57 protein-coding genes and 4 tRNA genes (2 of these 61 only partly in view) are annotated in these 56,115 nt (G+C 66.0%); 21 read left to right on the top strand and 40 right to left on the bottom strand.

What is annotated here, in order from left to right:
• Positions 1 to 173: the 3' end of a CaiB/BaiF CoA transferase family protein gene (locus ACQP1T_RS03140; protein WP_433758444.1), read on the top strand. It extends 925 nt beyond the left edge of the window; the window shows 173 of its 1,098 coding nt (coding positions 926–1,098); its start codon lies beyond the left edge, outside the window; its stop codon occupies positions 171 to 173.
• A gap of 108 nt (positions 174 to 281) precedes the next feature.
• Here the strand turns inward: ACQP1T_RS03140 and ACQP1T_RS03135 are convergent, their stop codons facing one another.
• The gene (locus tag ACQP1T_RS03135) at positions 282 to 983 is read right to left on the bottom strand and encodes an NUDIX hydrolase (RefSeq protein WP_433758443.1); all 702 of its coding nucleotides are present in this window, start codon (positions 981 to 983) and stop codon (positions 282 to 284) included.
• A gap of 104 nt (positions 984 to 1,087) precedes the next feature.
• Positions 1,088 to 2,590, bottom strand: a complete 1,503-nt coding sequence (locus tag ACQP1T_RS03130; RefSeq protein ID WP_433758442.1) for a PLP-dependent aminotransferase family protein — start codon at positions 2,588 to 2,590, stop codon at positions 1,088 to 1,090.
• A 62-nt stretch (positions 2,591 to 2,652) separates the two neighbouring features.
• Between ACQP1T_RS03130 and ACQP1T_RS03125 the strand changes: the two genes are divergently transcribed.
• The 4 genes from ACQP1T_RS03125 to ACQP1T_RS03110 are packed head-to-tail and all read left to right on the top strand — an operon-like array spanning position 2,653 to position 4,237.
• Complete coding sequence (locus ACQP1T_RS03125; RefSeq protein WP_433758441.1) at positions 2,653 to 2,967, top strand: hypothetical protein; 315 nt, start codon at positions 2,653 to 2,655, stop codon at positions 2,965 to 2,967.
• Between the two features lie 52 nt (positions 2,968 to 3,019).
• Entirely contained in the window at positions 3,020 to 3,592 is a 573-nt protein-coding gene (locus ACQP1T_RS03120) for a methylated-DNA--[protein]-cysteine S-methyltransferase (protein ID WP_433758440.1), read from the top strand.
• 18 nt (positions 3,593 to 3,610) lie between these two features.
• Positions 3,611 to 3,766: a hypothetical protein gene (locus tag ACQP1T_RS03115; protein ID WP_433758439.1), complete on the top strand. Its 156-nt coding sequence runs from the start codon at positions 3,611 to 3,613 to the stop codon at positions 3,764 to 3,766.
• Between the two features lie 60 nt (positions 3,767 to 3,826).
• Positions 3,827 to 4,237, top strand: coding sequence for a cupin domain-containing protein (locus tag ACQP1T_RS03110; protein ID WP_433758438.1), 411 nt, complete (start codon positions 3,827 to 3,829; stop codon positions 4,235 to 4,237).
• Here ACQP1T_RS03110 and ACQP1T_RS03105 read toward each other — a convergent pair whose 3' ends face one another.
• The gene (locus ACQP1T_RS03105) at positions 4,238 to 4,567 is read right to left on the bottom strand and encodes a hypothetical protein (RefSeq protein WP_433758437.1); all 330 of its coding nucleotides are present in this window, start codon (positions 4,565 to 4,567) and stop codon (positions 4,238 to 4,240) included.
• Positions 4,567 to 5,763: a Rieske 2Fe-2S domain-containing protein gene (locus ACQP1T_RS03100; protein ID WP_433758436.1), complete on the bottom strand. Its 1,197-nt coding sequence runs from the start codon at positions 5,761 to 5,763 to the stop codon at positions 4,567 to 4,569. Before ACQP1T_RS03100 ends, ACQP1T_RS03105 begins: the two co-directional genes overlap by 1 nt.
• 198 nt (positions 5,764 to 5,961) lie before the next feature.
• Here ACQP1T_RS03100 and hsaA point away from each other — a divergent pair, with 198 nt between their 5' ends.
• The 4 genes from hsaA to hsaB are packed head-to-tail and all read left to right on the top strand — an operon-like array spanning position 5,962 to position 9,516.
• Positions 5,962 to 7,125, top strand: a complete 1,164-nt coding sequence (hsaA, locus tag ACQP1T_RS03095; protein ID WP_433758435.1) for a 3-hydroxy-9,10-secoandrosta-1,3,5(10)-triene-9,17-dione monooxygenase oxygenase subunit — start codon at positions 5,962 to 5,964, stop codon at positions 7,123 to 7,125.
• A 2-nt stretch (positions 7,126 to 7,127) separates the two neighbouring features.
• Positions 7,128 to 8,006 (top strand): 4,5:9,10-diseco-3-hydroxy-5,9,17-trioxoandrosta-1(10),2-diene-4-oate hydrolase, encoded by an 879-nt coding sequence (gene hsaD / locus ACQP1T_RS03090; RefSeq protein WP_433758434.1) that lies wholly within the window; start codon positions 7,128 to 7,130, stop codon positions 8,004 to 8,006.
• Positions 8,006 to 8,911, top strand: coding sequence for an iron-dependent extradiol dioxygenase HsaC (gene hsaC, locus ACQP1T_RS03085; RefSeq protein ID WP_433758433.1), 906 nt, complete (start codon positions 8,006 to 8,008; stop codon positions 8,909 to 8,911). Before hsaD ends, hsaC begins: the two co-directional genes overlap by 1 nt.
• 29 nt (positions 8,912 to 8,940) lie before the next feature.
• A complete protein-coding gene (gene hsaB, locus ACQP1T_RS03080) occupies positions 8,941 to 9,516 on the top strand; it encodes a 3-hydroxy-9,10-secoandrosta-1,3,5(10)-triene-9,17-dione monooxygenase reductase subunit (RefSeq protein ID WP_433600877.1) in 576 nt (191 codons plus the stop codon).
• A gap of 41 nt (positions 9,517 to 9,557) precedes the next feature.
• On the opposite strand, the gene ACQP1T_RS03075 is transcribed toward hsaB, so the two are convergent.
• Positions 9,558 to 10,988, bottom strand: coding sequence for an MFS transporter (locus tag ACQP1T_RS03075; protein WP_433758432.1), 1,431 nt, complete (start codon positions 10,986 to 10,988; stop codon positions 9,558 to 9,560).
• A gap of 126 nt (positions 10,989 to 11,114) precedes the next feature.
• On the opposite strand from ACQP1T_RS03075, the gene ACQP1T_RS03070 reads away from it, so the two are divergent.
• Positions 11,115 to 11,684, top strand: a complete 570-nt coding sequence (locus ACQP1T_RS03070; protein WP_433758431.1) for a TetR family transcriptional regulator — start codon at positions 11,115 to 11,117, stop codon at positions 11,682 to 11,684.
• A 95-nt stretch (positions 11,685 to 11,779) separates the two neighbouring features.
• Here ACQP1T_RS03070 and ACQP1T_RS03065 read toward each other — a convergent pair.
• The 13 genes from ACQP1T_RS03065 to ACQP1T_RS03005 form a co-directional block, all read right to left on the bottom strand.
• Positions 11,780 to 11,852: transfer RNA gene (locus ACQP1T_RS03065), tRNA-Lys, on the bottom strand.
• Between the two features lie 4 nt (positions 11,853 to 11,856).
• Positions 11,857 to 11,929 (bottom strand) — tRNA-Asp (locus ACQP1T_RS03060).
• A 3-nt stretch (positions 11,930 to 11,932) separates the two neighbouring features.
• A tRNA-Ile gene (locus ACQP1T_RS03055) sits at positions 11,933 to 12,005 on the bottom strand.
• A gap of 1 nt (position 12,006) precedes the next feature.
• Positions 12,007 to 12,082 (bottom strand) — tRNA-Glu (locus tag ACQP1T_RS03050).
• 444 nt (positions 12,083 to 12,526) lie between these two features.
• Positions 12,527 to 13,258, bottom strand: coding sequence for a hypothetical protein (locus tag ACQP1T_RS03045; RefSeq protein ID WP_433758430.1), 732 nt, complete (start codon positions 13,256 to 13,258; stop codon positions 12,527 to 12,529).
• Positions 13,259 to 13,269: 11 nt separating this feature from the next.
• Entirely contained in the window at positions 13,270 to 14,991 is a 1,722-nt protein-coding gene (locus ACQP1T_RS03040; protein ID WP_433758429.1) for an asparagine synthetase B family protein, read from the bottom strand.
• A gap of 8 nt (positions 14,992 to 14,999) precedes the next feature.
• Complete coding sequence (locus tag ACQP1T_RS03035) at positions 15,000 to 15,485, bottom strand: hypothetical protein (protein WP_433758427.1); 486 nt, start codon at positions 15,483 to 15,485, stop codon at positions 15,000 to 15,002.
• A 509-nt stretch (positions 15,486 to 15,994) separates the two neighbouring features.
• On the bottom strand, positions 15,995 to 17,320 hold the full coding sequence (locus ACQP1T_RS03030; RefSeq protein WP_433758426.1) for a hypothetical protein: 1,326 nt from the start codon (positions 17,318 to 17,320) through the stop codon (positions 15,995 to 15,997).
• Entirely contained in the window at positions 17,305 to 18,195 is an 891-nt protein-coding gene (locus tag ACQP1T_RS03025) for a hypothetical protein (protein WP_433758425.1), read from the bottom strand. The genes ACQP1T_RS03030 and ACQP1T_RS03025 overlap by 16 nt, the downstream gene beginning before the upstream one ends.
• Positions 18,196 to 19,124: 929 nt before the next feature.
• Positions 19,125 to 20,159 (bottom strand): 4-hydroxy-2-oxovalerate aldolase, encoded by a 1,035-nt coding sequence (gene dmpG, locus ACQP1T_RS03020; protein ID WP_433758424.1) that lies wholly within the window; start codon positions 20,157 to 20,159, stop codon positions 19,125 to 19,127.
• Positions 20,160 to 20,171: 12 nt separating this feature from the next.
• Entirely contained in the window at positions 20,172 to 21,086 is a 915-nt protein-coding gene (locus tag ACQP1T_RS03015) for an acetaldehyde dehydrogenase (acetylating) (protein WP_433758423.1), read from the bottom strand.
• A gap of 10 nt (positions 21,087 to 21,096) precedes the next feature.
• Positions 21,097 to 21,882: a 2-keto-4-pentenoate hydratase gene (locus ACQP1T_RS03010; protein ID WP_433758422.1), complete on the bottom strand. Its 786-nt coding sequence runs from the start codon at positions 21,880 to 21,882 to the stop codon at positions 21,097 to 21,099.
• A 1-nt stretch (position 21,883) separates the two neighbouring features.
• Complete coding sequence (locus tag ACQP1T_RS03005) at positions 21,884 to 23,560, bottom strand: FAD-binding protein (RefSeq protein ID WP_433758421.1); 1,677 nt, start codon at positions 23,558 to 23,560, stop codon at positions 21,884 to 21,886.
• A gap of 105 nt (positions 23,561 to 23,665) precedes the next feature.
• Between ACQP1T_RS03005 and kstD the strand changes: the two genes are divergently transcribed.
• Complete coding sequence (kstD, locus tag ACQP1T_RS03000; RefSeq protein WP_433758420.1) at positions 23,666 to 25,375, top strand: 3-oxosteroid 1-dehydrogenase; 1,710 nt, start codon at positions 23,666 to 23,668, stop codon at positions 25,373 to 25,375.
• Between the two features lie 173 nt (positions 25,376 to 25,548).
• Positions 25,549 to 26,409, top strand: coding sequence for a MaoC/PaaZ C-terminal domain-containing protein (locus ACQP1T_RS02995; RefSeq protein ID WP_433758419.1), 861 nt, complete (start codon positions 25,549 to 25,551; stop codon positions 26,407 to 26,409).
• On the opposite strand, the gene ACQP1T_RS02990 is transcribed toward ACQP1T_RS02995, so the two are convergent.
• From ACQP1T_RS02990 to zapE, 6 genes are all read right to left on the bottom strand, one after another.
• Entirely contained in the window at positions 26,402 to 26,851 is a 450-nt protein-coding gene (locus ACQP1T_RS02990) for a hypothetical protein (protein ID WP_433758418.1), read from the bottom strand. The two genes, ACQP1T_RS02995 and ACQP1T_RS02990, sit on opposite strands and share 8 nt — an antisense overlap.
• Entirely contained in the window at positions 26,848 to 28,107 is a 1,260-nt protein-coding gene (locus ACQP1T_RS02985) for a DUF58 domain-containing protein (RefSeq protein WP_433761954.1), read from the bottom strand. Before ACQP1T_RS02985 ends, ACQP1T_RS02990 begins: the two co-directional genes overlap by 4 nt.
• A 139-nt stretch (positions 28,108 to 28,246) precedes the next feature.
• The gene (locus ACQP1T_RS02980; RefSeq protein ID WP_433758417.1) at positions 28,247 to 29,209 is read right to left on the bottom strand and encodes an AAA family ATPase; all 963 of its coding nucleotides are present in this window, start codon (positions 29,207 to 29,209) and stop codon (positions 28,247 to 28,249) included.
• 120 nt (positions 29,210 to 29,329) lie between these two features.
• A complete protein-coding gene (locus ACQP1T_RS02975) occupies positions 29,330 to 29,824 on the bottom strand; it encodes a hypothetical protein (RefSeq protein ID WP_433758416.1) in 495 nt (164 codons plus the stop codon).
• Entirely contained in the window at positions 29,821 to 30,768 is a 948-nt protein-coding gene (locus ACQP1T_RS02970) for a DUF4129 domain-containing protein (RefSeq protein WP_433758415.1), read from the bottom strand. Before ACQP1T_RS02970 ends, ACQP1T_RS02975 begins: the two co-directional genes overlap by 4 nt.
• A gap of 137 nt (positions 30,769 to 30,905) precedes the next feature.
• Positions 30,906 to 31,859 carry a cell division protein ZapE gene (zapE, locus tag ACQP1T_RS02965; protein ID WP_433758414.1) on the bottom strand — a complete coding sequence of 318 codons (954 nt, stop codon included), beginning with the start codon at positions 31,857 to 31,859 and terminating at the stop codon, positions 30,906 to 30,908.
• A gap of 40 nt (positions 31,860 to 31,899) precedes the next feature.
• On the opposite strand from zapE, the gene ACQP1T_RS02960 reads away from it, so the two are divergent.
• The gene (locus ACQP1T_RS02960; protein ID WP_433758413.1) at positions 31,900 to 32,502 is read left to right on the top strand and encodes a TetR/AcrR family transcriptional regulator; all 603 of its coding nucleotides are present in this window, start codon (positions 31,900 to 31,902) and stop codon (positions 32,500 to 32,502) included.
• Positions 32,503 to 32,668: 166 nt separating this feature from the next.
• Here the strand turns inward: ACQP1T_RS02960 and ACQP1T_RS02955 are convergent, their stop codons facing one another.
• The 9 genes from ACQP1T_RS02955 to ACQP1T_RS02915 are packed head-to-tail and all read right to left on the bottom strand — an operon-like array spanning position 32,669 to position 40,801.
• Entirely contained in the window at positions 32,669 to 33,109 is a 441-nt protein-coding gene (locus ACQP1T_RS02955) for an NUDIX domain-containing protein (RefSeq protein ID WP_433758412.1), read from the bottom strand.
• 36 nt (positions 33,110 to 33,145) lie between these two features.
• Positions 33,146 to 33,373 (bottom strand): type II toxin-antitoxin system HicA family toxin, encoded by a 228-nt coding sequence (locus ACQP1T_RS02950; RefSeq protein ID WP_433758411.1) that lies wholly within the window; start codon positions 33,371 to 33,373, stop codon positions 33,146 to 33,148.
• Positions 33,373 to 33,579: a type II toxin-antitoxin system HicB family antitoxin gene (locus ACQP1T_RS02945; RefSeq protein ID WP_433758410.1), complete on the bottom strand. Its 207-nt coding sequence runs from the start codon at positions 33,577 to 33,579 to the stop codon at positions 33,373 to 33,375. Before ACQP1T_RS02945 ends, ACQP1T_RS02950 begins: the two co-directional genes overlap by 1 nt.
• Positions 33,580 to 33,626: 47 nt before the next feature.
• Entirely contained in the window at positions 33,627 to 34,814 is a 1,188-nt protein-coding gene (locus ACQP1T_RS02940; RefSeq protein WP_433758409.1) for a lipid-transfer protein, read from the bottom strand.
• On the bottom strand, positions 34,811 to 35,221 hold the full coding sequence (locus tag ACQP1T_RS02935; RefSeq protein ID WP_433758408.1) for a MaoC family dehydratase: 411 nt from the start codon (positions 35,219 to 35,221) through the stop codon (positions 34,811 to 34,813). Before ACQP1T_RS02935 ends, ACQP1T_RS02940 begins: the two co-directional genes overlap by 4 nt.
• Positions 35,218 to 36,180: a bifunctional MaoC family dehydratase N-terminal/OB-fold nucleic acid binding domain-containing protein gene (locus tag ACQP1T_RS02930; RefSeq protein WP_433761952.1), complete on the bottom strand. Its 963-nt coding sequence runs from the start codon at positions 36,178 to 36,180 to the stop codon at positions 35,218 to 35,220. Before ACQP1T_RS02930 ends, ACQP1T_RS02935 begins: the two co-directional genes overlap by 4 nt.
• A gap of 55 nt (positions 36,181 to 36,235) precedes the next feature.
• Positions 36,236 to 37,474, bottom strand: coding sequence for an acyl-CoA dehydrogenase family protein (locus tag ACQP1T_RS02925; protein WP_433758407.1), 1,239 nt, complete (start codon positions 37,472 to 37,474; stop codon positions 36,236 to 36,238).
• Positions 37,459 to 38,523: an acyl-CoA dehydrogenase family protein gene (locus tag ACQP1T_RS02920; protein ID WP_433758406.1), complete on the bottom strand. Its 1,065-nt coding sequence runs from the start codon at positions 38,521 to 38,523 to the stop codon at positions 37,459 to 37,461. Before ACQP1T_RS02920 ends, ACQP1T_RS02925 begins: the two co-directional genes overlap by 16 nt.
• A gap of 25 nt (positions 38,524 to 38,548) precedes the next feature.
• Entirely contained in the window at positions 38,549 to 40,801 is a 2,253-nt protein-coding gene (locus ACQP1T_RS02915; RefSeq protein ID WP_433758405.1) for an acyl-CoA dehydrogenase, read from the bottom strand.
• A 120-nt stretch (positions 40,802 to 40,921) separates the two neighbouring features.
• Between ACQP1T_RS02915 and kstR the strand changes: the two genes are divergently transcribed.
• From kstR to ACQP1T_RS02890, 5 genes are all read left to right on the top strand, one after another.
• Positions 40,922 to 41,590, top strand: coding sequence for a cholesterol catabolism transcriptional regulator KstR (gene kstR, locus ACQP1T_RS02910; RefSeq protein WP_433758403.1), 669 nt, complete (start codon positions 40,922 to 40,924; stop codon positions 41,588 to 41,590).
• A gap of 246 nt (positions 41,591 to 41,836) precedes the next feature.
• Entirely contained in the window at positions 41,837 to 44,407 is a 2,571-nt protein-coding gene (gene otsB, locus ACQP1T_RS02905) for a trehalose-phosphatase (protein ID WP_433758402.1), read from the top strand.
• A 191-nt stretch (positions 44,408 to 44,598) separates the two neighbouring features.
• Positions 44,599 to 45,480 carry a metal ABC transporter solute-binding protein, Zn/Mn family gene (locus ACQP1T_RS02900; RefSeq protein ID WP_433758401.1) on the top strand — a complete coding sequence of 294 codons (882 nt, stop codon included), beginning with the start codon at positions 44,599 to 44,601 and terminating at the stop codon, positions 45,478 to 45,480.
• Positions 45,481 to 45,546: 66 nt separating this feature from the next.
• Entirely contained in the window at positions 45,547 to 46,461 is a 915-nt protein-coding gene (locus tag ACQP1T_RS02895) for a metal ABC transporter ATP-binding protein (RefSeq protein ID WP_433758400.1), read from the top strand.
• Positions 46,462 to 46,490: 29 nt separating this feature from the next.
• The gene (locus tag ACQP1T_RS02890) at positions 46,491 to 47,327 is read left to right on the top strand and encodes a metal ABC transporter permease (protein WP_433761951.1); all 837 of its coding nucleotides are present in this window, start codon (positions 46,491 to 46,493) and stop codon (positions 47,325 to 47,327) included.
• 33 nt (positions 47,328 to 47,360) lie between these two features.
• Here the strand turns inward: ACQP1T_RS02890 and ACQP1T_RS02885 are convergent, their stop codons facing one another.
• Positions 47,361 to 47,870 (bottom strand): hypothetical protein, encoded by a 510-nt coding sequence (locus ACQP1T_RS02885; protein WP_433758399.1) that lies wholly within the window; start codon positions 47,868 to 47,870, stop codon positions 47,361 to 47,363.
• A 231-nt stretch (positions 47,871 to 48,101) separates the two neighbouring features.
• Here ACQP1T_RS02885 and ACQP1T_RS02880 point away from each other — a divergent pair, with 231 nt between their 5' ends.
• Positions 48,102 to 49,274: an acyl-CoA dehydrogenase family protein gene (locus ACQP1T_RS02880; RefSeq protein ID WP_433758398.1), complete on the top strand. Its 1,173-nt coding sequence runs from the start codon at positions 48,102 to 48,104 to the stop codon at positions 49,272 to 49,274.
• 384 nt (positions 49,275 to 49,658) lie between these two features.
• Complete coding sequence (locus tag ACQP1T_RS02875) at positions 49,659 to 50,468, top strand: enoyl-CoA hydratase/isomerase family protein (protein ID WP_433758397.1); 810 nt, start codon at positions 49,659 to 49,661, stop codon at positions 50,466 to 50,468.
• Between the two features lie 9 nt (positions 50,469 to 50,477).
• On the opposite strand, the gene ACQP1T_RS02870 is transcribed toward ACQP1T_RS02875, so the two are convergent.
• The 6 genes from ACQP1T_RS02870 to carD form a co-directional block, all read right to left on the bottom strand.
• Positions 50,478 to 50,756 carry a DUF4190 domain-containing protein gene (locus tag ACQP1T_RS02870; RefSeq protein ID WP_062990029.1) on the bottom strand — a complete coding sequence of 93 codons (279 nt, stop codon included), beginning with the start codon at positions 50,754 to 50,756 and terminating at the stop codon, positions 50,478 to 50,480.
• 126 nt (positions 50,757 to 50,882) lie between these two features.
• Entirely contained in the window at positions 50,883 to 51,860 is a 978-nt protein-coding gene (gene rlmB / locus ACQP1T_RS02865; protein WP_433758396.1) for a 23S rRNA (guanosine(2251)-2'-O)-methyltransferase RlmB, read from the bottom strand.
• Positions 51,860 to 53,287, bottom strand: a complete 1,428-nt coding sequence (gene cysS / locus ACQP1T_RS02860; protein ID WP_433712305.1) for a cysteine--tRNA ligase — start codon at positions 53,285 to 53,287, stop codon at positions 51,860 to 51,862. The genes rlmB and cysS overlap by 1 nt, the downstream gene beginning before the upstream one ends.
• Positions 53,288 to 53,351: 64 nt before the next feature.
• The gene (gene ispF, locus ACQP1T_RS02855) at positions 53,352 to 53,819 is read right to left on the bottom strand and encodes a 2-C-methyl-D-erythritol 2,4-cyclodiphosphate synthase (protein ID WP_433761949.1); all 468 of its coding nucleotides are present in this window, start codon (positions 53,817 to 53,819) and stop codon (positions 53,352 to 53,354) included.
• A 2-nt stretch (positions 53,820 to 53,821) separates the two neighbouring features.
• Entirely contained in the window at positions 53,822 to 54,526 is a 705-nt protein-coding gene (gene ispD, locus ACQP1T_RS02850) for a 2-C-methyl-D-erythritol 4-phosphate cytidylyltransferase (RefSeq protein ID WP_433758395.1), read from the bottom strand.
• Positions 54,527 to 54,528: 2 nt separating this feature from the next.
• Complete coding sequence (gene carD, locus ACQP1T_RS02845) at positions 54,529 to 55,017, bottom strand: RNA polymerase-binding transcription factor CarD (RefSeq protein WP_040686206.1); 489 nt, start codon at positions 55,015 to 55,017, stop codon at positions 54,529 to 54,531.
• Between the two features lie 406 nt (positions 55,018 to 55,423).
• Between carD and ACQP1T_RS02840 the strand changes: the two genes are divergently transcribed.
• Positions 55,424 to 56,115, top strand: partial view of a hypothetical protein gene (locus ACQP1T_RS02840; RefSeq protein WP_433758394.1) — the 5' portion only. Its footprint extends 10 nt past the window's final position; 692 of the gene's 702 nt are visible here — the first part of the coding sequence; it begins with the start codon at positions 55,424 to 55,426; its stop codon lies beyond the right edge, outside the window.

The raw sequence follows: 56,115 nt of genomic DNA, 5'->3' as shown, positions 1-56,115 counted from the left end.
TGACTTTCACCGAGGCAGAACAGAATCCGCACATTGTCGCGCGCACCGGGTTGATCGAGATCGACGGTGTCGTCCAGCATGCCCCGGCGCCGCGCTTCTCCCGCACCCCCGCAGGTACGCCCACCCCGCCACCCAACGAGGCCACGCCGATCGAATCCATCTGGGCGGACTGATAACTCGTCACCGTCACCTTCCGCGGCGCACTCCAACGGCTCCCGCGCATCGATTCCCGCGCCCGCGCATGTTTTCGTCCGCGAATTCATGCGGGACGCGAGAATGCGCTAGTTCCGCGTCCATTCCGGCTGGGCGAAATGCGCGATACGGGCGGCGGCGGGGTCTCGGCCGAGCAGTACGACTTCACGGAACTGCCACAGCATGGCACCGGTCGGTGCGTGGATGGTCATGTTCTCGGCGAGACGCATCTGCAGTAGACCGGGGCCGTCGTGGGCGACCGGAGGGGCGTCGGACCGCAGCTCCTCTTGTCTCACAGCATCTTTCGGATGCACCCAGTGCGGGACATCGTCGGCGGCCAGCCGGGCGAGATCCACTTGATGAACCGAGTCGACCTCGTCCGGACTCGGCCGCAGCTCGGACGCATCGGCGAGAGCCGCCACGATCGGGGTGATGACGAAGCCCGATGCCGCGGGGAAGTCGTCGAGCCTGCCGAGTAGATCGGCCGGGCTGGCGGTCAGTCCGAGTTCCTCGTGCAGCTCACGGATCGCCGCCTGCTCAACGGTTTCCCCGTCGTCGACCCGTCCACCCGGCAACGCCCATTGCCCGGCATTCCGCCCGCGATACGCGCGCCTGATGACCATCACCGACGGCGGCCCCGCTAGTGCCACCACACACAGCAACACCGCGGCGCGACGGATTCCGGGCGCATCGGCGACCTCGGTATGCGGGAACTCGCCCAACCGCGCCCCCGCGAGCACACGGAAGTCCTCGACACTCTCAGGGACACTCGGTCCCGCACTAGGCCCCATACCGTCGATCCTGCCCTACATCAGCGATCGGCTACCGCATACCGAGTCACTACCTCGCATACCGTATACCTTGTGCGAGATAGCCATTCGCTATGCGACAGGTATCAGTAGCAAGTGAGGGGCTGGAGGGGGTCGGCGGCGCGGGGGGTAAGGGCTTCGTAGGCGGCGGCGATGGACTTGACCGCTAGGCGGAGTTCGGGTTCGGGGTGAGTGAAGGGCAGGCGGATGAAGCGTTCGAAGGCGCCCTGTACGCCGAATCTCGGTCCGGCGGCGAGCAATACGCCGTGATTGGGGGCGGTGGCGGCCAGTGCCGTCGAGACCGGAGCAGGTAGTTGTGCCCAAACGGACATGCCGCCGTCGCCGACGATCGTGCGCCAGTCCGGAAGCTCTTCGCCGAGCGCGGTGAGCAGGGCCGCACGCTGTGCGTGGAGTTGGTCGCGACGGCGGGTGAGGATGGTGTCGGCATTCTCCAGCAGGTGGATGGTGGCCAACTGGTCCATCACGGGGGTGCCGAGGTCGACCGTGGAGCGGATGCCGAGCAGTTTGGTGATCAACGACTGGTTGGTGCGGATCCAGCCGACGCGCAGACCACCCCAAAAGGACTTGGAGGCCGAGCCGATGCTGATGATCTCGCTGCTCTTGGCGAAGGCCGCGACCGGCGGGGGCGCGGTCCGGTCGGTCAGGTTCAGGTCCACCATTGATTCGTCGATCACCACGGTCATCCGGGTTTCGCGGGCGATGGCGGCCAGTTCGGCACGGCCGTCGGCGTCGAGCAGCAGGCCGGTCGGATTGTTGAAGTCCGGCACAAGGTAGGCCAGGGTGGCCGCGGTTTGCCTTGCGGCACTGCGGATTCCGTCGAGATCCCAGCCGGATTCCGGCGTTTCGGGGCGCAGCGGCACCGGCACCGGGCGAGCGCCGACATCGCGGATCGCCTCGATGGCATTGGGATAGGTCGGGTGGTCGATGAGGACGCGGGCCGCGGGCGCGGTGAGCACATTGAGCAGCAGGCGCAGGCCGTGCTGGGCACCCAGGGTGACCAGGATCTGGTCCGGTTCGGTTGGCAGGCCGCGCTCGGTGTAGCGGCGGGCCAGCGCCTCGCGCAGCGCGAGCACACCGACCGGATCCATACCGTGCGTGCCGAGATAGGCCGGAAGACCTTGCAGCGCAACGGAGTAGGCCTCCTGCATCTCCAGGGGCGCGGCCATGGCGGCGTAGGTCATATCGATGGTCGGCAGTTCCGGTTGCGCCATCATCGCCAGGATGCTGCGGGCCGGTTTGGTGCCGTCGTGCTGCACGTCGCGCGGGAGGGCGACGGTGCTGCGTGAGCCCTGACGGCTGATCAGATAGCCGTGTTCGCGCAGCAGGCTGTAGGTGGAGGTAATGGTCGTGCGGCTGACGCCGAGGGTGCCGGCGAGGTCGCGCTCACTGGGCAGCGCGACGCCGAGCGGTGCGCGGCCGTCATGGATGAGCAGGCGAATGCCTTCGGCGAGAGCCAGATAGGCCGGACGCGTCGACCGGCGCTCCCCGGATTCGCCGTTCTCGTCCGCACTGCGCCAACTCCCCAGATCACGGGCAAGGCTGGCGGCACCGATAACTCTCGTCGACATAAAGTCCAGTATTAGCCAAGTGGATATTTAATGGCAAGGCCAGTGCGCGCACGCTGATTTCTATGACCGCCCTCGCCACCCTGCTCGTCATCGCCGCCTTCGCCTACCTCGTGCACCGGTTCGCGCCGCGCCGCCCGAGCGAGGCCTTCCGCCTCGAACGGTTCCGGGCGCCGGGGCCACTGACCGACTGGTCGCCGTCCTACTACGAAAACCAGCGCCGATACGCGGATCTCGCCGCGATCTACGGCCGCGACGATGTGCCGGATCCGGATGCTCCCGCCCTCGCGCAGCCGAAACGGGCCGCGCAGCGCCGTATCTCGAACCCGAGTTGTGGAGCCGTCAAGCCGACCATCGGCGGAATCCAGGCCAGTTTCTGAAGACTGGACTGGTCTCCTCGAAGATGTCGGACCCGGAGTGCACACTGACCGTATGAGTGCTTCCGCTCGCCCGGTCACCGGGTCGGCGCTGTTCGAAACCGCGATCGGCACCTGCGCGATCGCCTGGACCAACGAGTTCGTCTTCCGATTCGGCCTGCCGGAGGCCAGCCCCGCCGCGACGCGGACCCGGATCATGCGTCGCAGCAGCCGAATTCCGGACTCCGAAGAGATCCCAGAGGACGAACCCACCGGCCCGATCGCCGATGCCATCACACGCATCCAAGCCCATCTCGCGGGCGAACTCGACGATCTGCGCTGGATTCCCGTGAGCACCAAGGGAATTCCCGAATTCCACCGCGCCGTCTACGAGGTGACCCGCGCCATCGATCCGGGCCACACCCTCAGCTACGGCCAGGTCGCCGACCGCATCGGCGCACCGGGCGCGGCCCAAGCCGTCGGCCAGGCCCTCGGCCGCAACCCGATCCCCCTGATCATCCCCTGCCACCGAGTCCTCGCCGCCGACCACGCCCTCACCGGCTTCTCCGCCCCCGGCGGCATCACCACAAAACAACGCCTCCTGGAAATCGAACGCACTCCCGGCTTCGGCGAACCCACCCTCTTCTGAGCCGTCGCCGATGTGTATATGAGCTGTGGCAACGCGGCAGCGGCCGGGCTGATCGCGGTGCCCGCTTATCGCAGCGCAGGTCCGGTCGATCTCGTCCTCGCGGCTACCGCTGAGTTGCGCGGGCTGACCTTGCCCCATCGGGATCACGACTTCGAGACCGCATCGCCGCCGTGACCAGTCAGCCGCATCAGTGGCTGGGCTCCCAGAAGACCATCGATCGGGCATAGTCGGAGCATGACCGACAATCGACCGCCGCTTGCTGTCGCACTCGATCTGGAACCGCATCCGGAGGGTGGCTGGTATCGGCAAACCTGGCGTAGTGCGGTGGAATTCACGCCGGAGGGCTACCCGGGGCCGCGGGCCAGCGCGACCGGGATCTACTTCTTATTGATGCCGGGCGAGAAGTCGGCACCGCATACCGTGCGCTCGGATGAGGTGTGGTTGTGGCATCGGGGTGGGGCGCTGGTGCTCGACATCGGGGGCGAGGAGATTGTCCTCGGGCCCGATGTCGAGCACGGGCAGGTGTTGCAGGCGGTGGTGCCGGGCGGGACCAGTCAGGCCGCGCGGCCAGCTGGCGATGAATACGTGCTGGTCAGCTGCATCGTCGCGCCGGGATTCGACTTCGCCGACTTCACCCTAGACTGATCAGTCGATTTCCAGCACACCCTCGTCGACGGCCCATTTGATCGTCTTCTCCAGTTGCGCACAGGTTTCCGGACGTCCCGGCCCGTAACCCTGCGCGCTGAGTCTGGCGAAGACCGGGCAGCGCGCGGCCGGATTCTCGGTCCACTGCACCGAGGTCTGGTGCGACGAGCTTTTCCGGACCAACACTTCGGTTTGGCATGACTGACACCGCAGCGGCGTCAGTCCCGCCTCCAGATAGCGCTGTTTGTCGACTGCGGTCTGGGCCTGCACCTCGGCCCGCCGCGCCGGTTGGTCGGCGAAGTCGGGTGCTTTCGCCCAGGTCGGTGCCATCAGACTCCTGCTTCCGCTTCCGTTTCCCGCTTGCGCCGCAGATTCTCGGCGACCTCGGCCTCCCACGCCTCGTTCGCCTTGGTGGTATCCACCTCGAATTCGAAGCGCTGGGTCATCTTGTCGGTCACATCGGCCAGATCCACGTAGAACTGGTCGTACCAGCGACGCAGCTGGTAGACCGGGCCGTCCTCCTCGCACAGCAGCGGATTCTCGACCTTGGACTTGTGCTTCCAGATCTCGACATCCTGCAGGAACCCGACGCTGATGCCTTCGGTCATCTTGGCGGCCAGCTTGTCGGCCATCTCACCGTCGACGCCCTTCGGCTTCTCCAGCGAGACACCCCACTGCAGCACGAACGAATCCTGCGTCACTGGGTAGTGGCAGTTGATCAGGACGCTCTTGACCTCGTATCCGCTGTAGATATTGACCAGCGGGTTGATCATGTAAGAGGGCCCGAAGTACGACGCCTCCGACTTCAACAGGGTGTCGCCGCCGTACTTGGAGGCCATGCCGATATCGGGACGACCCTTGGTCTCCAGGAACTGAGTGGCGATATGCCCCTCGAAGACGTTCTTGAAGTACGTCGGGAAGGCGAAGTGGATATAGAAGAAGTGGGCCATATCCACCACGTTGTCGATGATCTCGCGGCAGTTCGCGCCCTCGATCAGCAGGGAGTTCCAGGTCCATTCGGTCCACCCGCTGTCCAGCTGTTCGCTGGGGTTGCCATCCGCGTCGGTGTAGGGGCCGACGATGTGCGGAATGGTCACCTCGGGCGGCGGCTGGCTGCCCTCGACATCGTGCCAGACGAACAGCTGTCCATTGCGCTCGAGCGTGGTCCACTTGCGGGTCCGTGCCAGCGGCGGCACGCGCCGCGCATAGGGAATCGCGCTGCATTTGCCGCTGGTACCGGACCAGCGCCAATCGTGGAACGGGCAGGCGATATCGCCGTCCTTGACCTCGCCCATGCTCAGGTCGCCACCCATATGCCTGCAGTAGGCGTCGAGCACCCGGAGTTCGTCATTGCTGTCGACCCAGACCACGAGCTTGGTTCCGAACACCTCGACTGCGTGCGGCTTGCCGTCGCGGAACGACTTCGCCAACCCGAGGCAATGCCATCCGCGCGCATATCGGGTGGGCGCGGAGCCCACATCGAGCTCGCGAACCTTCGCACCGCTCCCCTGTGGGGTAACTGCCATCGCGATTCCTCCTCCTTCTGTACTAGAACACGTTACAAAAATGTCGCGTTCCACGCCAGCGATTCCGTCGACCACCTGCGAATCGGTGACGAATGCCCCTTATGGTCACCCGTTCTCGACAGAAATAAGAACCTGTTCTAGTCTCAGAGGCAAATGAGTACCGGTTACCAATCCGACCAGGCAGGAGCGGGTCCCGCGATGACGCAAGAAGTGACCGAACAGGTCGAAGCACTGTTGCCGACGCTGCGCGAGCGCGCGCAGGAGGCCGAGGACCTGCGGCGCATCCCCGACGAATCGATGAAGGCACTGCAGGAGACCGGCTTCTTCCGCCTGCTGCAGCCCAAGCAGTGGGGTGGCCATGCGGCCGATCCGGTCGTGTTCTACGACACGGTTCGCAAGCTCGCCAGCGCATGCGGCTCCACCGGCTGGGTGGCGGGCATCGTCGGCGTGCACAACTGGCACCTCGCGCTGTTCGACCAGCAGGCGCAGGAGGATGTGTGGGGCGAGGACAACGAGGTACGGATCTCCTCGTCGTACGCTCCGATGGGCGCGGGCACGGTCGTCGACGGCGGCTATATCGTCAAGGGCGCGTGGGCCTGGTCCTCGGGCTCGGATCACGCCAGCTGGGCGGTGCTCGGCGGCCCGGTGATCAAGGACGGCAAGCCGGTCGACTTCGGCAGCTTCCTGATTCCGCGCGACGACTACCGCATCGATGACGTGTGGAATGTGGTCGGCCTGCGCGGCACCGGCTCCAATACCGTTGTGGTGGAAGACGTTTTCGTGCCGAAGCATCGGTTCCTCAGCTTCCGCGCGATGAGCGAACTGAAGTCCCCCGGCCTGGCGCAGAACACCGATCCGGTGTACAAGATGCCCTGGGGCACAATCCATCCCACGACCATCTCCGCGCCGATCGTCGGCATGGCCTATGGCGCGTACGCCGCCCACGTCGAGCATCAGGGCAAGCGGGTGCGCGCGGCCTACGCCGGTGAGAAGGCCAAGGACGATCCGTTCACCAAGGTGCGTGTCGCCGAGGCATCCAGCGATATCGATGCGGCCTGGCGTCAGCTGTCGGGCAATGTCGCCGACGAATACGCACTGCTGGTGGCGGGCAAGGAGATTCCGTTCGACCTGCGGGTGCGGGCGCGCCGCGACCAGGTGCGCGCGACCGGCCGGGCAATCGCATCGATCGATAAGCTCTTCGAGGCCTCCGGTGCCACCGCGCTCGCGAACGGTACTCCACTGCAACGCTTCTGGCGTGACGCGCACGCCGGTCGGGTGCATGCGGCCAATGATCCCGAGCGCGCCTATGTCATGTACGGCACGCACGAATTCGGGCTTCCGGTTACCGACGGCATGGTCTAGTCGTGACGGCGACTACCGAACTCACCTACCAATCGACCTCGCGATACGCGCAGGTGCGGCCCGATCTGCGGCTGCACTATCACGAGGCCGGAGTGGGCAACGGCCCGACGATCGTGCTGCTGCACGGCGGCGGGCCCGGCGCCTCCTCGTGGTCCAACTTCGCCCGCAATATCCCGGTGCTGGCGCGCGAGTTCCACGTGCTCGCCGTGGATCAGCCGGGCTTCGGGCTCTCGGATAAGCCGACCGAGCATCCGCAGTACTTCGCGCACAGCGCCTCGGCGCTGAAGGATCTGCTCGACGCGTTGGAGATCACCGGACGCGTACACCTGCTGGGCAATTCGCTCGGCGGCGGCACCGCGGTGCGATTCGCACTGGACTACCCGGATCGGGCGGGCAAGCTGGTGCTGATGGGTCCGGGCGGGTTGAGCGTCAACCTGTTCGCACCGGATCCGACCGAGGGGGTGAAGAACCTCGCGAAGTTCAATTACGAGCCGACCAGGGAGAACCTGGAGGCATTCCTGCGGATCATGGTCTTCGATCAGTCTCTGATCACCGACGAGCTGATCGATGAGCGCTTCGCCTCGGCGAGTACGCCCGAGGCGCTGGCCGCGACCAGGGCGATGGGAAAGTCCTTCGCCGGAGCCGACTTCGAGCAGGGCATGATCTGGCGCGATGCCTATAAGCTGCGCCAGCCGGTGCTGCTCATCTGGGGCCGGGAAGATCGGGTGAATCCACTCGACGGCGCGCTGGTCGCGACGAAGATGATTCCACGGGTGCAGCTGCACGTTTTCGGCGGTTGCGGGCACTGGGCCCAGCTGGAGAAGTTCGACGAATTCAACCGGCTGGCAACGGATTTCCTTGCCGGTGTGAAGGAGAAGTGATGGGCATTCGATCACTGGCGTATCTGCGCATCGAGGCCACCGATATGGCGGCCTGGCGTGAATACGGGCTCAAGGTGCTCGGCATGGTCGAGGGCAAGGGCAGCAATCCCGAGGCGCTGTATCTGCGCATGGACGACTTCCCGGCTCGGCTCGTCATCTCGCCGGGCGAGCGGGACCAGCTGCAGGTCTCCGGCTGGGAGACGGCCAATGCCGCTGAGCTGCAGGATATTCGGGAACGGCTGGATGCGGCCGGGGTGCCGTTCAAGGAAGGCACCGCACAGGAGAAGGCCGATCGACGGGTCTACGAGCTGATCTCGTTCGAGGATCCCTCGGGCAACACCCTGGAAGCGTTTCACGGTGCGGCGCTGGAACATCGGCGCGTGGTCAGCCCCTACGGGCACCGATTCGTCACGGGCGAACAGGGTCTCGGCCATGTGGTGCTCAGCACCAAGGACGATGCGGCCGCGCTGACCTTCTACCGCGACGTGCTCGGCTTCCGGCTGCGCGATTCGATGCGGCTGCCACCGCAGATGGTCGGGCGGCCCGCCGACGGTGAACCCGCCTGGCTGCGCTTCTTCGGCTGCAATCCGCGCCACCACTCGCTGGCCTTCCTGCCCATGCCGACCCCGAGCGGCATCGTGCACCTGATGCTCGAGGTGGAGGGTTCCGATGATGTCGGGCTCTGCCTGGATCGCGCACTGCGCAAGAAGGTGAAGATGTCGGCGACGCTGGGTCGGCACGTCAACGACAAGATGCTGTCCTTCTATATGAAGACACCGGGCGGCTTCGATGTCGAATTCGGTTGTGAGGGTTTGGAAGTCGACGATCACGACTGGATCGCGCGGGAATCCACCGCGGTCAGCCTGTGGGGTCACGACTTCACGGTCGGACAGCGGCAGCAGTAGCAATGCGTGACAGGGCGAGCGGGGAGACGATGACGACCGACGAGTATCCGGCGATCGACGGGCGACAGTTCCGAAATGTATTGGGACAGTTCTGCACCGGCATCACGGTGATCACCACCTTCGATGCCGACGGCGCCCCGATCGGGTTCGCCTGCCAATCCTTCGCCGCCCTGTCCCTGGATCCGCCGCTCGTGCTGTTCTGCCCGACCAAGACCTCCCGGTCCTGGGCGGCCATCGAACAGTCCGGCGGCTTCTGTGTGAATGTCCTTGCCGAGGAACAGCAGCAATTGTGTGCCCGCTTCGGTTCCCGCGAACCCGATAAGTTCGCCGAAACCAAATGGCACACCTCCGAACTGGAGCTCCCGCTCCTGGACGACGCGTTGGCCACCATCCAGTGCAAGGTGGACAGTGTCGTCGACGGCGGCGATCACTACATCGTGATCGGCCGGGTGCTGGCCCTGTCGGAGTCGACCAGCTCCGGCAGGCCGCTGTTGTTCTATCGCGGCCAGTACACCGCCATCGAGCCGGATAAGACCGTACCGGCCCCCTGGCGCCACGACCTGGAGCATTTCCTCACCACGACGACGCTGGACACCTGGCTCTGAAAATCTGGCCCCGCCCGGAATCACCTGGGCGGGGCCATATTTCACGCCGCGGGACGTGTGCTGCGGAAGGTGAGGGCGACGACGAAGGTCAGCGCGGCGATGACCACGGCACCCGCGAAGGCGGTCGTGATGCCGCTGACCAGGGCGTGATGTGCCGAACCTCCGGCATCGCGGGCGGCGGTGCCGAAGATGGTGACCAGAATGGCGAGGCCGAGGGAGGCGCCGGTCTGCTGCAGGGTCTGCAGCGCGCCGCCCGCGGCGCCGGCCTCGGTCGGCGCAACGCTCGACATGATGATCACGTTGAGCGGCGAAAAGGCAAGGCCGATACCGCTTCCCATCAGGATCATGGCGATGAACAGCATCGGGAAGTAGGCGGTGTCGACCGTCAGGCGGGTCAGCAGCACCAGACCGGCCGCCATCAGCAGCGTGCCGATTACCGTCACCGGTTTCGGGCCGAAGCGCGGCAGCAGTCGCGGGATCAGCCGGATCATGGTGAACATCAGCAGCGCGGTCGGCAGGAAGGCGAAACCTGTTGCCAGCGCACTCAATCCGCGCACTTCCTGCAGGTACTGGGTGAGGAAGAAGAACATCGACATACCGGCCATCGGGCCCAGGAACATATTGGCGTAGGCCGCGGCGCGATTGCGATCGGTGAACAGCCGCAACGGCAGCAGGGGCTGGGTCGTGCGCGCCTCGATGGTCAGGAAGGCCGCGATCGAGATGGCGCCGACAGCCAGCCAGATATCGGTGCCCGCGTCGCTCCAGCCGTGTGATGCGGCGCTGATGAAGCCGTAGACCAGCGCGGCGACACCGCCGGTCGCGGTCACCGCACCGGGTAGGTCGAGGCGGGCGGGCTGACGCGCGGCATCGGGCAGATAGCGCAGCGCGAGGACGACGACGGCCAGGCCGAAGGGCACATTGATGAACAGCGCGGAGCGCCAGCTCAGCCATTCGGTCAGCAGGCCGCCGATGATGAGCCCGATCGCGAAGCCCGCACTGGACATGCCGGAGAACAGCGCGAGCACCCGCATCCGGGCCTTGGGTTCGCTGAATGTGGTGGTCAGCAGTGCAAGGGTGCTTGGACCGGCCATGGCCCCGCCGATGCCCTGCACAACTCGGGCGATGAGCAGCCAGGTGGCCGACGGTGCCAGCCCGCCAGCCAGCGAGGCCAGCGTGAACAGTGCCGTACCGGCAATGAACAGGTTGCGACGGCCGAACAGATCGCCCGCGCGGCCGCCGAGCAGCAGCAGACCGCCGAAGACCAGGGTGTAGGCGTTCATCACCCAGGCCAGGTTGGTCGCGCTGAAGTGCAGATCGGTGCGGATGCGCGGCAGCGCGACATTCATCACGGTGATGTCGAGGATGATCATCAATTGGCAGGTCAGCAGCGTGACCAGCACAATGCCGGATCGCAGCCGACCGGCGCTGGAGATTGCGGGCACACGGGTGTCCGCGGACATGGTGGTGGACAAAGAACGCTCCATCGAATGGGACTCAAACGGAGGGAGCCTCCGCTTCCGATAGAGCTATCATATGGAGGGTTCCTCCAGTTACGCAAGTCTATCTGGAGGGTCCTTCCGTTTTCCAGTGGAGGGAACATGGCAGCACCGTCAACCGGACGGCCGATGCGCGCGGACGCGCGGCGCAACTACGAGCGGATCGTGACATCCGCTCGGGAGGCATTCGCCGAACAAGGCCCGAATTCCCCGCTGGAAGAGATCGCCCGCCGCGCCGGAGTCGGCATCGGCACGCTCTACCGGCACTTTCCGAGCCGCGAGGAGCTGATCGAAGCCGTATACCGTTCCAGCATCGAACAATTGAGCGCTCGCGCCCATGAGCTGCTCGAAAACCACTCGGCCACCGAGGCTTTCGAAATGTGGCTGCGCGAGCAGGTGCAATGGGTGATGGACAACCGCAGCCTGGCTACCACCCTGAAGGCGGGGATGGACAAGGGCTCGCCGACCTTCACCCTGTGTCGATCGTTGATCACCGACGCCGCCGCCGCGCTGCTGCACGCGGCACAGGATTCCGGTGATATCCGTCGCGATATCGAGCCGCGCGATCTGCTCAGGTTCGGTCACGGGATCGGGGTCGCCTGCGAAACGGTTCCCGAGGCCGCCGATCGCATGCTCGATGTGACGCTGGACGGTTTGCGCGCGCGGAATTGAGCGCGGAAAGACGAGGGCACGATCCCCAAGGCTGTTGGGCCTCGATTCGCTTAGCAAGCGATCCCAGACGCCCGTCTGGTCGACTTTCCAGGTAGTGCGCCCGGTAGGGATCGAACCTACGACCCTCGGATTAAAAGTCCGCAGCTCTACCAGCTGAGCTACAGGCGCATCGCGACCTCGACGGGAATCGAACCCGCGTCGTTCTGATCGACAATCAGAGTGCTCGACCAACAGAGCACGAGGCCATATACCCGTTGAGAGAATTGAACTCCCATCTCCTCCGTATCAGAGAGGCGCTCTGCACCATTGAGCTGAACGGGTGTGACGCAGATCGGAATCGAACCGACGTGGTCCCTGAATGAAAGTCAGGTTGCCCATACCAACAGAGCAACTGCGCCGAAAAGAAGAAGAGCCGCTACCAGGCATTTGCCCGGTGCGGCCCTATGACACAGCGTTCATGTCATGGACCGCAAGCCCCATCGGACGAAATACTCTGCGAGATAACACTTTCCAAGGCAGCATCGAACGAGCGCGCATGCTCATCGAATTTCGCCTTGGTGGTCATTGCCGGGTCCTTCCCTTGAACTTCGGTGTACTCACGGTATGTACCGCCGCACCCGATCGCAACCGAATTAAATCGCCAGCGCGGGCCGGAATCTGCTGTCGCACAACGAATGGCCACCTCGCATAGGTTGTACCCTCTGCGAAGTGATCGCTGGATATGCGGCAGCCTCGTTACGCATGTGACGCGACCGCGACGACGCGGACGATAGGGCCGCGAGTCGCGATCGGCGCGCAGCCAGCGGAGCGGAGCAGTTGCGGGTCGCAGCTGATACTGGGCGCTATGGAAGTGATGTGCAGGAGGCGGCATCCGGCAATTCCTCTGCGAGAAAGACAGTTTGGGCCATCATCTTGAAGCCGGACATCTGCTCGCGGAAAACCTCGATGGACTCTTCCGGGTGGACCGAGTCGATGACGGCGTGCGGGCCGATGGCATTGAACTGATGGCTCACGCCGCGGGGGATCTGCATATCGACGAAGGAGCAGGGCGGGACGATCAGGTTGTACCTGGTGCGGTGTAGATCGGCTGGGGTGTCGGGTAGGTCGTCCTCGAATTGCTCGGGCGCGAAAGGCGTAACACCTTCGACATCGGTTACCCGGAAAGGTGAGAGGCTGCTGACCCGGATGTGGGTGTCCGGACCGGTCATCATGCGGACGAAACGCAGGCCGGTGTGCAGATGCATGCGCGAGCAGATGCCGCGTTCCTCGGCATTGTAGAAATCCATGATGTAGCGGTCGGCGAAGAAGCCGTCGAAGGGCGACTCGATCATGTAGACGTCGCCCTCCTCGAAGGTCTGGGAACGGATGATGCCATCCGCATCGGGTGCGGTCGCGGTGCGGCTGGCCTTCGCATTCCGGACTATCTGAGCGAAGGCCTGGACGACCACCGCGGCGACCTCCGGCGGGAACTGCGCGACGGGCGTGACGACATTGCGGCCCGCGTCGACGAATTCGGCCAGATCGTGGATCTCGTTCTCATCGTCGGCGTGCTGCTTGATTCGGGGATCGGACATTCGGCTCCTACTCATGGTCCGACTTCGAAGGACCGCAACCACAGCTCCAATGACAGCACCAGCCACAACTTGCCGCCCTGCCGCGGCAGCAGCGCACCCTCGCCACGCAACCACGAGCGAATGGTGTCCTCGCGGAACAGGCCGCGCGCCCGTGCGGACGAGCCGAGCAGCAGATCGTGTCCGAGCTCGCGCAGCGGCCCGGAAAGCCACTGCTGCACCGGAACTCGCATCCCGCTCTTCGGGCGGTCCACGATGGTCGCCGGAAGTAGGTCGCGCACCGCCTGTTTGAGGATCCACTTCTCGCTGGTACCGGCCAGCTTGAACCGTCCAGGTATCCGGAAGGCGTGGTCGATGACGGCGCGGTCGAACAGGGGCGCGCGGCCCTCCAAACCGCTTGCGGCGGTGAGTCGTTCGACCTTGGTGAGGATGTGATGTGCGCCCTTGGTGCGCAGGTTGGTGTGCAGCAGTTGGTTCAGCAGGCCGGTCATCCGGCCCTGGTGCAGGTAGGGTGAGAGCAGATCGGTCAGTGGCGGTGCGTCGGCCAGTGCGGTCAGGACGTCGGGGCTCAGTAGTACCGGCAGGTCGCTGTAGCACTTGCGGTAGCTGTCCAGATAGGCCAGCGCCCTGGCGTCCGGAGACGGGTCGTCGCGGGACAATTCGAAGATGAGCATCGGCAGGTTTTTCGGGCCGCCGAAGACCGGATCGCCGCCCTCGCCATTGAGGACGACCCGAATGCCGTCTGCGGCAACGGCTTCCGCGAGCATCAGGTTCGGCACGGTGAGCGGGTCGCCGACCGGGCAGTCCAGCAGCGATACCGTCTCCGCCAGTCGCGACGCAACCGTTTCGCCGGGCACGGTGAGCACTCGATGTTCGGTATTGCAGTGTGTCGCAACGAGTCCGGAGTACGCGAGTTCGTTCGGGGTGGTCCCGCCGAAGCTGATGGAATACGAGCGCACGCGCTGATCGTGCAGTTTCGCGGCGAGGGCGGTGACCAGACTGCTGTCGATGCCGCCGGAGAGCAGCACTGCGACCGGCTCGCCCGCGGGCAGTCGCCTCGCGACCGCGTCCTCGAGCAGTTCGCGGAGTCCGAATGCGTGCTCGGCCGCCGATCGGGCGTCCTCGACTTCGATTGGCTCCCAGTAGGTTTCCTCGGTCATCGAACCATCGGGGTGCAGGCGAACACAGCGTCCGGGCAGGACCTCGTGCACGCCGCGCAGCAGAGTCTCGCGGCCCGGCAGGTAGGCGAAGGTGAGGAAGGAGCGAACCGCGGGTAGATGCAGGCCTGTCCGCAACGTGGGCCATCGGTGTAATGCGCGAAGCGAGGTGGATGCTGCCCAGCCATTGCCCGCACGTGCATGGAAGAGCGTGCGGGTGCCGACGTGGTCGCGGATCAATACCAGATCGCCACCGTCCGCGATGGCGAGTGCGAACATGCCGTCGGCGGCAGCGATGCCGTCGAGTCCGAAGCGGGCGTAGCAGTGCAGAAGCAGTTCACCGTCCGCGCAGTTCGGCGGCGCGTCTGCGCCGAGTCGGGCGCGCAGCCGGGCCGCATTGAACAGCGTGACCTCACCGACGGCCGTCAGCTCGCCAACGGTGAAGGGACCTGCCGCAATGCCCGGACCATCGAGCAGCCCCAGCGCGTGACAGGTCGTCACCGAAACCGGATTGCCGCCGACCGCCCGCACTTGACCGGCCGGGTCGTCCGGCGTCGAACATGCACACCAACGAGACATTGTTTCCCTCAGCCGAAATCGCCGCCGTCGTCCCCGCCGTCATCGTCCCAACCGCCGTAATCGCCGTCCCCGTCGCCGGAACCGGACGACTGGGCTGCCGCGTGTCGGCGCAACTCCTGCTCTTCCTCGGTGGTCAGTGAACTCGGCGGCATGATCAACGCGCCGAGCAGCGCACCGCCCGCTACCGCGGCCAGAATGCCGCCGAGCCGACCACCGAACGAGGACCGATTGACGGTCAACACTCCGTCACCCCAGAGCGTCCGCCCGAATCCCGCCTCCCTGCCGTAGACGACGGATCCGTTGTGGTACACGCGCTTGACGATCTTCGGCCCGAGCCCCTCATCGGTCCCCGAGTTCCCCCGATCATCGCGCCAGGACACCACCCCCTGCGCACCACGCGTCCGCCACTCCTGCCGCCCATCGGCATACCGCCGATGCACCGACCCGTCAGCAAGCAACTCATCGGTATACGTGATCTGCCGATGCTCCGGCACAACAATTCCCTTTCATGCAGCGGGCCAAGTCGACAAGCCCGCGTTCCAGGCACAGCACATTTCGATCGAATGTTCGCGGCGAGGACCGCGCGCAGGATGCGGCGCAAAGCGATGCCGGATGGACGGCGCACCTGCCGCCCGCAGGCCAGTTCGGAATGGCAAACATCTCTGACGAAACGGTGCGTTGTACCCAGCATTAAGACCGGCGCACCCAGCTCGATATTGCGGCCATTCGGCAGCCAGGCGGTCCCCAAGATGGACCTCGAGCGGCACCCCGCGCGGCTGCCATACAACGCCGACAGACCTCACCCGCCGGGGCACGTCATGAAGCCCATGGTCCGGGCGCAACGCAATTCGGCCGAGCACTCGCGACGCGAACCGGACCGCACACAACGCGAAGCAGCCTGGAGGGCAACCAGTTCCGTGCCGCGACGATACCGCCACCAGGCGCTCCTCGAGATCGACCTCGACCGGCACTACGGACCGCTGCCGCATGACGCTGAGGGACCTCATGCAGTGGGCCAGGTCATGAAGCCCGTGGTTCGGGCGCGGCGCAGTTCAGGGAGGCCTGTTCGGGGTGGGTGAACGTCGCGGACGAGGCGGTGCACGGTGCGCAGTAGCGATGCCGGGCGCACGGCTTCGACTTCGACGAACCGGCCGTGGTGTAGCCATGCGCGCTCCCATGAGTCCAGTTGCGCTGCCCGGGCACTCGACTCGGGAGCGTGCAACTCCGCACGCTCCCGCAAATCCACGTGTGCGGCCGCAGCACGCGGAACCAGGCGCGGCTCATCACCCTCGCACGGAACCACCTGCGCCGCCCAAGCACTCGACTCGAGACCGTGCACACCGGCACCCTCCCGCGAATCCATGCGCGCGGCCTCAGCACGCGGAATCAGTTGCGGCTCATCACCCTCGCACGGAACCACCTGCGCCGCCCGAACTCTCGGCTCGAGACCGTGCACATCTGCACGCTCCCGCGAATCCATGCGCGCAGCCTCAGCACGCGAAATCAGTTGCGGCTCAGGTTTGTACGGATCCACGTGCGTTACTCGAGCGCTCGATGCCGGGTCGTGGTGCGATTCTTCGCGTTCGCTCGATTCGGTCTGTGCCGTCTCGGCACCCGACTCGGAGTCGAGCAAACCTTTTGGAGTCTGGGTACTCGAATCCGAGTGGTGAAACTCTTCGCGCTGTCGCGGATTGTCCTGCGCCGCAGCGGAAATCGGTGCCTGGGCACGCAGGTGGGTCAGGTGCAGGGTACCCGCTTGACGTGGGCGCAGGCCCAAGGGGACTACCCGTACGTTCTCCGGGATTTCGGTGAGGTCCGTGAGCCGGGCTGGGAAGGTGAGGCCGTGGGGGCTTGCGTCGTGCAGGAGGTAGATGGTGCCGTCGGCTCGGGCGAGCATGTGGGCGATGCCTGGGTCGAGCGGGAGTTCGGACGCGCTGAGTACGGGGCAGCCGGATTCCATGGGTAATCCGTTGGCGCGCAGCATTTGTGCGATCGCGTCGGACTCGCAGACGAGTAGGCGGGGTAGACCGTAGTCGAAGAGGTCCGGTTCGGGGGTGTGGAGTCCGGCGGGGGTGGTGCGGGGCGGGGTGGGGGTGAGTAGGCCCGGGAACTCGTGGCGGTCGAGGGCGGCGCGGAAGGTGGCGAAGCTCAGTGGTGCCGGGACCGTGAAGGTGATCCGGCGCGGCGCTCGATGCATCGGCGTGAGGAGGCGGCAGAGCTCGTAGTACAGCTGGCGCTCGGTGAATCGGATGCCGCTCGGGGCGGCGGCGCGGTCGGCGGCGATGCGTAGTAGCCGATCGAGCATGTGCTGCTTCACCGGGTCGGCCACGTCAGGAAACCTACCTCGCGGGCGCGTCGGCGATCCGGATCGGCCGCATCCGCTATCCGCTCGACCGCTCGTTCCAGCACCGTGAGCAGCTTCGCGGGTGGGATCGCGGCGATCGGCGACCACCACCCCTCGGCGAGCCATTGGATCTCCGCCGCCGACAACGGTTCCCCATGCAGAAATGCGGTGTCCTGCGGCTGTGGCCGCGGATCCCGCAGCCGCAGCGCCGACGCATTGGCCAATACCGCCCGCGGCGACAGGCCGACCACCACCGCCCGGGCCCCGAGGGCGACGCGGGCCTTCCCCGCCATCGCGATCCCCGGCATGCTGGCATCGTGCAGCACGATCACGGGCACATCCGGCGGCAGCCGGTCGATGCGGTCGGACAACGCCATTGACCAGGTCTGCGGAACATCGTTGGCGGCAAGGCAGGCGAGCACGCTGCGATCCGGGCACAGCACCGCGAATTGTGGCCGCTCCAGCGCCGGTGGTCGCACCCGATCCTCGTCGACCGCTCCGGGCGGCAGCCCACGGTAGATCGATGTCCACCGACCGATCACATCTCGACGGAAGGTGCTGTACAGCACCGGCATCGGGACCGTGGCCCGGCGCAGGAACCAGGGCCGTGCCGCTCCCATCGCGAAAATGGCCAGCACCAAAACCGGCACGCCGAGCGGAATCACCACCGCCGCCGGCGCCGCACCGCTCACCGTCAGGACAATGGCGATAACCACGACGGCCACCCCGACTCCGACACGCGCGCGCTTGAACGCGCGCTCCACATCCGGAATCTTCTTGCGCCCGGCGGCATACCACAGCTGTAACAGCGTGTATCGCAGCCCGCGCCCGTCACCGAGCCGCTCGGCCAGCTTGCGCACCCGAATATCGTGCAGCCCGAGCGGGCTTTCCTTCGGTTCGAGCGCGAACTCCCGCCTACACGTCGAACAGCGCCGACCGCCGCGCTGTTTGCGCAAGAGATTCGCATTGCAATGCGGACAGATCACAATTCATGATCGCCGATTCCCCACCCCTCCGCGACCCCCGAATTCGAATATTCACCTGCCGCACCCGCCGCCACGCTGAGCGTTCGTCACTGAGCACTCCACCCGCCCTGAGGCTGCCGGAGCACGACTGTTCACCGCGATCGTTTGTGCCGAACGGGGCCCGTCGTCACCGAGCACTTCACCGCGCCTGAAGCTGGCGCATATCCAACAGGCATCGCGCACAAGGTACAACCTGTGCGAGGCACCCACTGGATATGCGACAGCGCAAACGCCGCCACGCTGAGCGTTCGTCACGGAGCACTCCACCCGCCCTGCGGCTGCCGTGCTGACATTCGACTGTGTTCCGAACCGCGGAGTCGCGACTGTTCACCGCAATCGTTGGTGCCGAACGGGACCCGTCGTCACCAGCACTTCACCCCGCCCTGGACGCTGTCGCCTATCCAGTGGGTACCTCGCATAAGTTGCAGCCTGTGCGAGGCACGCACTCGATATGCGGCACCGCACTCGCCGCCATGCTGAACATTCGGCCGTGTTCAGAGCCGCGAAGTCGCGACTATTCACCGCGATCGTTGGTGCCGAACGGTGCCCCCTCGTCACCGAGCACTTCACCGCGCCTGAGGCTGGCGCATATCCAACGGTCATCGCGCACAAGGTACAACCTGTGCGAGGCACCCACTGGGTATGCGACAGCGCATTCGTCGGCGTGCAGAGGTCGGCCTGGTCGGGGAAGAGTAGCCCACTGTCGACGGCGCTGAACGCGAAAAGGCCGCGACCAAAGCGGTCGCGGCCTTTTCGGAGCGGAATCAAGCCGAGACGGACGCCTCGCGCTGGAGTTCGAGTGCGATGTCGATCAGCTGGTCCTCTTGGCCGCCGACCAACTTGCGCTTGCCCGCGCGCACCAGCATTTCGGCCGCCGAGACCCCATAGCGTTCCGCTTGACGCTCGGCATGCTTGAGGAAGCTGGAGTACACACCCGCGTACCCCATCATCAGTGCCTGTCGGTCGAGCAGGCATTCCTGCGGCATCACCGGCCGCACCACGTCCTCGGCGGCATCGGCGATCGCGAAGAAATCGATACCGGTCTTGATACCGAGCTTGTCGCAGACACCGATGAACGCCTCGACGGGTGTATTCCCCGCACCCGCACCGAATCGCCTTGCGCTGCCGTCGATTTGCCTCGCCCCGGCACGAACGGCGTAGACCGAGTTGGCGACCGCCAGGTCCAGGTTCTCGTGCCCGTGGAAGCCGACTTGGGCGTCATCGCCGAGTTCGGCGACCAGCGCCGCCACCCGGTCCGAAACCTGTTCGAGCACAAGCGCGCCCGCGGAGTCCACCACGTAGACGCACTGGCATCCGGCATCGGCCATGATGCGCGCCTGCTTGGCCAGCGCCTCCGGCGGCTGGGTATGCGACATCATCAGGAAGCCGACGGTTTCCAGTCCCAGCTCCCGCGCGAGACCGAAGTGCTGGATCGATACGTCCGCCTCGGTGCAGTGCGTGGCGATGCGGCAGATCGACGCACCGTTGTCCTGGGAGATCTTGATGTCCTCCTTGACGCCGACGCCGGGCAGCATGAGCACCGCGATCTTGGCCTGCTTCGCCGTCTCCGCGGCAATCTTGACCAGTTCCTGCTCGGGAGTGTGCGAGAAGCCGTAGTTGAACGACGAGCCGCCGAGGCCGTCGCCGTGCGTCACCTCGATGACCGGCACACCGGCGCCATCGAGCGCGGTCACGATATTGCGCACATCGTCGGCGGTGAATTGGTGGCGCTTGTGATGCGAGCCGTCACGCAGCGACGTGTCGGTGACGCGGATGTCGAGTTCTGCGGAATATGCCATGGTTGAGCTCCTTTACACCCGGGCCGACAGAATCTGCTGTGCCATGACCTCGCCGACCTGGGTGGCGGCCGCGGTCATGATGTCGAGGTTGCCCGCGTACGGCGGCAGGAAATCGCCCGCGCCCTCGACCTCGACGAAGACCGAAACCTTCGCCATCCCACCGGAAACCACCGACGGCGGATCGAATTGCGGGTCGTTCAGCAGCCGATACCCGGGCACGTACTTCTGGATATCGGCGACCATCCGATGGATGGAATCGGCGATCGAATCGGTATCGGCGTCCTCGGGGATCGCGCAGAAGATGGTGTCGCGCATGATCATCGGCGGTTCGGCCGGGTTCAGAATGATGATGGCCTTGCCGCGCTGCGCACCACCGATGGTCTCCACACCACGCGAGGTGGTCTTGGTGAATTCATCGATATTGGCGCGGGTGCCCGGTCCGGCGGACACCGACGATACCGAGGCGACGATTTCGGCGTATGCCACCGGCACCACGCGCGATACCGCCGCGACGATCGGAATGGTGGCCTGACCACCGCAGGTGATCATATTGACATTCGGCGCATCGAGATTCGCACCGACCAGATTCACCGGCGGCACCACAGCGGGCCCGACCGCGGCGGGCGTGAGATCGACCGCGCGAATTCCGGCTTCGGCGTATTTCGGCGCGGCCGCCCGATGCACATATGCCGAGGTCGCCTCGAATACCAGATCCGGCAGTTCCGACTGCGCGAGCAACCAGTCCACGCCCTCGTGCGAGGTTTCCAGCCCGAGCCCGCGGGCGCGCTTCAAACCCTCGCTCTCCGGATCGATTCCGATCATCCACTTCGGTTGCACGGTGGTCGAGCGCAGCAGTTTGTACAGCAGATCGGTGCTGATATTGCCGGATCCGACGATCGCGGCGGTGACGGTCCCCGTTTCGGACACGGCAAGCCTCCTATTTGAATTGCAAACGGACAGAACCGAGTCCAGCGAACTCGGCATGGAACGAATCACCCGCGCGGGCATCGATGGCGCGGGTGCAGGAACCGGGCAGCACAATGTCGCCCGCCTTCAACCGCACCCCGAAACTGGCGACCTTGCGCGCCAACCAGGCCACCGCGATCACCGGATCGCCGAGCACCGCATCGCTGCGCCCCTCGGCGACCACCTCACCATTGCGGGTGAGCACGGCGTCGATGGACTTGATATCCAGGTCCTTCGGCGCGACGCGCGCCGCACCGAGCACGAAACCGGCCGAGGACGCATTGTCGGAAATGGTGTCGGCCAGCCCGATCTTCCAATCCTTGATCCGCGAATCGATCAGCTCGATGGACGGTGCGTAGGCGACGGTCGCGGCGAGCACATCGGCTTCGGTGCATTCTTCGCCGGGCAGATCCGCGCCGAGCACGAACCCGACCTCGACCTCGACGCGCGGAATCAGATAGCGCGAGGTCTCGACCGGAACATCCTCGAAGACCTCCATATCCGCGAGCAGATGACCGTAATCGGGTTCGTCCACACCCATCATCTGCTGCATGGCCAGCGACGAAAGTCCGACCTTGTGCCCGACCACCTTCGCGCCGTTATCGAGTTTGCGCCGGATATTGATCAGCTGGATCTGGTAGGCGTCGACGACATCGATATCGGGGTGCCTGGCGATGAGCGGGTCGATGCCGACCCGATCGCGTTCGGCGGCCTCGAGTTCATCGGCCAATTCGATTCGTACCGCGTCGGACAGCACGCTAGTTTCCTTCCACTGTTGTCGCTTCGGGCACCGCTGCCCGCGAAAGCACTTCGGCGCCTGCCGCGAATCTGCCCGCACGCCGACCGGAGAAAATACAGTCGGCCAGGGACAATCCACTGACATAGGAATCCGAGCAGATACCGACCGCCGTCCGGCCGGCCGCGTACAGGCCGGGAATATCGGTTCCGGCAGTGGATTTCACCGCTCCGGTGTGCTCATCGACGACGACACCGCCGAGGGTGAGCATCGGGCACGGATTGACGACGCTCGGTTTGATACCCACATCCAACAACCAGAACGGCCCGGCCCCCACCGTTTTGGTGAATTCGGCGGGCTTGCCGACCGGATCCGGCGCACCGTTCGCGATGGCGGCATTGTGCTCGGCGACGGTGGCGCGCAACCCGTCGGCATTGATACCGGCCTTCGCCGCAACGGCATCCAGGGTTGCACCGCGCACGGCGTTGCGCCGCATCGCCTCGAACTGTCCGCGCTGGAACCAGGCAGACTGCGTCCGAATCTGCGAGATGGCGGTGCGCATGAGCTCGTCGTCGGCGAGCAGCCAACCCTTGCCACCGTGTTCGGTGATCAGCGCGTGACCGACCGCCGCACCGTAGCGGGTCTCATCGATAACCCGGCGACCCTCCGCGTCGACCAGCACTGAACCGGTAAAAGCACTGGGCGGCAAGATGAATCGCCACGCCGAGATATTGCCCATCCGATCCGTCGCCGCACCGACCTGCTCGGCCATCCGGATACCGCTGCCGTCATCACCGGTGGTGCCGAGCGCGAGTCCGCCGCGGTATTGCGGCCCGTACTCGCGCAGCATCTCCCGATTCGCGATGAATCCGCCCGCGCTGAGGATCACACCGCGACGGGCTTGAATCCGAATTCTCGTGCGGTACCGACGATCCAGCTTCGCGAGCTGACGCTCCATCGCCTTGCGCAGCGGCGGATAGTAAATGCCAGGCTTGGCAGCGATTTTCGCGATCCGGGTGTAGCGATCCCTGATCCGCCCGGGAGCGTCGCGTAGTGACTCGCATTCGACGCCGATCACGGCGCCGTTGTCATCGGTGATCAATCGCGTTGCCTGCGTGAGGGTTTCGACGCGAATCCCGCGTCGCGACGCCGAGGCGGCGAGCGGTCCGGTGAGCTTCTTGCCGGACGTGCCGTTGCCCTTGACCCGATGTCCGCGCTGCGCGGGCGTCGCGACCTCGCGGCCGTAACCGGAGACCTCACTACCGGAGTAGTAGAGGTAGTAGCTGTCATTCGGATACGAGGTCTTGTACGGGCACAGCGACGCCTCGAACGGCACCCCGTGCCCCTTCAGCCACTCGATCATCGCCGGACTCTCGGCCACGAACCGCCGCAGCGTCTCGGGCGTGACGGCCGTGCCGACCTCGCGCTCGAGATAGGCCAGCATCTGCTCCGGCGTATCGCGCACCCCGGCCTCGTGCTGCACCGAGGTACCGCCGCCCGCGTAGATGATGCCACCGGACAACGCCGACGCCCCGCCACCGGCGAAACGCTCCAGCACCAGCACCTGCGCACCCGCATCGGTCGCTTCCAGCGCGGCCGCGGCCCCCGCCGCGCCGTAGCCGACGACGACCACGTCGGCGGTCAGGTCCCACTCACCGCTAGCGATTGCTCGCAGGTCGCTCGAAACAACACCGCCCATGTACATCACTCCGGTCAGAAACTGAAACAAGTTTTCTCGACGAATGGAACGTCGAGCGCGTCTTCTGCCACTCAACATAGACCAAATGCGGTCCCATTCTATAACGTGTTCTACATGACTGATCGGGAATACGATGTGGTGGTGGTCGGCAGCGGTGCCGCCGGAATGACTGCCGCCCTCGCCGCGGCCCACAACGGACTGAGTGCGGTGATCATTGAGAAGGCCGCGCACTACGGCGGGTCGACCGCACGTTCCGGGGGTGGCGTGTGGATCCCCGGCAACAAGGCGCTGAAGGCCTCCGGCCGTCCCGATGATCGCGAGGACGCCCGCACCTACCTGCACAGCATCATCGGCGACGTGGTCCCGAAAGACCGGATCGACACCTACATCGACCGTGGTGCCGAGGCCTTCGACTTCGTGCTCGACCACACCCCGCTGAAGATGAAGTGGGTGCCCGGCTACTCCGACTACTACCCGGAGGCCCCGGGCGGACTCGGCCAGGGCCGCTCGTGCGAACCCGCGCCGTTCAACGCCAAGATCCTCGGCGAGGAGCGGTTCAACCTGGAACCGCCGTATGCCAAGGCACCGCTCAACGTGGTCGTCATGCAGGCCGACTTCGTCCGGCTGAACCTGATCCGTCGCCATCCCAAGGGCATCATGCGGGCCATGCGAGTGGGTGCGCGCACGTACTTCGCCAAGTGGACCGGCAAGCACATCCTCGGCATGGGGCAGGCGATTATCGCCGCCATGCGCAAGGGGCTGATGGACGCGAATGTGCCGCTGCTGCTGAACACTCCGCTGACCGAGCTGATTGTGGAAAACGGCGTGGTCACCGGTGTCGAAGCCGAGCACAACGGCGAGACCGTGCGGTTCATCGCGAAATACGGTGTGGTACTCGCCAGCGGGGGCTTCGAGCACAACGCCGAGATGCGTACCAAATATCAGCGCCAGCCGATCACCACCGAGTGGACCACCGGCGCGGCCGCCAATACCGGCGACGGCATCACCGCCGGGATGGACGTCGGCGGCGCGGTCGACTTCATGGAGGACGCCTGGTGGGGGCCGACCATCTTCAAGGGCGGCAAGCCGTGGTTCGCACTGGCCGAGCGGAATCTGCCCGGCACCATCATGGTCAACGCCGACGGTAAGCGATTCGGAAATGAGTCCGCTCCTTACGTCGAGGCGGTGCACACCATGTACGGCGGCGAATACGGGCAGGGTGAGGGTCCGGGCGAGAACATCCCCGCATGGCTGGTGTTCGACCAGCGCTACCGGAACCGCTACATCTTCGCCGGATTGCAGCCTGGTCAGCGGTTTCCGTCCCGCTGGATGGAAAACGACCTGATTGTCAAGGCCGATAGCCTCACCGAACTGGCCGACAAGATCGGCGTGCCCGCCGAGAATCTGACCGCGACCGTCGAGCGGTTCAACAAGTTCGCCGAGACCGGTAAGGACGAGGATTTCGGTCGTGGCAACAGCCACTACGACCGGTACTACGGCGACCCGACCGTCAAACCCAACCCGTGCCTGGCCGGGCTGGTACAGGGCCCGTTCTATGCCGCCAAGATCGTGCCGGGTGATCTCGGCACCAAGGGCGGTCTGGTCGCTGATACCGCCGGGCGGGTCCTGCGCGAGGACGGCAGTGTGATCGAGGGCCTGTACGCCTCCGGCAATAGCGCGACCCCGGTGATGGGTCACACCTACGCGGGCCCCGGCGCGACCATCGGCCCCGCGATCACCTTCGGCTACCTGGCGGTGCTGGATATCGCCGAACGCAAGAAGCAGCAATCGGCCAAGGCCACCGCGGAGGCGTAGGCGAGGCGGGGGTGGCGTCTCACGGAGCGGACGCCACCTTGCCCGCCGCGACACGGCCGCCGCACGATCGATCCGAGGCGGTTGCCACTAGCCGCGGATCGCTGGGACACACGACGACAGGTCTCCCGCGCAGCGCGGTCGGTCTGTCCACAAGCATTCACAAGGAGAACTCGATGCCCATCGACCCGAAAATCGCACTCGGCGCGGAACTCCCGAGCGGGGAGTTCACCTGGACGCCATCCGAAGTGCAGTTGTATCACTTGGGCCTCGGGGCGGGCGCACGCTGGACCGATCCGGCCGAACTACGCTACGTCGACGACCGCGGCCCGCAGGTGCTGCCGACCTTCGCGACCGTGGCGCCCACCTTCCACGAGACCGAACCGCCGAAGGTGCGGTTCCCCGGCATCGATATCGATCTGGCCAAGGTCGTGCACGGCCACCAGGAGATCGAAGTGCACCGCCCGATTCCGGCCGCGGGCAAGGCGACCATCACCAGGCGCGTCACCGAACTCTGGGATAAAGGGTCCGCCGCCGTCGTCGTACAGGAACATACGATCACCGGCTCCGACGGCGCACCGCTGTGGACCGCACGCTCATCCATCTTCGCCAAGGGCGAGGGCGGCTTCGGCGGTGAGCGCGGGCCGAGCACCAAGGCCGAACTCCCCGACCGCGCACCGGATTTCGACGTCACCACCCCGACCCTCCCCCAGCAGGCCCTGCTCTACCGCATGTGCGGCGACCGCAACCCGCTGCACTCGGATCCCGAATTCGCCCGCGCCGCAGGCTTCCCCAACCCGATCCTGCACGGCCTGTGCACCTACGGCATCGTCTGCAAAACCGCCACCGACACCGTGCTCGATTCGGATGCGAGCCGCGTCACCGGCTTCCGCGCCCGCTTCGCCGGTGTCCTCTACCCCGGCGAAACCATCCGCACCCGAATCTGGCGCACCGACACCGAACTGACCATCAGCGCCACCGTCGCCGACCGCGCCGACGCCCCCGTCCTCGCCGACGTCAGCCTCCGCTTCACCTAGTCGTGGTCTCGTTGTTGCGTGTCCGTTTGATTGCGACGCCCTGGATTACCAGGGCGTACAGCAGGATCGCCAGGATCGGGGCGGCGATCGGGACCCAGGCCAAGCGCAATGGAAGCAGCGCAGCGCCGACAGCCACCGCGGAAAATGCCACCGCACCGATTACGGAAGGCACCGTGGTCGGCACAACACCAACCGGCGCGGACACGGTCGCGGTATTCAGCAGATAAGCGGTGGCCACCAAACCCGTTGCGGCAGCGGCCAGTACGCCCGTGTCCGCTGCGGCGAGCACGCCGATCGCGAGGAGCACCGCGCCGACAGCCGGGAGCCGGAACCACCAGCCCGCGACCACCAGCGCCACCGCCGGAAGACCCGCCCACGGCGTCATCAACGTCACCGAGGTCACCAGCAAGACCCCGGACAGAATGGCGAGGAATCGAATCATCGGCGCACCCTTACGGTTCGGCGATGATCGGGGATCAATCGCATGACCTGATCCAGTCGCGCGTCCTCGGTCCAGGCCACGATATCGACGCCGACGGTTCCCATATCCCGGTACATCGACGCGCGCTCCAGGTTCCACATCCGCGCCAGGGTCGGATCGAGATGTTCGTGGAAGGGCGTACCGCGTAGGACATCGACGACCACGACCACATGTCCACGCTTGCGCAGATCGATCAATGCCAGCGCGAACTGGGTGTCCAGCAGTGTGGAGAAAGCGACGATGATCGCACCGAGCGGTACGGCAGCGTGTGGCGCCAAGGTGCCGGTGGTCGGAATGTGCTCATCGCCGACATCCAGCACGGTATCCACGATCCGATAGAACTGCCGCCGCCCGATATCGGGACGCAGCCAGCGCGGGGACTGGCCGAGGCAGACCACCGCGGTGCGGTCACCGGCCTGCAGCGTCGACTGCACCACCTGCGCCGCGCCGCGCACCGACAGCTCGAGCGAGTCGGTGGCCGGACCCGGCGCCTGCTGCGAAGTATCCACCAGCACAACCACATCCGCGGATCGGTTGGTCAGCCGCTCGGTGACATATAGTCGCCCGCGCCGCGCACTCACCGGCCAGTTCACGATGCGGAGCTGATCACCGGGGGCGTAGGCGCGGATATCGGCGTACTCCACACCGGGACCGTGCTTGCGGGTGAGGTGGGTGCCGAGCCGTTCGGGAAGTTCGGTGCGCGGCAACTTCATTCGCTGTGGATCGGTGATCGGGTAGACGAACAGTTGTCCCGCGGGCAGCACCGCGGAGGCCACGGACAGTCCCGCCGGGCTCAGCGCGGTGACCCGCACCGAGAGCGGATAGCGACCCCAGCGGTCCGCCGTCAGAGCCAACCGCAGCCCGGCGGGCGCCGTCCCGGAATCGATCGCCTCCTCGATGTCGATTCCGAGTCCCGCGAACTTCTCCGGTTTCAGCCGAAGCAACGCGTGACCCGATTCTACGAAGGCGCCGACCGTGGTAACGATCTCCTCCGTCTCGAAACACCGCAGCGTGCCGCCGCCGTCCACCTGGATGCGGGTCCTGGACTGCTGCCACGGCGCGGTGGCCAACACACCGAGCAGCGGCGCCGCGAAGACGACCAACTGCCAGCGCCCGAGCACCACCGCCAGTAGCAGCGCGACGGCCGAGGCCACCGCCAGCATGAACACCAATGGCGCTGGACGCCAACGCAATTCGGCCTCGACGGCGGCACTCATATCCCGATGCCTCGCCCCGCCCGCCATCGGCTCGTCCCGGGTCGGCGGTCGCGCGGCCGCGGCATTGGCGGCCGCGATCCCCTGGATAACGGGGGCGCCATCGGTGGTATCCGGCCGGGTCATGCCCTTTCCCGCCGGGTCATGTCACCGACGCGCGCGGAACCGGCAGACGGCGCAGCAATTCGGTGATCACGTCTTCGCCGCGGATCCGGCGCACCCACATTTCGGGCCGCAAGGTGATGCGGTGTGCCATGGCCGGAACCGCGAGCGCCTTGACGTCTTCTGGAATCACATAGTCGCGCCCGAGCAGTAGCGCACGGGCCCGCGACATCTGCACCAGATCGAGTTCGGCGCGCGGACTCGCACCCACCTCGACCTGCGGGTGCCCACGCGTCGCACCGGCCAGCGCGACCACATAGCTGACCACATCCGGATGCACCGTGACGAATTCGACGGACTGCCGCATCTCCATCAGGCCGTTGGCATCCACCACCTGCACCACCTGCGGTGTCGCCGAACCACGCTCCAATCGGCGGCGGATCATCTGGCGTTCGTCGTTCTCGGACAGATAGCCCAGCCGCAGCTGCATGGCGAACCGGTCCAGCTGCGCCTCCGGCAGCGGATAGGTGCCCTCGTATTCGATCGGGTTGTCGGTGGCGAGCACGACGAAAGGCTGTGGCAGCTGGAAGGTTTCGCCATCGATGCTGACCTGCCCCTCGGCCATCGCCTCCAGCAGCGCGGCCTGGGTCTTCGGTGGGGTCCGGTTGATCTCGTCGGCCAGCAGCACATTGGTGAAGACCGGTCCGCGCCGGAAATTGAAGCGGCCCGAGGACATGTCGTAGATGGTGGAGCCGAGTAGGTCGGCGGGGAGCAGATCGGGCGTGAATTGCACGCGGGTGAATTCCAGGCCGAGCGCGGCGGCGAAGGACCTGGCGATGAGCGTCTTGCCGAGGCCGGGCAGATCCTCGATCAGGATGTGACCGCCGGCAAGTACGGCGATCATGATCAGCTGCAACTCATCCCGCTTGCCGACGATCACCCGGGACAGTTCCCGGAGCACCGCCTCGCTGCGCTGGATGGTCGTGTCCATCGGCATCGTCATATGTCTACTCGCACTTGCCTCAACCCATTCTCCTAAGACGGTATTCGATTCGGCATGACCGGGGCCCTACATGGTTACGCAAGCTGCCTCCTCCGGGCCTGACCGCTCATGCCAGGTCGATTACATCTGTTGCAGGCAGCGCAGGATTTCGTCCAGCGCCGCCCGCCCCGGTGCGGGAGTCGTCTGATCCCGCAGTGCCGAGTTGGCCGGATCGACCCAGCGCCACAGCTCCGGGCCGAATTGCAGAATTCCGGCGGCCTCGGTCGCCTTGCGGTTCTTGGCGACCCGCAGGCCGGTGGACAACTCGAACTCCTTGGCCAGCAACGGACGCAGATGCCGATCCCAGTCGGCTCGGGTGCCGTCCGCGCGATCTGCGAGCATTTCCGCTCTGGCATGCCAGTGCCGCAGCATCTCCGCGGGACCGTTGTCGATCTCGTCGGGTCCGGTCTCGGTTTTCCAGGCCGACCGGCCGGTCAACGACCAGATGAGCTGAATCATGGCCAGCGCCACCGGAACTCCGGCGGCGATGAGCAACGCACCGCGGGCCTTGCCGAGGGTGATGAGCTCGATCAGCACGATGAGGATCAGCGCACCGATCACGATCGCGCGGTTCATACCATCTCCCCTTGCAGATCGGCCAGCACGATACGCAGCAGTTGTTCGGCCCGCATCCGCTGCCACTCCAGCATCGAATGCGGACTGAACCTGGCCTCCTCGAAGAGCGCGACCAATTCCCTTGCCGACGCGTCGTGCAGTGCGCCGCGCTCGAAGGCCCTGGCCAGCACCTCCATCGGGGTATCCGAAGCCAGTGGTGCGGCCGCGCGATCGAAGGACAGCCCGCGTTCCATCGCGACATAACAGGCGATGATGGCCTCGCGCGGATCCTGGCCGGGCACATTCATCGCGGCCAGACCCATCTCGGCCGCTCTGGCCAGCGAGCCCGCGACCGTCGGCGCGGCCGGGGGCACCGGGACCGGCACCGCGCGCGGCCTGCGCTGCCCCGCCGCCGCGACCACGATCAGCCCGATCAATGCCCCGCCGACCAGCAGGCTGGCGGCGACGATGGCCACCAGTAGCGCCGTACCGGTGAGATGCTGCGTCGGTGCGCTATCGGGGGTCGCGGTGCCGGTGACGGCTTGCTGCGGGGTGTGGGTGGTGGTGGCGCGCGGCCCCGCCGACGGCGTCGGCTCACCCTCGCGGCCGAATCCGACGAAGATGACCGCCGTCGCCGCCGCGAAGATCAAGGAAACGACCGCCAGCGCGGCCAGCACCAGTAGGCCGGTGCGACCGAGCAGTCCAGGCCTACGCTCGGAATCACGATCCACCTCCGGCATGGCCAGCGGCAGTCGATGCTGGCTGGCAATCACTCCGGCGATCAGGATCACCACCGATACCGTGAGCAGTACCGGCATCAATACCACCGAAATCGCCGATGGCACCGCGCGGTGATCGCCGGAATCATGGGCCCCTGGAATGTGGCCGCGCAGCGCGATCGCGGCACACGCCAGTAGCGTGATCAGCACGATCACGCGCGATATCGGCGCTCCCGCCCTGGCCACTTGCTACCACCACATCTGAGTACAGCTCTGAACAGGCACATAGTTACATGCCGAGTGGTCCGCTCGGGAGTGAATCGAATACTTAGGATCGCCTCCTTTTTATCCGTAACCGGCCGTCCACTTACTTGGGTGCGCAGCTAGTGGAGCACAGCGGATTCGGGCTGACGGAGTTCGCTCAGGCGGCTTGCGGTCCTGGCCAGGTCGGGGATGGCGGGGACGTCGGCCACCAGGTCGGATAGCGAGGTACGAGCCTCGAGAGTGAGTTCGAGATCGGCGTCGTAGAGCACGTCGACCAGATTGACCAAGCGCATGGCCCAGTCGGGCGGGACCGCACGCAGTGGTGGGACGTCGCGCAAGGTCCAACGGCGAAAGCGGTGTGCGAGTTCGACATAGTCCGAGGCGGCGGTGGCGGTGCCACACAGGGCGGCGAAGTCGAAGGTGATGGCGGAGCCGTCGACGGCGACGGCGTGGATCTCGCGGGTGCCCGAGACGACAACCTGTGCGGTGTCGGCCTCTCTCGCGTCGTCGATGCGATAGCACCCGGAGGCGAAGCCCGTGCCGCCGTGCGCGGCGCGGGTGCGGTAGTCGAGTGGGCCGTCGACCGAGACGGTATCCAGATGCGCGCGGATGCGCGCGATGGTCGGCAGGAAACGGTCGTGGAACAGCGGGTTGGGCAGCAGCTGCTCGGGCGGGTAATTCGAGGTCAGCACCAGGACGATGCGGCGGGCGAACAGGGCGTCGAGCATACGGGCGATCAGCATGGCGTCACCGATATCGTGCACGTGGAATTCGTCGAAGTAGACCAGTTCGGCATGGTCGAGCAGGTTGTCGATGGCCTTGTCGATGGAGCCCGATTCGTGTGCCGCGGTGTGCAATTGGGCGAAGAAGTTGTGGAAATGGAAGCGGCGCTTGCGGTTCGACGCTACGCCAGCGAAGAAGTCGTCCATCAGCATCGTTTTGCCGCGACCGGGTCTGCCGTGCAGATAGATGCCGCGGTGTCGCTTGATCGGCCTGCCGTGCCGGTCGAGCAGTTCGAGCAGGCGCGCGCGAGCCCGGCGTTGGCCGGCATCCAGTGTGACGTTGTCTTCCATGACACCCTCCTGATCCTCTACAGTTGTAGAGGATCAGGAGATGCGGTCGCCAGAGAAGGTGATGATGTCCACAACCGACCGACGCGCGGCACTCGTCGACGCAGCCATCGATGTGATTGCCACCCAAGGCATTCGAGCGCTCACCCACCGCGCGCTCGATACCGCCCTCGAACTGCCCGGCGGCTCGGCCTCCTATTACTTCCGCACCAAACGCGCGCTCATCGAGGCCATTACGGACTGGATCACCACCCGATCCCGCGACGACTTCACCGCTGCCGAACTCGCCCCGTCGGCACCCATCGACCCCGATGCCATTGCGCAAGCAATAGCGAGCCGGCTCGATCGGCTACTCGTCGAGCGTCGCAACCACCTGATCGTCCGGCACGCGCTGATCATCGATCTGATCGGCGACACGGAGCTGCACCGACGGCTGGCACACAGCCTCTTCTCGACCGAGCGAGCGCGAGAACTATTCCACGCCTTGGACTTTCCCGATCCGGATGCGGCCGCCGCGAACTTCATCGCGGTGATCGAAGGCTTGGTCTTCGATAGATTCGCCGGCGCACGGGCAGACGTTCCGGCAGGCACCCCGGATAGCGTCGACCAACTCGCTGCCGCGCTGTCCCGCCACCTCACCCCATAGGCCCTGGGCCGGGGTTATCCGTCGCGAATACGCTCGATGTAGCAACCACATGGCCCGCGGCGGCGAGGGTGCGGACCGTGGCAGCACACGGCCGGCACCGCAGACAGCCGACACTCATCGAATCTGTCCGCGTTGCCCCGCCAACTCACCCCATAGACCCGTGAGGCTAAGGCGCCCAGCCCAACTCGCTGTAGGGCGTACCCATGGTGAGCCCACGGATTCCGGTAGCGGAGTAGCGGATCAGTGACTCCTCCGGCAGCGCATCGAGCGAAAACCATTGCAGCCCATAGCTCTTGTCCGGCTCGCGATTCTCCGGCTCACCCGTCCAACGCAACGCATGAAAGAACAGCCCGAGCCGAGCTTCCCGCCCGGAGCTGGTCACGTGCGCGGTGTGCACCAGCCGCAGATCTGCCGGATCGATGACAACCCCGATCTCCTCCCCCGCCTCACGCGCGGCGGCAGCGGTGGCGCACTCGCCGGACTCCAACTTCCCGGCGGGCAGATGCCACAGCCCGTCGAACTCGTCCGCACTGCGCCGCCTGCTGAGCAACAACTGACCGTCATGGACAAGCAGAATGTGGACGTCGATCAGGTGTCGATCGGCCATGCCGAACCTCTCGTCGGACCTGGCATTCCGAGTGGCCTAATCGAGCAATTGCACGAATTCGGCGACCGACATCCCCGCATCGCGAATGATGCGGCGTAGCGTGCCAGGCTTGATGTCGGCGCCGCGGTGCACCGGCACAACAGTGAACCGCCCTTCCGGACTGCGCATCATATGGTGGCTGCCGTTCACTCGGATCAGCCCGAACCCGGCTCGCTCGAGTGCCTTGATGACCCTGTCACCTGAAATCGCTGGAAGCGGCGGCATCAGGCGACATCCTGGACGATCGTCAGAACCGACGGCAGTCCGATCTCCTCTAGAACTAGTGTGACGGCTTCGTGTAGGTCGGCAACCGCCTCATCCGGAGTCTCACCGACCCCGTGCGCACCGCCGTTCGGAAAGACGGCGTGAGCACCCCAAGTACCGTCTTCCTCCTGCTCCAGTTCATATGGAATCTGGACCATCCGCTTCATATGCTCACTCTAACGGCAAAGCTGACGTCGATGTCCCCGTCCGACACCTATCGCGTCAACACCAGGCCCGAGGTCGGGACCCCCGTGCCAGCGGTGACCAGGATGTTCTCCACATTGTCCACCGGATTGACGGAGGTGCCGCGGATCTGCCGGACCGCCTCGGCGATCCCGTTCATACCGTGGATATAGGCCTCGCCGAGCTGTCCACCGTGGGTATTGAGTGGCAGGCGGCCGCCGATTTCGATGGCGCCGTCGGCAATGAAATCCTTCGCCTCGCCGCGGCCGCAGAAACCGAGTTCCTCCAGTTGCATGAGGACGAACGGGGTGAAGTGGTCGTAGAGGATGGCGGCCTGCATATCCGACGGACGCAAACCACTCTGCTCCCAGAGCTGATCGCCGACCAGCCCCATCTCCGGCAGACCGGTGAGGGCATCGCGGTAGTAGCTGGTCATCACATACTGGTCCGCACCGGAACCCTGTGCGGCGGCGGCGATTACGGCCGGACGCTGTGGCAGATCCCGGGCGCGTTCGACGCTGGTGACCACGATCGCCACACCGCCGTCGGACTCCTGGCAGCAGTCCAGCAGATGCAGCGGTTCGGCGATCCAGCGCGAATTCTGGTGATCTTCCAGGGTGATCGGCTTGCCGTAGAAGAAGGCGGCCGGATTCACCGCGGCATGTTTGCGGTCGGCGACGGCAACGCGGCCGAAGTCCGCGCTCGTCGCCCCGTACACGTGCATATACCTGCGGGCGACCATCGCGACCTGCGCGGCCGGTGTCCCCAACCCCTGTGGATAGGACCAGCCCGCATCGATACCCGACGAGGTCGGCGCGGTGGCCAGCGCGGTGGAGAACTGGCCGAAGCGCGATACCGAACGCTCGTTGAAGGCCCGGTAGGCGACGACCACATCGGCGACGCCGGTGGCCACCGCCATGGCCGCCTGCTGAATGGTGGCGCAGGCCGCACCGCCGCCGTATCCGATGTGGCTGAAGAACTTCAACTGCGGAATGCCGACCGCACGTGCCACCGCCGCCTGGGTATTGGTATCCATGGTGAAGGTGGTCAGGCCGTCCACATCGGCCGGTGTGAGGCCCGCGTCGGCGAGCGCCGCGGTGACCGCCTCTGCGGCCAAACGCAATTCGCTGCGGCCGGAGTCCTTGGAGAAGTCGGTGGCGCCGATGCCGACAATGGCGGCGCGGCCGGAAATCCCGGTGGTGCTCTCAGCGGTCATCATGGCCTCCGCAGTGCGATAACGGCTTTCGCCGTGATGTGGTCACCGAGGCTGTCGCGGCCGACGATATCGATGTGAATGTCATCGCCCTGGATCGCGGAAACGGTGCCGGAAAGTGTCAGGGTGTCACCGGCATACAGCGGCACCCCGAGGCGCAGCGCGACGGATTTGACGATGGCGCGCGGTCCGGCCCAGTCGGTGACGAAACGCTGTACCAGCCCGGTATCGGTGAGGATATTGACGAAGATGTCCTTGGAACCGCGGGCGACCGCCTTGTCCCTGTCGTGGTGCACATCCTGAAAGTCCCTGGTGGCCAGGGCCGTACTGATCACAAAGGTGGGATCGGCGGTAATGACCAACTCGGGCAGCGCGGTGCCGACCGCTACCGTGGCCGGTTCGACGTCGGTCATTCGATCACCCGCCACACCGGCAGTACGGCATCGTCGTCGAGCTTCTCGAACTCCACCCGTACCGGTAGGCCGATCTTCACATCGGCCGGATCGACGCCGCGCAACTCACCGAGCATCCGCACACCCTCTTCCAATTCGACCAGCGCGACCACGAAAGGCAATTGCCGCCCAGGCACTTTCGGCGCGTGATGCACCACGTAACTGAAAACCTCGCCGCGGCCGGAGGCGACGACATAGTCGGTCTGCTCCGACTTGTCCCGCCACAGCGCCGGAATCGGCGGATGCCGCAGCGTGCCGTCCGGCAGCCGCTGGATCCGCAACTCCCCGAGCTTGGTGCCCTCCCAGAAGAATTCGGTATCCCAGGAGACCAGCGGTTTGACCCGTTCGCCCGCGGGCGCTTTCGGTGTCGCGCCGCCGCTGGCGACTGCTTGCAGGTCGCTCGAAACAACACTGCCGGGCGCGAATTTCAGCAGCCGGAACAGCATTTCGGCGACGATCTCATCGCCGACGTGCCAGCTGGTCTGGAAGGTGACGAACCAGCCCTCGCCCAGCGCGGTCTTCTTCGGACCGCGGATCTCGGACAGCCTGCTGGTCACCGAGATCTGCTCGCCGACATTCACATACCGGTGATAGGTCTGCTGACAGTCGGTGGCGACGACAGAGGTGTAGCCCGCGCTGTCGAGCAGCTCGGTAACCTGCGCCATCGGATCGTCGGCCGGGCGCGAACCGTTGAGTCCGAACATGGTCCACACCTGCGCCATGGCCGGTGGGGCAACGGTGCCGGGATGTCCGGCGGCGCGGGCAGCGTCCTGGTCGACGTAGATCGGGTTCCGATCCCCGAGCGCCTCCACCCAGTTGTTGATCATCGGCTGATTCACCGGGTCACGCCCGAGGCGTGGCGCGCAATCACCCGCCGCGATGATCTTCTCGGCGGCTTCGGTAATCGCTTCCGGCGTCATGGTTTCCGGCACGCGCGGCTCCTTGTTGTCGTCCGTATCGCGCATCGGCGCGGATTCATCGAGGTACCCGGGGCAGTTTCAGCCCGGAGGAGGCGACCAGTTCGCGCATGACCTCATTGACGCCGCCGCCGAAGGTCACCACCAGATTCTGTTTGGTTCTGCGGTCCAGCCAGGTCAGCAGTTCGGCGGTGTCCGGATCGGCCGGATCGCCGTAATGCCCGACGATCTCCTCGGCCAATCGGCCCGCCTCCTGCAGCGATTCGGTGGAGTACACCTTGGTCGCCGAGGCATCGGCGATCACGGAGGCCTGGTCACCGTCGACTTCCGCGGCGTGAGCGACGGGCCCGGAGGCGGTAGCGGAGCGTGACCACGCAGGGCCCCGGGAGCGCCGCGAATCAGATGCTGCCGCGACCTGCCAGTTCAACAGCTCGTTGAGCCGCACCATGGCGTGGATGCGACCGAGCGAGCGGCGCACATCGGCCTCGGCGAGCACACCGTGCGACTGTGCCCACTCGCGCGCCCGGTCGTAGAGCTGCTCGATCTTGCCGGACGGCCCGAGGCTGACCCGCTCGTGGTTGAGCTGGGTGGTGATCAGTCGCCACCCCTTGTTCTCCTCGCCCACCAGCATGTTCGCGGGCACCCGGACATTGTCGAAGTACGTGGCATTGGTGTGGTGCGCACCGTCGCAGGTGATGATCGGGGTCCAGGAATAGCCCGGATCCTTGGTGTCCACGATCAGGATCGTGATGCCACGGTGCCGCGATTCGACCGAGCCGGTGCGGCAGGCCAGCCAGACATAGTCGGCCTCATGCGCACCGGTGGTGAAGATCTTCTGCCCGTTGACGATCCAGTCGCCGGATTCGTCGCGCACCGCACTCGTGCGCAGCGAAGCGAGGTCGGTGCCGGCCTCCGGTTCGGAGTAGCCGATCGCGAAATGGATATCGCCGGAAAGGATTCCGGGCAGGAACTTCGCCTTCTGCTCGTCGGTGCCGAAGCTCTGCAGCGTCGGCCCGACGGTCAGCAAGGTGACCAGTGGCAGCGGGACATCCGCGCGCACCGCCTCATTGAAGAAGATCTGCTGCTCCATCGGCCCGAAACCCTGGCCGCCGAACTCCTTCGGCCAACCGACCCCGAGCCAACCGTCCGCCCCCATCCGGCGCACCACCGCGCGGTATGCATCGCCGTGGCGGTTGACCGCCATCTCGGCCTCCTCCTCGGGAGTCACGAGATCGGCAAAGTACGAACGCAATTCATCACGCAGCTTGCGCTGCTCCGCGGTCAGGTCGATGAACATCTGGCCCCCAATCGATCGAGTCGCAACGATTCGCCGCCGAGCCAGCGGGCGATGTCCTTGGCCTGCGAGTAGTAGCGGTGCATCGGGTGGGTCACATCGACCCCGAGGCCACCGTGCAGGTGATGGCATTTCTGCATGGCGGCGGGCAGTTCCGAGGCCACGGTGTAGGCGAGCACGTCGAGGTCGTCGTCGATGCGCTCCTGATGCCGCGGCGTCGAATCGGCCTGTGCCAGTGCCCAGTTCGCCGAAACGGCGGCGGCGTGCAGGGTCCGCGAGACGACGTACACATCGGCGATCTGCTGTGCGACCGCCTGGAATTCGGCGAGCGGCCGATTGAACTGACGACGGGTCCGCAGGTGCTCGGCGGTGAGCACGAGCGCACCTTTGAGCAGTCCGTCCGCGGTCGCGCCGATCGACGCGACGGCCAGCCGGTGCAGTTCAGCGATGCCGCCGGGCAGCAATTGCTCGGCCGGAATCTCGACCTGGTCCAGGCGCACCGAACATTCCGGAATCCCGCCGGAAACCGGTGACGGCGTCAAGGTGAGCCCGGCCGAATCCGAATCCACCAGTGCGATACCGGAATTCGTCGGAATCAATAGCCAGCGGGCCTGCTCCGCGTACGGCACCGCCACCTTGTGGCCGGTGATGCGCACGGTGTTGCCATCGGAAACCGCGGTGGTCTCCGGTTTGACCACGAACGGGTTCGCACGCTCACTGAGGGCGGCGGTGAGCACCGCGCCCTTGGCGATCTCCGGATAGACCCGCTCGGCGACACTGTCCGGCAAGGCGGCGAGCAGCGGCAGCAGGCCGAAGCCGAGGGTCGGCAGGGCGGGCGCCACCACGGCTTCGGCGGCCAGTTCGGTCAATAGGACCGAGACCTCCGGCAGGCCCATGCCGTCACCGCCGAACCGTTCCGGCAGCGCCAGCGAGAGCAGTCCGGTCTCGATCAGACTCGGCCACAGCTCGATATCGCGTGCCGGTTCACGCTCCAGCAAACTCACGACGACCTCGGCCACGGCATCCTGGCCCTCGTCCCGGGTGAAGTCCACGCTTTACTCCCAGTTGGTTGGTCGACTAGCTGTCCGCGTCGCGAGGTAGTCCGAGAATTCGCTCACCGGCCACGGTCAACAGAATCTGCTCGGTTCCACCGGCAATCGACAAACAGCGTGTGAGCAGGAATTCTTTTACCACTTCCGAGTCCTGCGCACCGGTTGGACCTGCCGTCTCCACCGCGAATTCGGCCACCGCCTGGCGGTGCCGTACACCGACGAGCTTGCGCACACTGCTCTGCGCTCCCGGATCACCGCCCGCCAGCATCCGAACCGCGGCACGCTGTTCCAGCAATAGTCCAGCGATCGCATCGGCGACGAAGCCGCCGAGCCGATCGTTCAATAGCTCGGCCCCCGGCCCGGTCGCGGGCAGCTTGGCGATGAGCTCCTCCAATACCGGCCCGATCCCGTTGCCGCCCATGGCGACTCGTTCGGTCGACAGCGTCGAGCGGGCGATCTTCCAGCCGTTGTTCAGCGCGCCGACCAGACAGTCGTCGGGCACGAACACATCGTCGAGGAAGACCTCACTGAAGCGCGCCTCACCGGTGATCTGCACCAGCGGACGCACCTCGAGTCCGGCGCTGCGCATATCGACGAGGAAGTAGCTGATACCGCGATGCTTCGGCGCGTCCGGATCGGTGCGTGCCAGGCAGATCGCCCAGTTCGCCCGATCACCGAGCGACGTCCACACCTTCTGCCCGCGCAACACCCAGCCGCCGTCGACCTTCTTTGCGGTGGTGCGCAGCGCGGCCAGATCCGAACCGGCCTCCGGCTCGCTGAACAGCTGACACCAGACCACCTCGCCGCGCAGCGTCGGCCACGCGAACCGGTCGATCTGCTCCTGCGTGCCGTGCTGCAGCAGGGTGGGGATGGCCCAGCCGCCGATCGCCAGATCCGGCGATTCCAGGCCCGCGCGCCGCAGTTCCTCCGAAATGACCAGGCCCGTCATGGGATTCGCGCCGCGCCCGTATGGCGCTGGCCAGTGCGGCATGGCGAGCCCGGCGTCGACCAGCGCATCGCGCCGCTGATCGACCGGCAGCGCGGCGATCGCGGCCACCTCGGCGGCCAGCTCGTTCGCATTGCTGTCGCCGACCTCGACGCCAGCTGTGTTCGATTCGCGGCGCTCCCTGGCCCCTCCGTGGTTACGCTCCGCTGCCTCCTCCGGGGCCGACGCTCGCGCCGCAGAGGCGAAGACCCGGTCCGCACCCGTGGTTCGCCGTTGCCCCGCCCTGGTCAACTCGGTAACCCGAGCCCGCCAGCGTGCCGATCCACCGAGCAGCTGCCGCACTGCGGTGGCCCGGCGCAGATAGAAGTGCGCATCGTGTTCCCAGGTGAAGCCGATACCACCGAGCACCTGGATGCAGTCCTTGGCGGTCTCGACCGCGGCGTCCAGCGATATCGCGGCAGCGATCGCGGCCGCGATGGGCAGCTCCGCACCGCCCTCGTCGACGGCGGCCGCGGCATCGGCCGCGACGGAGCGGATCAGCTCGGTCCGGCACAGCATCCATGCGCAAATGTGTTTGAGCGCTTGGAAAGATCCGATCTTGCGCCCGAATTGCTCACGCACCTTGGCATATTCGACGGCGGTCTGCAGACACCAGCCAGCCACACCGGCGAGTTCGGCCGAAACGAGCACCGCGAGAAGATCTTCCACCGCGTGCGGCGACATGAACACCCGATCCGTTGGCACGCGCACCTCGACGCAGTGCACACGCGCCAGTGGCGTACTCGGGTCAGCGGGCGCCAGCGCCTCGATGCGCAGGCCGTCGGCATCGGGTCCGATCACGCACCAGCGCAACCCATCCGGAGTCCGCACCGGCAACAGCACCGAGGTACCCGGCGCGGCGCCGAGTACCGATTCCCAGACACCGGTGAGCAACAACTCATCGGATGCGGCCGCTGTGCTGACGGCTGGTTCGCTACGCTCACTCGCGACATCCCCGACAACGAAGTCGAGCGCGACCCCGCACGGCATATCCTCGGCGAGCGCGCCCGCGGTGACCAGGTTCGCCAATGCGGTGGACAGCACCGGCCCACCGACCAGATCGTGCGCCGCCTGTTCGACCAATACCGCGAGGTCGGCGACCGATCCACCGTGGCCGCCGGCCGCTTCGGAAATGGCGACCCGGAAAATCCCGAAGTCCGCCAACCCGGGCCAATAAGCGCGCCAGAAATCCGTCGGTTCGTCCCGCATTGTTGCAATCGGACGTACCGATCCGGCCCATCCGCGCATCGACTCCTGAACGGCTTTATGCTCGTCAGTGGTGGCGATGGTCACAGTCCGTACCGCCTTTCCGGCGTGACTCCCACACCTAGAACATGTTCTAATATCCTAGCTGGGCGGAAGTCAAGAGACGACCGATGCCCGTTGCCGGAATGCAGGAAAGGACTCTCATCAATGGCCAGTCCCTCCCGATCGCAGCCAGCCGATTCGAATGCGGCGGGGCGAGCATCGGCTACCGCGACGGTCACGACGCTGAGCGAGGACGAGCTCAGCTCGGCCGCGCAGCGGGAACGGCGTAAGCGAATTCTGGACGCGACGCTCGCACTGGCCTCCAAGGGCGGTTACGACGCCGTGCAGATGCGCGCGGTGGCCGAACGCGCCGATGTCGCGGTCGGCACGCTCTACCGGTATTTCCCGTCCAAGGTGCATCTGCTCGTTTCCGCGCTATCGCGGGAATTCGAGCAGATCGAGGGCAAACGCAAACCACTTGCGGGGCAGACGCCGAACGAGCGCATGCATCTGCTGCTGACCCAGATCACCCGGATGATGCAGCGCGACCCATTGCTCACCGAGGCGATGACGCGTGCGTTCATGTTCGCCGACGCCTCGGCCGCCGCGGAGGTCGACCGAGTCGGCAAGGTGATGGACCGGGTATTCGCCAGGGCCATGAACGACGGCGAGCCCACCGAACGCCAGTTGGCGATCGCGCGGGTAATAAGCGATGTCTGGTTGTCGAATCTGGTCGCCTGGCTGACCAGACGCGCCTCGGCCACCGATGTGACCGAGCGACTGGAACTGACCGTGGATCTGCTGCTCGGCGACAACGGCGGGAGTAATAGCTAGCATCGATCAGCTCATGCCCGGCAAATCGACCGAGCCTGTCGCGCAGCATCAATCGGATCCGCCGACGTGAGCCTGCCCACGCTGGTGGTTGTGTAAAAACGCGTCAGCTGGGCAGATCCAATACGGGGCGGCTAGACGCGTGCGCAATCATGCGCACGCCACGCGGCGCGCTTCGGTGCGGCAAATTCAACACAGTATTGTCACGCGTGCCCCCGAAAAAACTCCTCCGATCACTAGGTTGGATGCGTGAGCGCACAGGATCTGCCACTGGAACTTCGCCGTGCACTGTCGACGGTCGCGCGCGTGCCACGGCTTTTGGTCGCATCGGACTACGACGGGACGATCGCACCCATCGTGTCCGACCCGGCGAAGGCCTTTCCGCATCGGGAATCGGTAAGCGCGCTACGAGCGCTGGCCGGTCTCACCGGAACGACCGCCGCCGTGATCTCCGGCCGTGCACTGCGAGATCTCGCGGCATTGTCGCGACTTCCGGTCGAGGTGCAACTTATCGGTAGTCATGGTTCGGAATTCGATGTTGGTTTCGTGCACGCCATCGACAATGACGCCAAACAACTACTGGTCGAAGTACAGACCAGTCTGACGCAGATCGCCGCGGAAAATCCCGGCGCCAGCGTCGAGATCAAACCGGCCAGCGTCGCATTGCATGTGCGCAATGCGAGTCCGGAAATCGGGCTGCGCGCACTGAAGGCGGTGCGCCAAGGTGCGGCCTGCTGGGTCGGCGTGCAGGTGACCGAGGGCAAATCGGTTATCGAACTGGCGGTGATCCAGACCGATAAGGGCGTCGCGCTGGATACCGTCCGACATCAGGAGGGCGCGTCGGCCGCGGTGTTCTTCGGCGACGATGTCACCGATGAGAAGGCCTTCCGCATGCTGTCCGGCCCGGATGTCGGCATCAAGGTCGGTGAGGGCGAGAGCATGGCCAAATACCGGGTGGACAGCACCGAGGCGGTGTCCTGGGCGCTGGCCTACCTGCTCGAGGAGCGGCGCACCTGGCTGGCGGGCGCGAGCGCACCGCGCATCGAGCGGCTGAGCATGCTGGCCAGTCCACGCTCGGTGGCGCTACTCACCCCCGACGCGACCGTCACCTGGTTCTGCCATCCCGAGCCGGATTCGGCCGCGGTCTTCGCCCATCTGCTCGGCGGACCGCAGGCCGGACATTTCACCATCGAACCGGAACGTCCCGGGCTGCCGCTCTCGCAGCGGTACATCGACGGCACCATGACCGTCGAAACCCGCTGGGCCAAACTGCAAGTGGTGGACTACCTTCCGCACGATGTGGCACCCACCCGCACCGACCTGACCCGAGTGATCACCGGCGATGCCAAGGCGGTCGTAACCTTCGCGCCCCGACCGGAATTCGGCCAGGTGCCGGTCAGCATCGAGATCGAATCGAACGGCCTGCGCGTGGTCGGCACCAATGACCCGATGGTGCTGCGCTCGCCTGGCGTGCACTGGCAGATCCAGTCCGACGGCATGCACAGCTCCGCGCGCGCTGTCGTCGATCCGTCCCGCGGCCCGATCGTGCTGGAAATGCGCTGCGGCACTCAGGATCTCGCGCCCGCCATGGTCAGCGAGCCGGAGCGGCGCAGGGATGCCGAGGACTACTGGTCGAAGTGGGCGGCCAAACTGCAGCTGCCGCCCCTGAAGCCGGATCTGATGAAGCGTTCGGCGCTCACCCTGCGCGGGCTGGTGCACGCGCCGTCGGGTTCCATCCTGGCCGCGGCCACCACCTCGCTGCCGGAAGATATCGGCGGCGTACGCAACTGGGACTACCGCTACTGCTGGCTGCGTGATGCCGCGCTGACCTCGCAGGCATTGGTTTCGCTCGGCTCGCTGACCGAGGCCGAGGAATTCCTCGGCTGGGTGCACCGGGTGCTGGAGACGCTGCCCGGCCCGGAGCGCCTGCACCCGCTGTACACGCTCTACGGCGAAACCCTGCCGCCGGAGGCCTCGATCGATCAGCTGCCCGGCTATGCGGGTTCGCGTCCGGTACGCGTCGGCAACGCCGCGAATATGCAGGTGCAGCTGGATGTTTTCGGCCCGATCGTCGATCTCATCGCAACGCTGGCGCACGGTCGCGAGGCGAAGGGACTGACCGACCCGGCCAAGGCACTGCCCGACGCCGACTGGGAACTGGTGCACGCGATGGTCTCCGCGGTGCAGCGGCGCTGGCAGGAACCGGACCACGGCATCTGGGAGATCCGCGGCAATCCGCGCCACCACGTGTACTCGAAGGTGATGGGCTGGCTGACCGTGGACCGGGCGATCACCCTCGCGCAGCGGTTCCAGCGTCAGATCGATCCGCTCTGGGTCACGTTGCGCGAGACCATCGCCGACGAGGTGAAGTCCAAGGGCTGGAACGATGACGTCCAGTCCTACACCGCCGCCTACGACGGCACCGATCTGGACGCGGCCACCCTGCACATCGGCCTCAGCGGATTGATCGAACCGTCGGATCCGCGTTTCGCGGCGACGGTCGTCGCCACCGAGGCGGAGCTGCGCAGCGGTTCGACGGTGTACCGGTACCACCACGACGACGGCCTGCCCGGCGGCGAGGGCGGCTTCCACCTGTGCGCGGCCTGGTTGGTCGAGGCGTATCTGTTGATCGGCAAGCGCTCGGATGCCGAGGCGCTGTTCGCGCAGCTGGTCGATGTCGCCGGTCCGACTGGTCTGCTCAGCGAGGAGTACGACCCGGTCGCCGAACGCTCGCTCGGCAATCATCCACAGGCCTACAGCCATCTCGGCCTGCTGCGCTGTGCACAGCTGTTGGGCAAGCCGGTGGAAGCGTTCGTCTGAGCCGACCACCGCACAGTTCCGGGCCCGCGAACCGATCGGTTCGCGGGCCCGGTCCGTATCCGCGGCCGAAGTGATGCGGCAAACATCGACTCGTGCCGAGCAGGGCCTGCTGCTACAGTTCAAATGGTAACGATTTCCATTATGATCTAGAGCACGCTCGGATCTGCCGCACTGCCAGGAGTAACCCCCGCGTGAGCACACGAATTGCCATCAAATTCGCCGGTATCGCCGTGGGGGTGGCCACCGCTCTGGCCCTCACCGCATGCGGTAGCTCGAAGGATTCGGATAAGCCGAACGTCGTCGCCTCCACCAACGTCTGGGGCAATATCGCGGCAACCATCGCGGGCCAGGACGCATCGGTGACCTCGCTCATCACCGACCCCGCCGCCGACCCGCATTCGCACGAAACCTCGGCGACGGAATCGGCGAAGATCAGCGATGCCGATCTGGTGGTCTTCAATGGCGGCGGCTACGACGAGTTCATCGAGAAGGCGATCCAGGGCAAGGACAAGCGCACCGTCGACGCATTCGAATCCCGCACCGACAAGAGCGACGAGAACGAGCACATCTTCTACGACATGAGCACGGTGAGCACGGTCGCCGACCGGATCGCGAGCACCCTCGGCGAAATCGACTCCGCCCACGCCACCGCCTACACCGACCGCGCCGCCGCGTTCAAGAGCCAGCTGGCCGCGATCACCGCCATCGCCACCAAGGTCGCGGGCGAGCACCCCAAGACGCCGGTGCTGCAGACCGAACCGCTGGCGCACTACCTGCTGGTCGCCGCCGGAACCCAGGATCTGACCCCGCACGAATTCCAGGAGGCGATCGAGCAGGAGACCGATCCCGCTCCCGCCGCCGTCGCCGCCACCCAGGATCTACTGACCGGCAAGAAGGTCCACGCGCTGATCTACAACATCCAGACCGAGGACAAGATCACCAAGGATTTGCGAGCACTCGCACAGTCGAATGGCCTACCCATTGTCGAGGTGACCGAAACGCTGCCCGACGGCGTGGATTACATTCAGTGGCAGACCAAGAACGCCCAAGCCCTGGCCACGGCGCTGGGCTGATCAGAAATAATGACAGCATTGCGCAGCGATTCGATGAGGGGTGGTGGCCGGGTGACGGGTGGGCCTATGGGAGCAGCGCTGACCACCGAAGACACCGAGAAGGTGGAGGGGCGGTCCGATACCCGCTCCGCCGCCGTCAAGCTCGATTCCGCCCGCTTGGCATTCGGCGAACGTACGCTCTGGCAAGGGTTGGATCTCGAGATCGCGCCCGGTGAATTCGTCGCGGTTCTCGGGCCGAACGGGTCGGGTAAGACTTCGCTGCTGAAAGTGCTGCTCGGTCAGCTGGCGCTCAGCTCCGGCACCGCCGATATCGCGGGCGGCCCCGCACGCGCTGGCAATCCCGGTATCGGCTATGTGCCGCAACAGAAGACGATCGATGCGGGTGTGCAGCTGCGCGGCGTCGATCTGGTCGGACTCGGTGTGGACGGGCACCGCTGGGGCCTCGGACTGCGCCGTCGCGGCGAGCGCAAGCGCAGGGTCCGCGCGGCCATTGCCGATGTGGGCGCGGAGAAATTCGCTTATGCGCCACTGGAATCCATGTCCGGCGGCGAGCAGCAGCGGCTGCGAGTCGCGCAGGCATTGGTCGGCGATCCCGAGGTGCTGCTCTGCGATGAACCACTGCTGAGCCTCGATCTGGCCAATCAGCGGTTGGTTTCGGAGCTGATCGATCGACGCAGGCGAACCCATGACACCGCGGTGCTTTTCGTGACGCACGAGATCAATCCCATTCTGCCGCTGGTGGATCGGGTGCTGTATCTGGTCGACGGGAAGTTCCGGATCGGTACGCCCGATGAGGTGATGACCTCGGCGGTGCTCTCGGAGCTGTACCAGACCGAGGTCGATGTGCTGCGGGTGCGCGGGCGGCTGGTCGTCGTCGGCACCGGCGACACCATGGACGCGCTCGGCGCGGCCGGGGCCCAACACTGCCACGGCGCAACACTTTCCGATGAGCTGCCCGAATCGAGCGGGGTTCGTTCGTGATCGACAAGCTCTCCGATGTCGCCACGAAGATGTTCGACTTCACCACCACCGCAGACCTGCTCTCCTACTCCTTCGTTCAGCAGGCGGTATTCGCCGCCGCGCTGCTCGGATTGCTGGCCGGTGTGATCGGGCCATTGATCATCAGCAGGCAGATGTCGTTCGCGGTGCATGGAACCAGCGAGCTCTCGCTGACCGGTGCGGCGGCCGCGCTGCTCGCCGGAATCGGGGTGGGACTGGGCGCGATCGTCGGCTCGGTGGTGGCGGCGGTGCTGTTCGGTCTGCTCGGAACCAAGGCCAGAGAACGCGATTCGGTGATCGCGGTGGTGCTGTCGTTCGGGCTCGGGCTCTCGGTGCTGTTTCTCTGGCTCGGTCCCGAACGCGCCGGATCGAAATTCTCGCTGCTGACCGGTCAGGTGGTCAGCGTCGGCTACAACGGACTGGCGCTGCTGCTGACCTGCACCGTTTTGGTGCTGGCCGTGCTCGCGGTGGTGTACCGGCCGCTGCTTTTCGCGAGTTCGGATCCCGAGGTCGCACTCGCACGCGGGGTTCCCGTGCGGGCGCTGTCGGTGGTGTTCGCGGTCATGCTCGGCATTACCGCGGCCTTCGGTGTGCAGATCGTGGGCGCGCTGCTGGTGCTCGCGCTGCTCATCACACCCGCCGCGGCGGCGGCGCAGCTGACCGCGAATCCGGTGCGCGCAACGGTGTTCGCGGTGGTTTTCGCGGAGACGGCGGCAGTCGGCGGCATCCTGTTGTCGCTCGCACCCGGCGTCCCGGTCTCCACCTTCGTCACCACTATCTCCTTCCTGATCTACCTGGTCTGCCGCCTGATCGGCCCCCGCCGCCGCCAAGCCGCCCGAGCCCGCTGACCCGATCGGGTCGTGGGCTCCAGGCTGCTTCACTCAGGCAACGAACAGAGCGATCAGGACGACGATCGAACCGCCGAAGACGATGGCGTGGCGCAGGTTCTGCAGGTACGGGGTCACCGCAGCCTCGGCTACGTCGAGGAAGCTCTGGACTTCGATGCGGGCCAGTTCCGGGTCACCCTTGCGGGCGAAAGCGGCCTGGACGCTCTTGGCGGCCGTCAAGTTGCTGTACAGGATGGCGATATTGCCGAGCAGCACCAGCACCTGGAAGACCCGGGACAGTATCCGGCCCCAGTCGTTGACCGCCAGGTTCAGCACGGCCATCGCGGTCATCACCAGTGCGATCCCGACCGGGGCCCAGGTCTCGTGGCCACCAGCGTCGAACCGCATGCCGTCCTCTGCGAGGACCCTGGGGCGCACACCCTGACGGGCCAGCTCGCCGTCGGCGGCGGCCTGGGCCGCGGCACCGTAGCGGTGGCGCACCAGCGGAATGCTGACGAAGGCGAGGGCGATCAGCAGTTGGGCGACGGCTGCGACGATCATCATGGCGGTTCTCCTCATCGGGTTGTTCGTCGAGTGGGCTCCTCGACGACCGAACGATCTCCCGCCGCACTGACAGCACACTGACACCTGATCGGCCCGCGCTGATATCCGGTATCAGCGCAGGTCAGCATGGCTCTTACCAGCCGCAGACTGCTTTGATGGCAGTCGCCTTCAGTCGGGCGGCCTCGGTTTCGTATGCTCGACCCACGCGCCCCATCGAACGAATGGTGACCAATGATCGACTTCACGATTCCCGCCGAACTCGCCGCCGAACGCGACCGGGTCCGCCAGTTCGTCATCGACAAGATCGTCCCCTTCGAGCGCGACCCACGACTCACCTCGCACGGGCCGAGCGACGAACTGCGCCAGGAACTCGTCGAGCTGGCCCGCGCGGAAAAACTGCTCACTGTGCAGGCACCGGAAGCCCTCGGCGGACGCGGCCTCACCCATATCGAGCAGGCCGTGATCTACGAGGCGGCGGGGTGGTCCACTCTCGGCCCGGTTGCCATGAACTGCGCCGCACCCGATGAGGGCAATATGTTCCTGCTCTCCAAGATCGCCAATCCGGAGCAGGTCGAGCGCCACCTGGCACCAGCGGTCGCCGGACACCGCCGCACCGTGTTCGCCATGACCGAACCGGACGGCGCTGGTTCGGATCCGAACCAGCTGGCCACCGAGGCCGTCTTCGATGGCGAGAACTTCACCATCAACGGCCGCAAATGGCTCATCACCGGCGCGGACGGCGCGAAGACCTGGATCATCATGGCGCGCGTCGCACCGAACCCGCACGTCCCCGATGGACCGACGCTGTTCCTGACCGAGGGCGACCAGCCCGGCATCATCATCGAACGCACCATGAACACCATGGACCGCAACTACGTCGGCGGTCACGGCGTGGTGCGCTTCGAGAATCTGGTGCTGCCCAAGGATGCGCTGCTCGGCGAGACCGGTCAGGCGCTGCGCTACGCCCAGCTGCGCTTGGCCCCCGCCCGGCTCACCCACTGCATGCGCTGGCTCGGCGCCGCCGAACGCGCCCAGTCCATCGCCGTCGAATACGCCAGGACCCGCACCGCCTTCGGCAAGCCGATCGGTGACCACGAGGGTGTTTCGTTCATGTTGGCCGATAACGAGATCGCACTGCACCAGTGCCGCCTCACCATCTGGCACGCCTGCTGGCTGATGGACCAGGGCGAGAAGGCCAGGCACGAGAGCTCGATCGCCAAGGCATACGTCTCCGAGGAGTTGTTCAAGGTCGCCGACCGCTGCGTACAGGTGCTCGGCGGCATCGGCATCAGCGATGAGACGGTCGTCGAAATGATCTTCCGCGACATGCGCGCCTTCCGCCTCTACGACGGCCCAACCGAGGTGCACAAGTACGCCATCGGCCGCCATGTGTTGCGGTGTTGAATTTGCGGCGCCTACGGCGCCGCGTGTTCGCGGCCCCCTATGTCTCGCGTCCGAGCCGTCGAGACTCGCGACTTCGTCGCATGCGCTTCGACGACTCGGACGCGAGACGGGCCGCGAACGGTCGCTCGTAAGACTCGCTCCGTGGTGGTCGGGGATGGCGGAGACGTTCGACACCCAGTGCACCGGTGCCAGATAGTCGAGACTCGCGACTGCAGCGCATGCGCTTCGACGGCTCGGCTGTGTTCGATGGCCGCGCCTGCGGCGCGGACGCGAGACGGCCGCGAACGGTCGCTCGTAAGACTCGCTCCGTACGGGGTGATCAGTGCTCGAGCGGCCTTTGTCAGGCCGGGCACGCAGCCGGGCGGGTCGACTAACATGCCTGGCATGAGTTCGGAACTGCTCGTCGATGTCTCCGCGGGCATCGCCGTCCTCACCCTCAATAGACCCGCACAGCAAAATGCCGTCACCCCGGCCATGGCCGCCGAATTGAGTGCGGCGCTGCAGCGTTGCGATGTCGAGGATGCGATTCGCGCGGTCGTCATCACCGGCACAGCGCCCGCGTTCTGCGCGGGCGCGGATCTGTCCAACCGGGTCGGCGAGGTCAGCGCGACCATCGAACCGGCGCCGTGGCGGGTGCGCAAACCGGTGATCGCGGCGGTGAACGGACATGCGGTCGGCATCGGACTCGCACTGGCGCTGCAATGCGATCTGCGGTACATGGCACGCGACGCGGTCTACGGACTCAATCAGGTGCGTCGCGGTGTACTGGCCGACGGCTATGCGCACTGGACGCTGCCACGGTTGGTCGGCATGGCCAATGCCGCCGACATCATGCTGACCGGTCGCACCTTCGACGGCGACGAAGCCAAGGCCATGGGCCTGGCCAATGGCTGCCTGCCCGGGGGCGAGGTGCTGCCGACGGCACTCGCCATCGCCCACGACATCGCGAACGGGGCGGCGCCGCTGCCGGTGGCACTGTCGAAGCGGCTGCTATGGGAGAGCCTCGGCATGAGTCCCGCCATGGTCGGACAGCTGGAGACCGATCTGAACGAGCACGTCAGCAAGAGCATCGACGGCGGTGAGGCGATGGCCGCCTTCCGGGATCGCCGCCAGCCCAACTGGACCGGCAGCATCAGCGAGGAATGGCCGGCCTGGGACAGCCAGGGCGAAAAGCAACCGCCCAGCCTGGACTGACCCGCACGTTTACGCGCGGCCGCCGATCAGAATGAGCAGGAATACGATCGCCATGCAGACCATGAGGATCGTGCCGATGACACCGAGGACATAGCCGACCAGCACCTGCGCGCGGCCGCTGTAACCACCGTGGGATTCCTCGATCTGGTCGAGCGCGCGTCTTCCGAGCGCCCAGGCCACCGGTCCCAGCGCACCGCAGCAGAACAGACTCGCGGCACCGAGCGCGAGCACCGCCGTCGCATGCGGATGCTCGATCGTCTCCTGGGGAGCCTGGTTCGGGATGACCACGAGTCGAATTCTACGGGGCCGGAGTCGATTTGCGGTTCAACCCCGACGGCCGATTTGCCCGATGACTGATTCGCGGTCCGCCCGTTGCGATTCGAACAGGCACTGCCGATGAACCAGCCGCGGCACTCAGGCTCGGCGCTGGCGCGCGATCTCGGACAGTACGACACCCGCCGCGACGGAGGCGTTCAACGATTCCACCGGCCCCGCCATCGGGATGCCGAGGATCGAGTCACAGGTCTCGCGAACCAGTCGGGACAGGCCCTTCCCCTCCGAACCGACCACGACCACGGTGGGGATGCGGCCGTCGAAATCATCGATGGTGGTGTCACCGCCCGCATCGAGCCCGACGATCTGGAATCCCTGCGACGCCCAATCCTTCAGTGTGCGAGTGAGATTCGTCGCGCGGGCGACCGGAAGCCGGGCCGCGGCACCGGCACTGGTTCGCCAGGCCACCGCGGTAACGCTCGCGCTGCGCCGCTGCGGGATCAGCACACCCTGGCCACCGAAGGCGGCCACCGAACGGATCACCGCACCGAGATTGCGCGGATCGGAAATATTGTCCAGTGCGACCAGCAGGGCGGGTTCGGCCGAATCCTGGACCCGCGCGACCAGATCATCCGGATGGGCATACCGATACGGCGGCACCTGCAGCGCAACACCCTGATGCAGTCCGTTGGCACTCAACCGATCCAGTTCGGTGCGCGGCACCTCGAGAATCGAAATGCCCGCATCCGCGGCGATTTTCACACTTTCGGTGAGCCGGTCGTCGTTCTCGGTGCCCACCGCGACATACAGCGCGGTCGCGGGCACACCGGCCCGCAGACATTCGATCACCGGATTGCGGCCGAGCACCATCTCCGGACTGTCGTCGCTCTTGCGTCCGGCCGGACGCGTGCCACCGCGCGGACCGGATCTGCCTTGGGTCGCGGCCTTCGCCTTGGCGGCCGCGCGCTTGGCGGCGGGATGTTTGGTGCGCGCCTCGGCGGGCGGGGTCGCACCACGCGGCTCGAGACCGCGCCGACGCTGCCCACCGGAGCCGACCACCGCACCCTTTTTGGTGCCGCCCTTACGAATCGCGCCGCGACGCTGCGAATTACCTGCCATCAGTTCGCCTTTCCACGCTGTACCGCACCCGGCGAATGCTGTGCCGCGCCCAGCGACCATTCCGGACCCTGCGGAGTATCGGTCACTTCGATGCCGGCGGCCTGCAACCGGTCCCGCGCCGCATCCGCGCTGGCCCAGTCCTTCGCGGCGCGCGCCTGCTGGCGGCGGTCGAGTTCGGCACGCACCAGCACGTCCAGGGCATCCAGCGCGACCGAATTGTCCTGTGGGGTATACCACTGCGGGTCGAACGGGCAGACGCCGAGGATATTCAGCATGGCCCGGACCTGACCGGCCAATTCGACCGCCTCATCGATCGCACCCGATTCCAGCGCCTTATTGCCCTCGTGCACAACGCGGTGCACCTCGGCCAGGGCCCGCGGAATCGCCAGATCATCGTCGAGCGCCTCGGCGAACGCATCGGTCCATTTGCCGACCGCGATCTCACCGGCCCGCTCGGCCACCCGGTGCACGAACGCCTCGATCCGCTGATACGAGGCGGCAGCATCGTAGAGCGCCTTATCCGAGTACTCCAGCATCGAGCGGTAGTGCGCGCTGCCCAGGTAGAACCGAAGTTCAACGGCCCGAACCTTTTTCAGCACATTCGGCACCGAGAGCACATTGCCGAGCGACTTGGACATCTTCTCCCCGCCCATGGTCACCCAGCCGTTGTGCAGCCAGTACTGCGCGAAACCGGCACCGGACGCCTTGGACTGGGCAATCTCGTTCTCGTGGTGCGGGAAGACCAGATCCATTCCGCCGCAATGGATATCGAATTCGGAGCCGAGGTAGAACTCGGCCATGGCGGAGCATTCCAGATGCCAGCCGGGTCGACCGGGACCCCACGGCGACGGCCAGGTCGGCTCGCCGGGTTTGGCGGCCTTCCACAGCGTGAAGTCGCGCGGATCGCGCTTGCCCTCGCCCGCGCTCTCGCCCTGGTGCACGTCATCGAGTTTGTGCCCGGACAGGCTGCCGTATTCCGGATAGCTGACCACGTCGAAGTAGACATTGCCCGCGGAGGCATAGGCATGCCCGCGTTCGATCAGCCGCTGCATCAGATCGATCATCTGGGTGATGTGACCAGTCGCGCGCGGCTCCACCGAAGGCGGCAGCACGCCGAGGGTTTGATAGGCCTTGTCGAAGGCACGCTCGTAGGTGGACGCCCACTCCCACCAGGGCCGACCCGCTTCGGCGGCCTTGGTCAGGATCTTGTCCTCGATATCGGTGACATTGCGGATGAACCACACGTCGTAGTCGTGGGCGAGCAGCCAGCGCCGTAGTACATCGAATGCGACTCCGCTGCGCACGTGGCCGATATGCGGTTCCCCCTGCACGGTGGCGCCACAGAGGTACACCGAGGCACGGCCGGGGACCAGTGGCGCGAAATCGCGCATGGTCCGCGTGTCGGTGTCAAAAAGGCGCAGAGTCACGGAAGTCGATCCTAGCTGGTAGATAAGGCCGTTCATGGAGCGGCTCAGGTCGGCGGAAGCTGGATCAGCGACACTCTTGTAGCAGGGCGGTAGCCACTGCCGCAATGCCCTCGCCGCGGCCGGTCAACCCGAGGCCGTCGGTTGTGGTGCCCGACACCGAGACCGGGGCGCCGAGCAGTTCGCCGAGCACCTCTTGGGCCTCGGCGCGACGCGGTCCGATCTTCGGCCGATTGCCGATCACCTGGACCGCCGCATTGACGATTTCGAAGTCCGCCTCGTCAAGGAGCCTTCGCACTTCTTTGAGCATGGCCGCACCGGAAACACCTGCCCATTCCGGCCGTCCGGTACCGAAGACCGCGCCGACATCGCCGAGTCCGGCCGCGGAAAGCAGCGCATCGCACAGCGCGTGCGCGGCGACATCGCCGTCGGAATGTCCGGCGCAACCGTCGTCGCCGTCGAAGAGCAGCCCCGCCATCCAGCACGGCCTGCCCGCTTCGACGGGATGGACATCGCTGCCGATGCCGACGCGCATACTCATCGCAGACCCGCCGTCCGTGCGCCCTCCAGCACAGCATTCGCCAGCACCAGATCGAGCCGGGTGGTGATCTTGAAAGCCATCGGGTCGCCGGGAATGGTGCGCACCCGGGTGCCGAGCAGTTCGACCAGACCGGCGTCGTCGGTGGCCTGCAGCCGCTCGTCGACATAGGCCGCACGCAGCAAGTCCGCGGCGAAACCCTGCGGAGTCTGAATGGCGCGCAGACCGGCGCGGTCGGGTGTGCCGGTGACCTCGCCGCGCGCGTCGACGGATTTGATGGTGTCGACCACCGGCAATGCGGGCACGACGGCCTCGGCACCCGCGCGCAGTTCCGCGACGACCCGGGCGATCAGCTCGGGCGGGGTCAATGCGCGGGCGGCGTCGTGCACGAGGAAGTGGGCGGCATCGGGGGCGGCGGCGATACCGCAGCGCACCGAATCGGTGCGCTCGGCGCCGCCGATGACCACGCACACCGACTCCGAGGGCGGCAGCAGGGCAACAGCGCTCTCGACGAGTTCGGTGGGGACCATCACGATGATCCGGTCGACCGCCCCGGAGGCGATCAGGCCGTCGACGGCCAGCCGGACCATAGGTGTGCCGCCGACCGTGACGAACGCCTTGGGTGTCGATTCACCCAGACGAACGCCACGACCGGCGGCAGGCACCAACGCAACGACGGATCCGTCGCTGTTAGAAACGTTCACGGTCAGGAAGCCGCGGCGAGAACCTCATCGAGGAGCGTCTCGGCCTTACCGTCATCGGTCCCCTCGGCGAGCGCGAGCTCACCGACGAGGATCTGACGGGCCTTGGCCAACATCCGCTTCTCACCCGCGGACAGACCGCGGTCCTGCTCCCGACGCCACAGGTCGCGAACGACCTCGGCCACCTTGTTCACATCGCCGGAGGCGAGCTTCTCCAGGTTGGCCTTGTAGCGACGAGACCAGTTAGTCGGTTCTTCGGTGTGCGGCGCACGCAGCACCTGGAAGACTCGGTCGAGACCCTCCTGGCCGACGACGTCGCGCACGCCGACATATTCGGCGTTCTCTGCGGGAACGCGAACAGTCAGGTCACCTTGGGCGACCTTCAGGACCAGATACTCTTTCTGCACACCCTTGATGGTGCGAGTCTCGATAGCTTCGATCAGCGCCGCTCCGTGGTGGGGGTAAACGACGGTGTCTCCGACCTTAAAAATCATGTGTCCCGTGCCCCTTTCGATGTTCACAGTTTAACATGCGACTCGATAACGGCGCGATCAACTGTGCAGGTCAGGGCCACAACGAGCCAACCCCCGGGGTTGACAGAACCGGCGCGGTGTGCATTGCGTTGTGCCAGAACAGGTTATCGACCGGCGCGAATAGCACACCGGACGGTCCGCGAGGCCAGCAGCGTGTCCGCAAGCGCGCCGCCTTCTCGGAAAACCGTTACCCAACGGATGCCGAGCATTGGGGTGTCCAGACCATCCAGCCCTGGGGACCCGCAGGTTCAACACAACCCCCGCGCCCCCGCCGCGGAGGCTACTACTACGCTGCCTAGTTATTACTCTCCCTAGCGGAGTGAGCCCGGTCGACATGGAGGGACAACCCGTGACTGCCCTGAAAGCTGTGACCGCCTCGACAGGGGCGCGTCGTCGCATGGTTTCGGTCGCCGCGCTCGCCGCCGGAGCGGCCCTCGTGCTGTCCGGCTGCGGTGCGGGCCAGATTGCGCAGACCGCGACCCAGGTCGCCGCGGTAAACGGCAATCACGCCGATATCGACCGGATTTCGCTGCGCAATGTGCACATCGTCTTCCCGGCCACGGGCACCGACTACACCAATGCCAAGGGCGGCAAGGCGATCATCGCGCTGTCGGTCATCAACAATGGCGAGACCGTCACCGACGAGCTGACCAGCATCGCCACCGACCTCGGCACGGTGAAGATCACCCCGCCCGCGGGTGCCTCGGCCTTCCAGATCGCCCCGCAGCAGACCGTCGTCGCGGCCGCCGCGCCCACCACCGGAACCGCCGCCAAGTCCGACGAGCATGGTGCGACGCCCAGCGGCACCGCAGCGCCGACCACCAGCGGCTCGCACGGCACCGGCCAGGCGAGCGACAAAGCCTCTGCCAATCCGGAGCAGAAGCCGGGTCTGATCGAGATCACCGGTCTGACCAAGGACATCACCCCCGGCCTCACTTACCCGATCACCTTCAACTTCAAGCAGAACGGCACCGTGACCGTGCAGGTCCCGGTCGACGCCGGTGCGGCGACCGAGCGGCACGAGGGCCAGACCGCCGCGACCGAGGGCGAGCACAAGGG

The sequence above is a fragment of the Nocardia sp. CA-135398 genome, assembly GCF_050955845.1.
Taxonomy (GTDB): Bacteria; Actinomycetota; Actinomycetes; order Mycobacteriales; family Mycobacteriaceae; genus Nocardia.
This window is presented reverse-complemented; position numbering and strand designations above follow the sequence as displayed.

Coding starts and splice junctions, on each gene's coding strand:
- hsaB (WP_433600877.1), top strand. CDS start 8,941: ATGACGACCGACGAGTATCCGGCGATCGACGGGCGACAGTTCCGAAAT.
- ACQP1T_RS02945 (WP_433758410.1), bottom strand. CDS start 33,579: ATGAAGCGGATGGTCCAGATTCCATATGAACTGGAGCAGGAGGAAGAC.
- ACQP1T_RS02875 (WP_433758397.1), top strand. CDS start 49,659: ATGAGTTCGGAACTGCTCGTCGATGTCTCCGCGGGCATCGCCGTCCTC.
- ACQP1T_RS02995 (WP_433758419.1), top strand. CDS start 25,549: ATGCCCATCGACCCGAAAATCGCACTCGGCGCGGAACTCCCGAGCGGG.
- ACQP1T_RS02950 (WP_433758411.1), bottom strand. CDS start 33,373: ATGCCGCCGCTTCCAGCGATTTCAGGTGACAGGGTCATCAAGGCACTC.
- ACQP1T_RS03125 (WP_433758441.1), top strand. CDS start 2,653: ATGACCGCCCTCGCCACCCTGCTCGTCATCGCCGCCTTCGCCTACCTC.
- ACQP1T_RS02935 (WP_433758408.1), bottom strand. CDS start 35,221: ATGACCGACGTCGAACCGGCCACGGTAGCGGTCGGCACCGCGCTGCCC.
- ACQP1T_RS03070 (WP_433758431.1), top strand. CDS start 11,115: ATGGCAGCACCGTCAACCGGACGGCCGATGCGCGCGGACGCGCGGCGC.
- carD (WP_040686206.1), bottom strand. CDS start 55,017: ATGATTTTTAAGGTCGGAGACACCGTCGTTTACCCCCACCACGGAGCG.
- ACQP1T_RS02885 (WP_433758399.1), bottom strand. CDS start 47,870: ATGATGATCGTCGCAGCCGTCGCCCAACTGCTGATCGCCCTCGCCTTC.
- ACQP1T_RS02880 (WP_433758398.1), top strand. CDS start 48,102: ATGATCGACTTCACGATTCCCGCCGAACTCGCCGCCGAACGCGACCGG.
- rlmB (WP_433758396.1), bottom strand. CDS start 51,860: ATGGCAGGTAATTCGCAGCGTCGCGGCGCGATTCGTAAGGGCGGCACC.
- ACQP1T_RS03120 (WP_433758440.1), top strand. CDS start 3,020: ATGAGTGCTTCCGCTCGCCCGGTCACCGGGTCGGCGCTGTTCGAAACC.
- ACQP1T_RS02955 (WP_433758412.1), bottom strand. CDS start 33,109: ATGGCCGATCGACACCTGATCGACGTCCACATTCTGCTTGTCCATGAC.
- ACQP1T_RS03135 (WP_433758443.1), bottom strand. CDS start 983: ATGGGGCCTAGTGCGGGACCGAGTGTCCCTGAGAGTGTCGAGGACTTC.
- ACQP1T_RS02980 (WP_433758417.1), bottom strand. CDS start 29,209: ATGACGATGCCGATGGACACGACCATCCAGCGCAGCGAGGCGGTGCTC.
- ACQP1T_RS02940 (WP_433758409.1), bottom strand. CDS start 34,814: ATGATGACCGCTGAGAGCACCACCGGGATTTCCGGCCGCGCCGCCATT.
- ACQP1T_RS03040 (WP_433758429.1), bottom strand. CDS start 14,991: ATGTCTCGTTGGTGTGCATGTTCGACGCCGGACGACCCGGCCGGTCAA.
- ACQP1T_RS03100 (WP_433758436.1), bottom strand. CDS start 5,763: ATGGCAGTTACCCCACAGGGGAGCGGTGCGAAGGTTCGCGAGCTCGAT.
- hsaA (WP_433758435.1), top strand. CDS start 5,962: ATGACGCAAGAAGTGACCGAACAGGTCGAAGCACTGTTGCCGACGCTG.
- ACQP1T_RS03105 (WP_433758437.1), bottom strand. CDS start 4,567: ATGGCACCGACCTGGGCGAAAGCACCCGACTTCGCCGACCAACCGGCG.
- ACQP1T_RS03045 (WP_433758430.1), bottom strand. CDS start 13,258: ATGTCCGATCCCCGAATCAAGCAGCACGCCGACGATGAGAACGAGATC.
- ACQP1T_RS02930 (WP_433761952.1), bottom strand. CDS start 36,180: ATGACGCCGGAAGCGATTACCGAAGCCGCCGAGAAGATCATCGCGGCG.
- ACQP1T_RS02985 (WP_433761954.1), bottom strand. CDS start 28,107: ATGAGTGCCGCCGTCGAGGCCGAATTGCGTTGGCGTCCAGCGCCATTG.
- kstR (WP_433758403.1), top strand. CDS start 40,922: ATGGCCAGTCCCTCCCGATCGCAGCCAGCCGATTCGAATGCGGCGGGG.
- ACQP1T_RS02925 (WP_433758407.1), bottom strand. CDS start 37,474: ATGTTCATCGACCTGACCGCGGAGCAGCGCAAGCTGCGTGATGAATTG.
- ACQP1T_RS03110 (WP_433758438.1), top strand. CDS start 3,827: ATGACCGACAATCGACCGCCGCTTGCTGTCGCACTCGATCTGGAACCG.
- ACQP1T_RS03130 (WP_433758442.1), bottom strand. CDS start 2,590: ATGTCGACGAGAGTTATCGGTGCCGCCAGCCTTGCCCGTGATCTGGGG.
- ispF (WP_433761949.1), bottom strand. CDS start 53,819: ATGCGCGTCGGCATCGGCAGCGATGTCCATCCCGTCGAAGCGGGCAGG.
- ACQP1T_RS02960 (WP_433758413.1), top strand. CDS start 31,900: ATGCGGTCGCCAGAGAAGGTGATGATGTCCACAACCGACCGACGCGCG.
- ACQP1T_RS03115 (WP_433758439.1), top strand. CDS start 3,611: ATGAGCTGTGGCAACGCGGCAGCGGCCGGGCTGATCGCGGTGCCCGCT.
- ACQP1T_RS02895 (WP_433758400.1), top strand. CDS start 45,547: ATGGGAGCAGCGCTGACCACCGAAGACACCGAGAAGGTGGAGGGGCGG.
- ACQP1T_RS02890 (WP_433761951.1), top strand. CDS start 46,491: ATGTTCGACTTCACCACCACCGCAGACCTGCTCTCCTACTCCTTCGTT.
- ACQP1T_RS02990 (WP_433758418.1), bottom strand. CDS start 26,851: ATGATTCGATTCCTCGCCATTCTGTCCGGGGTCTTGCTGGTGACCTCG.
- dmpG (WP_433758424.1), bottom strand. CDS start 20,159: ATGGCATATTCCGCAGAACTCGACATCCGCGTCACCGACACGTCGCTG.
- ACQP1T_RS03005 (WP_433758421.1), bottom strand. CDS start 23,560: ATGGGCGGTGTTGTTTCGAGCGACCTGCGAGCAATCGCTAGCGGTGAG.
- zapE (WP_433758414.1), bottom strand. CDS start 31,859: ATGGAAGACAACGTCACACTGGATGCCGGCCAACGCCGGGCTCGCGCG.
- ACQP1T_RS02975 (WP_433758416.1), bottom strand. CDS start 29,824: ATGAACCGCGCGATCGTGATCGGTGCGCTGATCCTCATCGTGCTGATC.
- hsaC (WP_433758433.1), top strand. CDS start 8,006: ATGGGCATTCGATCACTGGCGTATCTGCGCATCGAGGCCACCGATATG.